This is a genomic window from Mycobacterium sp. 29Ha (genome assembly GCF_032883055.1).
Lineage (GTDB): Bacteria > Actinomycetota > Actinomycetes > Mycobacteriales > Mycobacteriaceae > Mycobacterium > Mycobacterium gallinarum.
The window spans coordinates 56,620-98,319 of sequence record NZ_JAMQTI010000027.1 but is presented as its reverse complement, the minus strand read 5'-3'; the positions used below and the strand labels follow the sequence as shown (position 1 = coordinate 98,319).

43 protein-coding genes, 2 pseudogenes and 1 riboswitch (1 of these 46 only partly in view) are annotated in these 41,700 nt (G+C 63.5%); of the genes and pseudogenes, 22 read left to right on the top strand and 23 right to left on the bottom strand.

Features of this window, described 5'->3' with window-relative positions:
• Positions 1-48: 48 nt before the first annotated feature.
• Positions 49-603: pseudogene (locus M1248_RS27525) on the bottom strand (HNH endonuclease); the annotation flags it as partial.
• A gap of 148 nt (positions 604-751) precedes the next feature.
• Positions 752-889 (bottom strand): hypothetical protein, encoded by a 138-nt coding sequence (locus M1248_RS27520; RefSeq protein WP_317150333.1) that lies wholly within the window; start codon positions 887-889, stop codon positions 752-754.
• A gap of 109 nt (positions 890-998) precedes the next feature.
• Between M1248_RS27520 and M1248_RS27515 the strand changes: the two genes are divergently transcribed.
• Together M1248_RS27515 and M1248_RS27510 are read left to right on the top strand one after the other, a co-directional pair.
• Positions 999-3,455, top strand: a complete 2,457-nt coding sequence (locus M1248_RS27515) for an AAA family ATPase (protein WP_317150332.1) — start codon at positions 999-1,001, stop codon at positions 3,453-3,455.
• Positions 3,452-3,799, top strand: a complete 348-nt coding sequence (locus M1248_RS27510; protein WP_317150331.1) for a hypothetical protein — start codon at positions 3,452-3,454, stop codon at positions 3,797-3,799. The genes M1248_RS27515 and M1248_RS27510 overlap by 4 nt, the downstream gene beginning before the upstream one ends.
• A gap of 641 nt (positions 3,800-4,440) precedes the next feature.
• On the opposite strand, the gene M1248_RS27505 is transcribed toward M1248_RS27510, so the two are convergent.
• The 4 genes from M1248_RS27505 to M1248_RS27490 form a co-directional block, all read right to left on the bottom strand.
• On the bottom strand, positions 4,441-5,409 hold the full coding sequence (locus M1248_RS27505; protein ID WP_317150330.1) for a hypothetical protein: 969 nt from the start codon (positions 5,407-5,409) through the stop codon (positions 4,441-4,443).
• 85 nt (positions 5,410-5,494) lie between these two features.
• Positions 5,495-6,343: a hypothetical protein gene (locus M1248_RS27500; RefSeq protein WP_317150329.1), complete on the bottom strand. Its 849-nt coding sequence runs from the start codon at positions 6,341-6,343 to the stop codon at positions 5,495-5,497.
• Positions 6,343-6,684, bottom strand: a complete 342-nt coding sequence (locus M1248_RS27495) for a DUF732 domain-containing protein (RefSeq protein ID WP_317150328.1) — start codon at positions 6,682-6,684, stop codon at positions 6,343-6,345. Before M1248_RS27495 ends, M1248_RS27500 begins: the two co-directional genes overlap by 1 nt.
• A gap of 151 nt (positions 6,685-6,835) precedes the next feature.
• Positions 6,836-7,807 (bottom strand): aldo/keto reductase, encoded by a 972-nt coding sequence (locus M1248_RS27490; protein WP_317150327.1) that lies wholly within the window; start codon positions 7,805-7,807, stop codon positions 6,836-6,838.
• Between the two features lie 80 nt (positions 7,808-7,887).
• On the opposite strand from M1248_RS27490, the gene M1248_RS27485 reads away from it, so the two are divergent.
• Positions 7,888-9,546, top strand: coding sequence for a nuclease-related domain-containing DEAD/DEAH box helicase (locus M1248_RS27485; protein ID WP_317150326.1), 1,659 nt, complete (start codon positions 7,888-7,890; stop codon positions 9,544-9,546).
• Between the two features lie 103 nt (positions 9,547-9,649).
• Here the strand turns inward: M1248_RS27485 and M1248_RS27480 are convergent, their stop codons facing one another.
• Positions 9,650-9,790, bottom strand: coding sequence for a hypothetical protein (locus tag M1248_RS27480; RefSeq protein ID WP_317150325.1), 141 nt, complete (start codon positions 9,788-9,790; stop codon positions 9,650-9,652).
• Positions 9,791-9,893: 103 nt separating this feature from the next.
• Between M1248_RS27480 and M1248_RS27475 the strand changes: the two genes are divergently transcribed.
• Positions 9,894-10,781 (top strand): hypothetical protein, encoded by an 888-nt coding sequence (locus M1248_RS27475; RefSeq protein ID WP_317150324.1) that lies wholly within the window; start codon positions 9,894-9,896, stop codon positions 10,779-10,781.
• 96 nt (positions 10,782-10,877) lie between these two features.
• Complete coding sequence (locus tag M1248_RS27470) at positions 10,878-11,756, top strand: hypothetical protein (protein WP_317150323.1); 879 nt, start codon at positions 10,878-10,880, stop codon at positions 11,754-11,756.
• Positions 11,757-11,764: 8 nt separating this feature from the next.
• On the opposite strand, the gene M1248_RS27465 is transcribed toward M1248_RS27470, so the two are convergent.
• From M1248_RS27465 to M1248_RS27455, 3 genes are read right to left on the bottom strand one after another with little or no spacing between them, the layout of a single operon-like run.
• A complete protein-coding gene (locus M1248_RS27465; RefSeq protein ID WP_317150322.1) occupies positions 11,765-12,199 on the bottom strand; it encodes a hypothetical protein in 435 nt (144 codons plus the stop codon).
• Positions 12,199-12,939 carry an ankyrin repeat domain-containing protein gene (locus tag M1248_RS27460; protein ID WP_317150321.1) on the bottom strand — a complete coding sequence of 247 codons (741 nt, stop codon included), beginning with the start codon at positions 12,937-12,939 and terminating at the stop codon, positions 12,199-12,201. The genes M1248_RS27465 and M1248_RS27460 overlap by 1 nt, the downstream gene beginning before the upstream one ends.
• Positions 12,926-14,398 (bottom strand): ADP-ribosylglycohydrolase family protein, encoded by a 1,473-nt coding sequence (locus M1248_RS27455; protein WP_317150320.1) that lies wholly within the window; start codon positions 14,396-14,398, stop codon positions 12,926-12,928. Before M1248_RS27455 ends, M1248_RS27460 begins: the two co-directional genes overlap by 14 nt.
• A gap of 75 nt (positions 14,399-14,473) precedes the next feature.
• Between M1248_RS27455 and M1248_RS27450 the strand changes: the two genes are divergently transcribed.
• Entirely contained in the window at positions 14,474-15,133 is a 660-nt protein-coding gene (locus M1248_RS27450; RefSeq protein WP_317150319.1) for an NUDIX hydrolase, read from the top strand.
• A gap of 89 nt (positions 15,134-15,222) precedes the next feature.
• Positions 15,223-15,334: riboswitch (SAM riboswitch) on the top strand.
• Positions 15,291-15,680, top strand: a complete 390-nt coding sequence (locus tag M1248_RS27445) for a hypothetical protein (RefSeq protein WP_317150318.1) — start codon at positions 15,291-15,293, stop codon at positions 15,678-15,680. It overlaps the preceding riboswitch by 44 nt.
• 31 nt (positions 15,681-15,711) lie before the next feature.
• Here the strand turns inward: M1248_RS27445 and M1248_RS33450 are convergent, their stop codons facing one another.
• Positions 15,712-16,080 carry a DUF6308 family protein gene (locus M1248_RS33450; RefSeq protein ID WP_410506740.1) on the bottom strand — a complete coding sequence of 123 codons (369 nt, stop codon included), beginning with the start codon at positions 16,078-16,080 and terminating at the stop codon, positions 15,712-15,714.
• A gap of 749 nt (positions 16,081-16,829) precedes the next feature.
• Positions 16,830-17,279: a hypothetical protein gene (locus M1248_RS27440; RefSeq protein ID WP_317150317.1), complete on the bottom strand. Its 450-nt coding sequence runs from the start codon at positions 17,277-17,279 to the stop codon at positions 16,830-16,832.
• Positions 17,280-17,303: 24 nt separating this feature from the next.
• Between M1248_RS27440 and M1248_RS27435 the strand changes: the two genes are divergently transcribed.
• The 5 genes from M1248_RS27435 (at position 17,304) to M1248_RS27420 (ending at position 21,462) form a co-directional block, all read left to right on the top strand.
• Positions 17,304-18,698: an RNase A-like domain-containing protein gene (locus M1248_RS27435; protein ID WP_317150316.1), complete on the top strand. Its 1,395-nt coding sequence runs from the start codon at positions 17,304-17,306 to the stop codon at positions 18,696-18,698.
• Positions 18,695-19,036, top strand: a complete 342-nt coding sequence (locus M1248_RS27430; RefSeq protein ID WP_317150315.1) for a contact-dependent growth inhibition system immunity protein — start codon at positions 18,695-18,697, stop codon at positions 19,034-19,036. Before M1248_RS27435 ends, M1248_RS27430 begins: the two co-directional genes overlap by 4 nt.
• 633 nt (positions 19,037-19,669) lie before the next feature.
• Positions 19,670-19,807: a hypothetical protein gene (locus M1248_RS33445; protein WP_410506736.1), complete on the top strand. Its 138-nt coding sequence runs from the start codon at positions 19,670-19,672 to the stop codon at positions 19,805-19,807.
• A gap of 264 nt (positions 19,808-20,071) precedes the next feature.
• Positions 20,072-20,944, top strand: a complete 873-nt coding sequence (locus tag M1248_RS27425) for a ParA family protein (RefSeq protein WP_317150314.1) — start codon at positions 20,072-20,074, stop codon at positions 20,942-20,944.
• Between the two features lie 62 nt (positions 20,945-21,006).
• Positions 21,007-21,462 (top strand): hypothetical protein, encoded by a 456-nt coding sequence (locus tag M1248_RS27420; RefSeq protein WP_317150313.1) that lies wholly within the window; start codon positions 21,007-21,009, stop codon positions 21,460-21,462.
• Positions 21,463-21,844: 382 nt separating this feature from the next.
• On the opposite strand, the pseudogene M1248_RS27415 reads toward M1248_RS27420, so the two are convergent.
• A pseudogene (locus tag M1248_RS27415) lies at positions 21,845-22,811 on the bottom strand (hypothetical protein).
• A gap of 612 nt (positions 22,812-23,423) precedes the next feature.
• Between M1248_RS27415 and M1248_RS27410 the strand changes: the two are divergent.
• Positions 23,424-24,482, top strand: coding sequence for a hypothetical protein (locus M1248_RS27410; RefSeq protein WP_317150311.1), 1,059 nt, complete (start codon positions 23,424-23,426; stop codon positions 24,480-24,482).
• A 19-nt stretch (positions 24,483-24,501) separates the two neighbouring features.
• Positions 24,502-24,912, top strand: a complete 411-nt coding sequence (locus M1248_RS27405; RefSeq protein WP_163735059.1) for a hypothetical protein — start codon at positions 24,502-24,504, stop codon at positions 24,910-24,912.
• Positions 24,913-25,156: 244 nt separating this feature from the next.
• Here the strand turns inward: M1248_RS27405 and M1248_RS27400 are convergent, their stop codons facing one another.
• Positions 25,157-25,516 carry a hypothetical protein gene (locus M1248_RS27400; protein WP_317150310.1) on the bottom strand — a complete coding sequence of 120 codons (360 nt, stop codon included), beginning with the start codon at positions 25,514-25,516 and terminating at the stop codon, positions 25,157-25,159.
• Between the two features lie 738 nt (positions 25,517-26,254).
• Between M1248_RS27400 and M1248_RS27390 the strand changes: the two genes are divergently transcribed.
• The gene (locus tag M1248_RS27390; protein ID WP_174262175.1) at positions 26,255-27,715 is read left to right on the top strand and encodes an amino acid ABC transporter substrate-binding protein/permease; all 1,461 of its coding nucleotides are present in this window, start codon (positions 26,255-26,257) and stop codon (positions 27,713-27,715) included.
• Positions 27,712-28,485 (top strand): amino acid ABC transporter ATP-binding protein, encoded by a 774-nt coding sequence (locus M1248_RS27385; RefSeq protein ID WP_163735067.1) that lies wholly within the window; start codon positions 27,712-27,714, stop codon positions 28,483-28,485. Before M1248_RS27390 ends, M1248_RS27385 begins: the two co-directional genes overlap by 4 nt.
• A gap of 46 nt (positions 28,486-28,531) precedes the next feature.
• On the opposite strand, the gene M1248_RS27380 is transcribed toward M1248_RS27385, so the two are convergent.
• Positions 28,532-28,717: a hypothetical protein gene (locus M1248_RS27380; RefSeq protein ID WP_317150309.1), complete on the bottom strand. Its 186-nt coding sequence runs from the start codon at positions 28,715-28,717 to the stop codon at positions 28,532-28,534.
• The gene (locus tag M1248_RS27375; protein WP_317150308.1) at positions 28,710-29,036 is read right to left on the bottom strand and encodes a contact-dependent growth inhibition system immunity protein; all 327 of its coding nucleotides are present in this window, start codon (positions 29,034-29,036) and stop codon (positions 28,710-28,712) included. Before M1248_RS27375 ends, M1248_RS27380 begins: the two co-directional genes overlap by 8 nt.
• Positions 29,037-29,443: 407 nt before the next feature.
• On the opposite strand from M1248_RS27375, the gene M1248_RS27370 reads away from it, so the two are divergent.
• From M1248_RS27370 to M1248_RS27360, 3 genes are read left to right on the top strand one after another with little or no spacing between them, the layout of a single operon-like run.
• Entirely contained in the window at positions 29,444-30,169 is a 726-nt protein-coding gene (locus tag M1248_RS27370) for a hypothetical protein (RefSeq protein ID WP_163735082.1), read from the top strand.
• 43 nt (positions 30,170-30,212) lie between these two features.
• Positions 30,213-30,470, top strand: coding sequence for a type II toxin-antitoxin system Phd/YefM family antitoxin (locus M1248_RS27365; protein WP_163735085.1), 258 nt, complete (start codon positions 30,213-30,215; stop codon positions 30,468-30,470).
• Positions 30,467-30,877: a type II toxin-antitoxin system VapC family toxin gene (locus tag M1248_RS27360; RefSeq protein WP_163735088.1), complete on the top strand. Its 411-nt coding sequence runs from the start codon at positions 30,467-30,469 to the stop codon at positions 30,875-30,877. The genes M1248_RS27365 and M1248_RS27360 overlap by 4 nt, the downstream gene beginning before the upstream one ends.
• Before the next feature lie 79 nt (positions 30,878-30,956).
• On the opposite strand, the gene M1248_RS27355 is transcribed toward M1248_RS27360, so the two are convergent.
• Positions 30,957-31,643, bottom strand: coding sequence for a sensor domain-containing protein (locus M1248_RS27355; protein ID WP_163738342.1), 687 nt, complete (start codon positions 31,641-31,643; stop codon positions 30,957-30,959).
• A gap of 197 nt (positions 31,644-31,840) precedes the next feature.
• The gene (locus M1248_RS27350; RefSeq protein ID WP_317150307.1) at positions 31,841-33,466 is read right to left on the bottom strand and encodes a peptide chain release factor 3; all 1,626 of its coding nucleotides are present in this window, start codon (positions 33,464-33,466) and stop codon (positions 31,841-31,843) included.
• Positions 33,467-33,828: 362 nt separating this feature from the next.
• Between M1248_RS27350 and M1248_RS27345 the strand changes: the two genes are divergently transcribed.
• Complete coding sequence (locus M1248_RS27345; protein ID WP_163735095.1) at positions 33,829-34,602, top strand: SseB family protein; 774 nt, start codon at positions 33,829-33,831, stop codon at positions 34,600-34,602.
• Positions 34,603-34,715: 113 nt separating this feature from the next.
• On the opposite strand, the gene M1248_RS27340 is transcribed toward M1248_RS27345, so the two are convergent.
• The 5 genes from M1248_RS27340 to M1248_RS27320 form a co-directional block, all read right to left on the bottom strand.
• Positions 34,716-35,009, bottom strand: a complete 294-nt coding sequence (locus M1248_RS27340) for a hypothetical protein (protein ID WP_163735097.1) — start codon at positions 35,007-35,009, stop codon at positions 34,716-34,718.
• Positions 35,010-35,178: 169 nt separating this feature from the next.
• On the bottom strand, positions 35,179-35,574 hold the full coding sequence (locus tag M1248_RS27335; RefSeq protein WP_163735099.1) for a hypothetical protein: 396 nt from the start codon (positions 35,572-35,574) through the stop codon (positions 35,179-35,181).
• Between the two features lie 2 nt (positions 35,575-35,576).
• Positions 35,577-37,367: a hypothetical protein gene (locus M1248_RS27330; protein ID WP_317150306.1), complete on the bottom strand. Its 1,791-nt coding sequence runs from the start codon at positions 37,365-37,367 to the stop codon at positions 35,577-35,579.
• A gap of 4 nt (positions 37,368-37,371) precedes the next feature.
• Positions 37,372-37,689, bottom strand: a complete 318-nt coding sequence (locus M1248_RS27325; RefSeq protein ID WP_317150305.1) for an ESX-1 secretion-associated protein — start codon at positions 37,687-37,689, stop codon at positions 37,372-37,374.
• 143 nt (positions 37,690-37,832) lie between these two features.
• The gene (locus tag M1248_RS27320) at positions 37,833-38,609 is read right to left on the bottom strand and encodes an esterase (protein ID WP_163735102.1); all 777 of its coding nucleotides are present in this window, start codon (positions 38,607-38,609) and stop codon (positions 37,833-37,835) included.
• Between the two features lie 188 nt (positions 38,610-38,797).
• Between M1248_RS27320 and M1248_RS27315 the strand changes: the two genes are divergently transcribed.
• A complete protein-coding gene (locus tag M1248_RS27315) occupies positions 38,798-39,949 on the top strand; it encodes a serine hydrolase domain-containing protein (RefSeq protein WP_317150304.1) in 1,152 nt (383 codons plus the stop codon).
• A 165-nt stretch (positions 39,950-40,114) separates the two neighbouring features.
• Positions 40,115-41,700, top strand: the 5' portion of a protein-coding gene (locus M1248_RS27310; RefSeq protein ID WP_317150303.1) for a DUF4407 domain-containing protein. Its footprint extends 124 nt past the window's final position; the window shows 1,586 of its 1,710 coding nt (coding positions 1-1,586); the start codon lies at positions 40,115-40,117; the stop codon falls past the right edge of the window.

The window sequence follows — 41,700 nt, the reverse complement described above, 5'->3', positions numbered from 1 at the left end:
ACGACCGCTACAGCGAGTCGTCACACTTTCTCAACCAACCTGCCTGGGCAGTACAGCTAGGCCGTGAGCGACCCCAGGCTTCAACTCGATCGCGTCGTCGTGCTCACGCAGCGTCGACCGCGTTATGTGGTCATGCAGGAATGAGTCGTCGTACAGGAAGGGATCACTGGTCGAGGAGCCGGGCAGCCTCTGTAGCCGGTGCAACGGCTGCTGCGCCAGGCATAGAACAACCTCGTTAATCGCCTTCTCGTAGTCGCCGGGTGCGCGCAGTCGTGCAACATACACGGAACCTGCCAAACGACCAGAAGCGGCACGCAACGCATTCGCTGCGATCAAGATCCGGGCACGCGGCTGCGTCGACTGTCGAAGCTCATGTCCATCGAACGGCCGCACCTGCTGCCAGTAGACGTCGAGCACTCGGTGAGCCAGTTCGGGCAAAGGTACCTTCAACATCTCGTCAGGCCGGTCCGGAAGGTTCTCGATGCAGTGTTCGAGGAGCGCCATCAACGTCGCCAGCTTGTACGTCGCGGTCCGTAAGCCGGTTTCGAGGATGGCTATGACCCGCTGACCGAGCAGTAGCGGGTCCACAGTGTCATCCAACACGGCAAGTCACCCGTGTCAGTCCATCGCGGTACAACTGCACTCGGACATTATTGCGAGACCAGGGGGACCGGTGGGCAAACTCGTTCGGGACCAGATTCCCGATCTCATCCGCGCCTCTGGCCGTCGCCCGCACGTGAAGACGTTGAGTTCACAGTCCTATCGCGAGGCGCTCATCGAAAAGCTGCGCGAAGAGGTTGCAGAGCTCGCGGCCGAGCAAAGGTCGGATAGGGTGCTCGCAGAAGCGGCCGATGTGCTCGAGGTTCTCGCCGCGATCGCCGCCGATCATGGTGCCACCTCGATACCATCGTTGACGTCGCACGAGGGAAACGCATGGAGCGGGGAGGCTTTGACATGCGGCTATGGCTCGATGGGGTCGATCCAGGCGAGGCGCCTGCATGACGTCGGTGGAGTCTGTCCTCGGGGACGAGCGGCTGAAGAATTACGTCCTCGCACTTGCCGACGAAGACGCGAGTCTCAGCGATGACGCGCGCCTCGTCGTGTTGGCCGCGATGGAATCCGAGGAAGACCTGACCGAGGTCCTCGGTGCCGGCACCACCAAAGCGACGCTCGTCGACACACTGACCGCGCCCATCGAGGCGACGCCGGAGCCCGCGGGCGCTTACCTGACGTCAATCAGCGTGGCGGGCTTCCGCGGAATCGGCCCGAAAGTGACGCTACCGCTCAAGCCCGGTCCTGGGTTGACGGTCATTGCCGGCCGCAACGGATCTGGTAAGTCAACTCTCGCCGAGGGCCTTGAACTCGCTCTCACCGGCACCAACTCGCGGTGGAAAAACAAGCCCGCGATCTGGTCGCAAGACTGGCGCAATCTCCATGCCGGCGACAAGTCAGAGATCCGCATCGGTCTCGCTGAGGAAGGCTCAGGCGCGACGGAGATCGGCGTCGACTGGCCATCCGGTGATATCCCCGTCGACGACGCCAAGCGGTGGGTCCAGCGCGCGGGGGAGAAGCGCGAAGACATCCCGGCGCTCGGCTGGGAACCCTCACTCGAGATGTACCGGCCTTTGATGAGCTATGACGAGCTGAGCGGCATCCTCGAAGGCACTCCCAGCGCCTTCTATGACCAGCTGTACAAGCTGCTCGGTTTGGAGCGGTTGAGCGATGCGCTCGCCCGGCTCGAGGCCGAAGTGAAGCAACTGCGTCAGCCAGGCACCGAGCTACGCAAAGTGCGGGATGCGCTCAAGCCGATACTCGAGTCGCACGAAGACCCCCGCGCCGCAACCGCTTTGGCTCAGGTCCGGAAGAACAAGCCGAACCTCGATATTGTTCGGCCGTTAATCACCGACGGTACCGCCGCAGCCGTCCCGGAGGCCTGGCAGCGTGCGGAGCGGCTGAGCACTGCCGACCCTGAAGACATCGCGCTCAAGTGCGCCGCCCTGCGTTCCGCCGCGGAAAGCGAGCGCCAAGAAGCCGATCGTTCCGATGCGCTTGCCGCCGATCGCGCTCAACTCTTGGAGCTGGGCCTCGATTTTCACGACCACCACGGCGACCAGAAGTGCCCCGTGTGCGGCCACGGAACGCTGAACGAGACGTGGGCCGTCGCCGCTCGTGCCGCGCTCGAACAGGACCAAGAAGCCGCCCAGGCTCTCAAAGCCGCCCGGGCGGCCACCGAACAGGCTCGCTCCGCAGTGATCGCGGCCGTGCGTGACGTTCCGACGCCGCCTGTTACGGACCCGGATTTGACATCGCTGGCCGCCGCACGCGCGGCCTACGACGCCCTCGTCAAGCTTCCCGCCGACGGACATATCGCACTTGCGGATCACGTCACAAAGGCGCTGGGATCCGTCCGCGAGGCCTACTCGAGTCTCCGTGCGGAGGCCGTGAAGCTGATCCAGTCGCGCGCTGACGCGTGGGCGCCGATCGCGTTGGAACTGGCTGACTGGGTCCGCAAAGCTGAGAGGGTCGCCGAAGCTGAACCGAAACTCTCGGTCGCGGATGAGGCGTTGAAGTGGATTCAAAAGAACGCGGGAGTTCTCCGCAATGAACGGATAGCGCCGCTGGCGGATCAGGCCAAACGCATCTGGGCTGCGCTTCGGCAAGAGAGCAACGTGGACCTTGGCGAAATCCGCCTTGAGGGCCAAAAGACCACGCGTCGAGTCATTTTGAAAGCAGATGTTGACGGCTCTGACGCCGATGCGTTCGGAGTGATGAGTCAAGGTGAATTGCAGGCGCTGTCGCTGGCGATCTTCATCCCCCGCGCGACGTCGGCGGCGAGTCCGTTCCGTTTTCTCGTCCTCGACGACCCGATTCAGGCGATGGACCCGTCGAAGATCGACGGCTTTCTCGAAGTGCTCGTTGACCTCGCCGAAACCCGTCAAGTCATCGTGTTCACTCACGACGATCGGCTCCCGTCGGCCATCCGCATGTCAAGAGCGCCGGCGCGCATCGTCGAGCTGAGCCGGGGCGCGAACTCCGTTGTCACCGTGACGGAGTCGACCCGCCCAGCTGATCGACTGCTAGAGGACGCCTATGCGATCGCGGCCGATAAAGCCGTTCCTGAAGACATTAAGAAGAAGGCCATCCCGGTGTTGAGTCGTGAAGCACTGGAGGCGACGGCTTGGGATGTGTACTCATCACGTCTGTTGTCGACCGGTCACAAGCGAGTCGAACTCGAAGACGCCTGGGAAAAGGCAACCACGGTGAGGCTGCGAGTCGGTCTGGCTGTCAACCCCGCGGATGACGCGGCGATCGAGAAGTGGCTTAGCGGTGGCAGTGCGCGTCGTGCCGCGATGGCAGTGGCTGGCAAAGGCCTACACACCGGAGTGCAGGACTACTTGGAGGCTGTCAAGCAAGTCCGCCTTGCCGTCAAAGACCTCGGGTCGCTCGCGCCATGACCGGCGGCGGCAAGCTTCTCGATTACGCCGATCGGCTGCTCGACGGTGAGTTCGGCCTCGGTGCGCGCGGGCCTCGAATCGCCGCGTTGCTGACTCGGACGGTCCTGGAGGAGTGGCTCGACGAACAGAGCGCACCTTGGTTGTCATCGGCGCTCGGCCATCCAACTGCGAGGTCGAAAATTGTTGCACTAGGCGCTGTTCGAGGTGGTTACGTCGGCGAGAGAACCCGGCGAGTGTGGCACGGTCTGAGCCGGGCGGTGCACCACCATGCGTATGAGTTGCAGCCATCCATCCATGAGATCCGGAGCTTGGTAGGCGCGGTCCGAGAGCTGCAGCAGCAATGAGGGCCGGCAGGCGTCTGCACGAACGAAAATGATTGTCGCCCAACACTTCTGTCACATTAAAGGAGAGCAGCAATATGTCGGAGATAGAAGGCCTCCCTGATGAGATCGATTCGGGTGATATCGCTTTCACGTTTGAGAACTACGATTCCGATGGAGGCGGGCCGACTTTGTTCGACTTCCGCGCTACTTGGGACGGAGGTCACACCATGACGTGGTGGCAGGACATCTCAGAACGACAGCCCGGCTTAAGCCCTATGTCCAGTGCGCCGTCGGAGGGATGGGCCTCCTGGAGAAATGGGAACGACTTGCTCGTCGCGTACACGTGGCCAGATCTCGAGACTGACGGATGGGCGTACGTTCGGGGCGGGGCGCCGACTGCCGCAAAGGATGACGATGCAATGTACGAGCCGGAAACATGGCTTGCGCTTGCGCGAACAGTCCTAGGCGTAGTTCATGAACGGTTCTCCGATGCTGACGGAGGAACGTTCCGATAGTTCGTACAACGCGGTACACAGCAAGTTGGCGGCGGCGCGCGTTGACCTGCATGCCCCTTGTCAGAAGTAGGGCGTAACTAGCTTTCTTCGTTGATGCAGCCCGTTAGTATCTCCGCACAGCCAGTGGTATGACGACCTTCGGGTCGCTTACGCCCTTGCGGCCGTCCGCACCTGCTTGCTGATCCGGTTGACGATCCCATCGTCGAGATCTATGTCGAGCGTGACCGCTTCGTGCACGACTCCGCCCCCATCCCCAACTAACTCGGGTAGCGCATCGACGAGTTCAACGTAGTCGTCGATGAAGACGCGGAACCCCTCGAGAGGAATACCCATCAGCCTCGTGGTGTCTCGAACCAGACCGTCGTACCTGGAAGGCGCCTCGACATCGCGACATCGCTCAGCCAGTGCGAGGAAGCGCTCGTGAAGGTCCATCAGCCGGTTGGCCGCGTGCTGGATTCCATCGGCGTCCGCGGCGTCCTCGTTATGGCCTCCGAACACCCCCACGAACGCCGGCGCAGTCATTAACCCCTCAAGTTGCTCGACGAGCCGACTCAACTCGTGCATCGAGTCCGTGACGAAGCTCGCGACGTCTGGCCCGCTGTAGGCCCGCTCGCCGCCGGGCATGACGTAGCGCAGATCGAAATCTCGGAGCCGAGGCAACACCGCTGCGTGCCGCTGAACCAAGACCGACGCAAAGGCCGCCCACCTCCACGCGGCTGGCTTCTGCTCGATCAGTTGCTGCAATTCTCCTGCCGTGTAGGCGATCGCCGCGATCTCGTGTTCGTCTGCTGACGCGTCCGACGGCTGTAACGGCCATTTCGGTGAGATCGAGTGCATCAGCTCCGCCCCCGCGACTCCGTAGACACCACGATCGTCGCCGCGTTGCGCCCACCGATGTTGGCGCTCGGCCCGGTACGCGATTTCCTCGGCCTCGCGTTCGGCAGCAAGGCGTCTTTCCTGCTCGCGCCGGACGAGTGCGCGGACGGCGAAGAAGAGTCCGACGGCCGCGCCAGCTGCGATGAAGAACCAGTAATAGGTGATCACCAGTCCGATAAGCAGCAGCACGCCGAACACGGCTGCCCCGGCTCCTCCCGAGTCTGACCGACGCTGCGCCATCACGCCCGCCCCTCGGTATTGCGACCGGCACCGCGATGGCGCTTCCGCGACCACGTCGACACTTGTTCCTTCCGCGGAACCGAGGTCACCATCGGTAGCCGCACCTAGCGCACGTCCAGTTGTCGGCTGTGACACAGCATCCTCGCGCTTCCCGCCAAGGCTCGATCCGGACATCGAAAGGCAGCATTCCGAAAAGAGCACGTTGCGAACGCTTTTCACCACAGCGCGGACATGCTGGATGGCGCGAGAAGCGATAGTCGAGAAACGTCTCGAAATCACCGTGGCGAATCGCAGCTTGACACGCGATGCAGAGCGCCGCGGGCCAGTCGACCGGCAATGACGGTGGCCACCGGCTGTCGAATTCGTCGTCGACTTCGATACTCTCCGGATCCGCCGTCGGTGCCTCGTATCTCAACTCGTCGACCGTCCAGATCCCGACATTCGCGCGCGCGTCGGGACCGTGCAGGTCCAACGCCTTGTCGCATCTGGCGCATCTGCCACGTGACTCCAGCACGACAGCCGCCCGCGCCATCGACGTCTCGCCGAACAGTAAGTCGTCGTCGCGATCGAACCCCAAACGGTCGAGCGCGGCGAACAAAGCGGCCGCCTCGGGGCCTTCGAACAGCGTGGATCGCTCGTCCAGCGCATCGAGCCCGCAACCCACCTGCGCTACGGGCACCCCGGTGCTGAACCATGCACTGCTCGAGGCAATCGCGCGTGACACGGCGCCAATGGAGTCCAGGAGCATCACGTCCGGGAGGACCAAGCGCGGGTCGCTGTCGATGATCAAGACGATGCCATCGCCAGGACGTGCGTCCGGTACCTCCGGCCACGGCCGAAACGGCGAACTCGGTTCCAGGCGACTGATGACAGCGTCGTTCCACGGCGTGCCGATAACGACGTGAATACGACTGGGCGTGAACGGCTCTGACATCACACCGGGCCCGTATAACCGTTGTCGCGTGCCCAGGCCACCAATACCTGTTTGGTGTCTGGACACATGTGATCCACCGCCGCCACGAGAACGATCGCCGACTCCGTCGGGGCGAATCCCGTCCTCTGCAGCTTGCCCATCACCAGCGACGGATCCACGCCGAAACGCAGCTCGTGACAGAGCTCCTTGCCGATGCCGATCATGTCGATCATCGACTCGTAGAACACGCCCTGGTTGTCCAGCCGCGCGATGAAGTCGTACTGGTCGGCACGCGCCGGCGCCGACAACGCCACTGCTCCGAATACCGCGAGCACGCCCGCAATAACCCCACGTCCGCGCATGATCCCCCCTAGATTCGCGCTTTGACGTGACTGTAAACAGGGGTACTGACAAGAAATGCGATCGGAGATTCGGCAGGCGAAGCCGACGCATTCGTGCGTCGAGCCCGCTCGCGGACCTAGGTGCACCGGCCACCCGGTCGATAAGTTCAGGTCAGCGGTGCGTCAGCTTCTCGCGAATCGTGTCACCGAGGCTCCGCACGGCCGACACGGGTCGGAACGCCCGAGCTTCAGAGGTCAGCGCGTCGATCGCCTCCGGCTTCAGCTCGATATCGGCGGCCTCGACGTTGAACTCGAGCTGCTCGACACTGGACGCTCCGGGAATGGCGACCACGCCGGGCAGGCTGATCAGCCACGCCAGCGCGACCTGAGCCGGTTTCGCGCCGACCTCGGCGGCCACGTCGCGCGCCGTGTTCAGGAGCGGCTCGACCCGCTTGAGGTTCTCGGTGCCGAACAGCGGGTTGAACGCACGTACCCCGCCGGGGCGGTTGTCGACGCCGTATTTGCCGCCCAGCAGCCCCTGCGCGAGCGGACTGTAGGCCATCACCATCCGGTTCTCCCGCTCGGCGAACGGCACGAGGTCGTCGAGCGGTTGCGCGTGCGCCAACGAGAAGTGGACCTGGTTGCTGATCACCGGCCGGCCCAACGCCGCATCGGCCTTGAGCCACCGCTGCAGCGAGTAATTGGACACACCGGCCGCGCCGATGCGTCCGCTGTCGAGCAGCTCGCGCATTCCGGGCATGATCACCGAATCGGGCACTACCGGATTGGCCTGATGGATCTGGTAAAGCGGGATACGTTCCAGCTGCAGCCTTTTCGCGCTCGCCGCCGCGCGCTGCTTCACGATCGCGGGGAACGGCGCGATCGGGAAGATCTTGCTCGCCACCACGACGTCGCCGCGTTCATCGCCGAGCGCCTCGCCCAGGATGCGCTCGCTCTTGCCCGTGCCGTAGATCTCGGCGGTGTCGAACAGATTGACGCCCAGCGCGCGGGCTCGCGCAACGATGTCGCGGGCCGCACCCGATGCGTAGCTGTCGCCGTAGCCCCACTCGCGCGATCCGAACTGCCACGTGCCCAGTCCGATCCTGCTGACCTGCCCCAGCCCCTCGACCTCCAGATGCTTCATGAATCCCACCGTACTGACCGACGGAATCAATGGCCGTCGCTACCATCGACTCCACTCACAGGGGAGGTTGAGGCGCATCGATGACGATCACGCCCGACGAAACGCCGCGTCTTGCCAACCGCGCGGAGCGCAAGGTCTACCGAACGCTGACTGATCAGCTTCAACCCAACGACCTGATCGTTGCCGGCCAACGGGTGACCGATCACTTGAAGGACCACGAGGTCGACTTCGTCGTCGCCATCGAAGGCGCCGGCATCATCTGCCTCGAGGTGAAGGGTGGCGAAGTCTGGCACGACGGGAATACCTGGTGGCAGGGCAACCGCGGCCACGAGCACAAGATCAAACCGGTCCTCCAGTCCCGCGAAGCCTGCTACGCGCTTCGTGAGTACATCGAGAAAGACCCACAGTGGACACAGGGCCGACTGCGCTGGGACCACGTCATCGTCCTACCGAACTCCGAGATTGCCGCCGATTTTGCGCTTCCGGAGTGCCCGCGATGGAAGGTCATCGACCGCAACGACCTCGCGACGCTCGTCGACAAGCTGAAGTACGTCCTCGTTCGACAGGAACTCGACCGTCCCTTGCTGTCACAACAGGGCATCGACCAGCTAGCAACGGCATTGAGCGGCAGGGGATTACCGCAGCGCAGCGTTGTCGCGCGTGCGCTGGCCAACGAAGATGCCGCCGACGCGCTCACCGAACATCAGGCCGTCGTCCTCGACGCCATCAAGCTGCTCAACCGTGTCGAAGTCCGTGGGGGAGCGGGCAGCGGCAAGACCTTCCTGGCTATGGAGCAGGCGCGTCGACTCTCGGCGAAGGGTCAGCGCGTCGCACTGGTGTGCTACTCGCACGGTCTGGCGTCGTATCTGGAGCGCATCACCGCCACCTGGTCGCGCCGTCAGCAGCCCGGTTATGTCGGTGAGTTCCACGACCTCGGCAAGCAGTGGGGAGCACCTGAAGGTCCGGACGAATCCATCGCCACCGCCGAGACGGCGCAGTTCTGGGAACACGATCTTCCGCTCCAAATGGCCGAACTCGCAATGGAACTCGAGCACGGCCACCGATTCGACTCGATTGTGGTCGACGAGGCCCAGGACTTCGCCGACTCCTGGTGGGAGCCGCTGCTGATCGCGCTGAAAGATCCCGATGAAGGCGGCATCTACGTGTTCACCGACGAAGGCCAGCGGGTGTTCGACCGACACGGGTCGCCGCCGGTGCCGTTGGTACCGCTGCTGCTCGATCACAATGTGCGCAACACCCGCCAGATCGCCAATGCGTTCCAGCCGCTCGTCAACCATCCCATGCGCTTTCTCGGCGGTGAGGGTCCGGCGGTGAAGTTCGTGGCTTGTGCCCGTGAAGACGCGTTGGGCGTCGGCGACGACGAAGTCGAACTGCTACTCGAGGAGGGTTGGCGCCCGGAAGATGTTGCGCTGCTGACGACCGGCAGCCGCCATCCTGAGCAGACCGAACGTCAGAAGGACGGTCACAAGGCGTATTGGGACAGCTTTTGGGACGCCGAGCAGGTGTTCTACGGTCACGTCCTCGGGTTCAAAGGACTGGAGCGTCGCGCTGTCGTGGTGGTCGTCAACGAGACGAGCCAGTTCGAGCGTTCCCGAGAGCGGCTCTACGTCGGGTTATCCAGGGCCCGAGACCAACTCGTCGTCTGCGGCGACCCGGACTTTATCCGCGACGTCGGTGGACCTGATCTTGCGCACCGACTGAATCTGCCACCTGGCTAGTCGACATCGACACTCACCGGTCTCTACGATTCTGCCTCATCTCGCGGGCAAGTCCCTGCACGTACCTACAGGTTTCCATGAGCCGCTCGCGAGACTCCGCGGGCTACTCTCTGAACGGTGGATTAGTCAGGATGAGGTCGATAATCGCGTTTCGCGTCTCGATGTCGGTGGTGCGCTCAGCGATGGCGGCCAACAACTCTTGGAGCAACGCGTCAACAGGTTCGACGGCATCTTCAGAGTTCACCGCCGCACCGTAGCCGTCGGTACCGACATCTCAGAACGCCCAAACAAGTCGGCCCCAGTGCTGTCGGGCACCGCCGCTAGATTGGCGACGGAGGGAAATGAGCATGAGCGAGCCTGAGCCGGCGGCGAGCCGCGAGATTTCGGCGAAAGACGTCTTCGCCCGCTCCAACATGCCTTCACGCTGGGAGCGATTGACCAACGTGGCGCCGAAGACCGCGGCTGACCGGATGTACCTGGCGTTCATCGCGGCCCGCTACCGCGGCGACGAGTTGCTGACCCACCCCGACGACCTCGTGCCCCCAGACGACTTCCACGTTCGCGAACGGACCCTCATGGTCGGCTGGCCCACTGCCGCCTTGGGTGTCGGGCTGACGCTGACCGGCGTCGCCACACACCTGCCGGTGCTGACCATCGTCGGCATCGTGGTCCTGGTCTGTGCAGTCGTTGTTGTGATGGGCATGGTCGTGGTGACGCAACCGGCCATCAGCGACTTCCGGGCGCAGAAGGCGCTATGCGAGGCGGCCGAAGCCCGGCTGTACGCCGATCCGATGGATTCGGAAAACACCGCGACTCTCAACGAGATGATCACCCACGACGAAGGCACTCTCGCCTACTGCGCCGCCAAGATCGCATCGGAAATCGAGCAGGATCCGAATTGGGGGTCGCCGCAAATCGACCTCACGATGATCGACCTATGGGACGAACTGACCGAAGTCGGCGACAGTGCACGGCAGATCGCCGAAGACCGCCGCGCCACCGACTCGCTTCAGAAGAGCCGCCTTCGCGACCACGCGGACATGAAGCTGACGATCGCCGAGGACAAGAAGCTCCGCAAAGAGGCGCTCACGCTGTTGTCCGCCCGCGTCTATTCGTTCGCCGACTACCGGGACCAGGTGCAGCGCCTCAGCATCACTGCACGGCGTGACAAGAACGCGCTCACCCGGGCCATTCGACGGGTATCAGACGAGCAGGCACGACACCGTCTGGTCTGAACGGTGGGGGGGCCATGTGCGGCCGGTGCGCCCATTCGGGAGCACAGCAAACTCAGAAGATGATGAATTGTCATACTCTGCTGGCATAATGGATAGATGGAGCAAACAACGACCGAACGCCTGCACATCGTCGAGGGGACCGATTGGAAGGACGCGGCGATCGCTCTCATGGAGTCCCGCTGTCCCTACCGGCCCTGGCGGTATGGCTTCGGCGAGATGCGCGAGGGCGACCCGGTAGCGGTCGTGCTCAACACGGATCCGCCGTCGATCATGACCACACTCGGACGCATCGGCATCGATGGTCGTTCGGATCGTGCCGTGATCGAATGGCCCTATCCCGGTCCCACACTGCTGGATCTCACCACATTGACCGCGGTCGTCAACTTTCCCCACGATCAGGATCCGCGCAACGTATGGATGCTTCGCGGCGACGCCGCGATTCGGCTCGAACTCGCGCTGAGGGAGACAGAGTGGCGGAACGATCAGTCGATGCGGTTCGGGCACTCGAGTGTGGTCGCGGCACGCATCCTGTTGCATTCCGAGGGCCGCTGTACTGGTTGCGACTCGGGCATCGATCTGACGTGGTGGGACGCCCGCGACCATGCGCATATCCGTACCGTCGATGCGCCCCTGCGTGATCCGTCGGAGGTGCTGATCCAGGACAAGAAGGGGTGGGCCAGCTACGTCGAAGGCCCCTTCAATCCGAAAAGTTGGTTGCTACCCGAACTTCCGACCGATTGGCCTGGCGTCCTGTGTCCGCGTTGCGTCACGCGCATGGACGAAGACGGCCACGCCACCCTGCTCGACTTTCGCTTCTCACAGCACCCGAAGTGTCCTAACTGCGGAGCGGGACGCACCCAGCGCGCGCTGTTCGGCATGCCCGCCAGACTCGACAATCCGCCCTGGCTGGACATGCGCGGTTGCTGTGTGACACCCGACAACTGGACCTGCACCGCGTGTGCCTATAAATGGTGACGATGCAACTATGCCTCCGAGATCTCCTGAGCCCAGGAATAATTGATCCCGTTCGTCTCGAGCCAGTCCGACGGAAAGTCGACGATGTCCATGTAATGGTCGCTGCGGCCGGGAACCTTGATTGCCTTGTCCGCGATGCGCTTTGCGAAGACTTCCGCGAGATCGTCGTCAGCTGTCGCTCTGAGAGCGACCCTCAATTTCATGAGCTCAGTCTCCTCGATCCAGAAGAGTTTGCTGAGATCGTCAACCCAGCCGCGCCCATCGTCGGATACATAGATCGTGAAGCCCTCAGGAGACTCGCCGGCCCAGATCTCGAGGAGGTGGTAATTGCCGCTCGCTGGGTCGATCGGTGCGTCGCCTTCGTAGACCTTCTTCCCGCCATGTGGCACCCGCACGCCCAAGTCGTCTCGGTAGGTCGCCTTACCCGGTGTCGGTGACGTCATCATACGAATCCTTCCGCTACGAGAATTGCTCCAGCCGTGGTGATCACATGCTCTTGGCCTGACCCGCTGACCACGCGGCACAAACTCTTTACATCGAGGAAGTTTTCCTGCAGTCGGATATCGAAGCCGCCGTACATACCCGGCACCGGAAACCAGACGTGCTGATCCGGCACTTCGTGCAGTATCCCAACTGGCGGATACCTCAGGACCTCACGCGGATTGCGTCCGTCGAACAACACGCCGCGGATGCGTCCGTCGATCACCTCAGCGAGATGGCCTTCGAGCGAATGGATTTCGTTCGACGAGAGCGGCGATGGTGGTGGTACCAGCTCCTGTGCAAGCAGGGTGTACGACTCCTCGGCAATGCCGACACCCTTGCCCCAGTGGGTCTTGCGCGCGCGGTCCATCAGCACGTCATGAGCGGTTCGTCCCCTCGACTCCGTCAGCGTCAGTAGCGCACCACGTCGGACCAGCGCAGCGACCACATTGGCCGGTGCGCCGTGCCAGGCCGTCTGATGAAGCACCGTGAACCACGCGGTGCCTCCCGGTCTCCACCAATTGATGTCGATCGGCAACGCCGGGTCGTCGAGCATGTTCAACACGGCTGACCAGTCGCCGGCCTTGGCGGCATCGGCGAAACGGTGTGACCCGGCGACGATGTGATCGTGCAGCAGTCCAGGGGCGAGGACGCCGTGCCACACGAATGGTTGGTCGCTCGGCGACGCGTTATCTCGCGACATGACTATCTCCTTGCGATTCGAGGTCGCGAGACTGTAAGCGTCGCAGTGCGTCCCGGAACAACCGGTTTGGATATGAGTCCGGCAGAACCGTCTTGATGTCGCGCAGTGCCTCGTCGACGTCGACACCGCGCAGGCGTGCCCCGTATAGCGCCCCGACCGTCGGCGTGCGGCTGTACGCCCCGACGCAGTGGAGCAAGACCGTGTGGCCCTCTCGTCGAAACTGCTCCACCAGACGAACGGTGTCCATGAGCACGAAATCCAGATGCGGGTTCTCGTCAACCTCGGGCCGATCGATCAGCCGCACTTCGACATGCGGTATGTCACCGCGCATGTCCTCGTCCGCCAACCGGCAGAGCGATACGACCGCGCCCACCTCCTCCGGCAGCTGTCGAAGGACGCCGACGCCGCCGAGCAAGACACCGTCGTCATACGGGTGGCGGGCGAACGTGTCGATCGGCGAACCCGGATACGAAAAGTCGAATCCGTCCGGCTTTCCGTTGCGCTCGATCGCCGTTGCGAGCCCCACCAGATCATGAGCGGTCAGACCCGGCCACCCGTGCAGCAGGCGACGCCACTCGCCAGGCACCGCCGATGCCCCGTAGACGGCACCCAGTAATCCTCCCGCGATCGCCGCGACCGTATCGGTGTCGTAGCCGGCCCGCACGGCGGCGTCCAACGAAAGCCGAAGATGGTCGGCGCGGAACGTCCCGGCTACCGGATCGTCAGCGGGTACCGGCGTGGTGGCGATCGCCGACACCGCCGCCTGTAGGGCCGTCACCACCCAGCCGTTGTTGGGGAAAGACGCCGGGGGAGCGGCCTCGGCCTCATCCAGTCGCTTCGACCACAGATCGCGATGGTCAGAATCGATGTGACGCAGACCGATTCGCACATCGAGCTCTCCAGTGCGCACGGCATGCCGGATAGCGCAGCACCACAGCACGCACGCGTCGGCCGCATCCGGGTCGAAGTGTGTGAGGTTGCTGATCGCACGTGCCGCCTCGACCAACGCGTCCTCGTCGTCGAGGTAGGCGAGGGCCAACGGCGCCGTGCGCATCAGCGATCCGTTGCCGGCGGTGCGGCCGGTGCGCTCATGAAGGTTGGCCGACAGGCCACGGGCGCGCGCCGCGGTGATGGCGCCGTCGCGCGCCGCCGCCGACAACACAGAACGGGTCTGGATACCCACGTCCTTGGCGGTTAGGGACCACTCGTGCCACCGCCGCACGATGAGATCCTGGGCGTCTGCGTCGCGCAGGTCGGCGCCCGTCGCGGCGACTTCCGCGATCGCGATGGCCATCGACGTATCGTCGGTCCACTCGCCGGCCGCCCACGGGCCACCGCCGACCATTGCTACCTCGAGATCTGGCCCACGTGGCGGCCTGAACTCGTACGGCGCACCGAGCGCATCCCCGGCCGCGGTCGCCAGCAGCACACCTTCCACCCGATCGTTGTAAGAAGTCATCTCCGGGCTCCCTCCCTTGAACTAATTTGAGCGATTCTCCGCTAATTAGTTCTCACTGTACGCTAGGGGACCGACATGAGCCAGCGACGCTACCGAGATTCCAGCGGGCGGACCCTCGCCGACTATCCGCGACCGTCCGTCGCAGTGGACACTGCGGTGCTCACGGTGGACGCTCACCGAACGCTGGTTGTGCTGGAAGTGCGCAGGCTGTCGTCCACCGGGTGGGCGCTGCCCAGAACCTTCTTGTACGAAGGGGAAACGCTCGCCGACGCCGTGAACCGCTCCTTGCGCGCGAAAGCCAACGTGCGGGGACTGCATCCACGCCAATTGCACGTCTTCGACGATCCGCATCGCGACGAACGGGGATGGGTGCTGTCCGTCGCGCACGTCGACGTGGTGCGCATGGACCAACTGGAGACGCGGTTTGCCGACAGAACCAGGCTGGTTCCGGTCGACAGTCCCGGGCGCTTGCCGTGGGGCCATGAGGGCATCATCAAGCGGGCGGTCGAGCACGTCCGCGTCGACTACATCGACAAGCCGGACCCCGCCGGCCTCCTCGGTGACGAATTCACGCTCCGCGACCTCCGACTAGTGCACGAGGCCATCGCCGGAAAGGCGCTTCAGCGCGATACGTTTCGGCGAACGATGGAACCGCATCTCGATGCGACGGGTTCTACGACGATCCGCGGCCGAGGGCGCCCGGCAGAGCTGTTCCGACGACGACGGGGCGCGTAGCTGCGTGGGCACATAGCGTCTCGTTGGAGCGATCGTGATGGATACGCACTGCGGCCCCTCTGTCCGACCGTCGACGTAAACTGGCCTTGCTTCATGAGATGTCGTCGCCAAGCTCCGACTGGACGGCACGCCAACCCCACGCTCGTGGGTGGCTCGGATGACGAAGTGGCCAGCACCGACCGGTGTCGGCAAGAGCGCCTCCCACGCGGAAGGCCCGACGTTCGGAAGTACAGCCATGTTCGATCGCACTTGCAGGTCCTATCTGCCCGGCCACGGGATGCACTGGATCCACGGGAAGAAATCATTTGAGGATGGTCAACCGGTCATCCGCGTGAAAGTTGTTGCGGTCAATGATGATGGACAAGTCGACATCGAAGGCGACGACCTCGAACTGACGCTCTGGCACCACAATCCCCATCGCCTGCGTTCGGCCTTTTACGTTGGTGGTATTGCTGAATGGATGCCGAAGTATCACGTGTTGTACGTCATCTCGAGTGCATCCTTCAATCTCGCATCGCTCGAGCACGTGAGGCCATGCAAGTCGTAGAGGTGAACGTGACGGGACGTGAGCGTCCTAGTCAGGCTTTTCGGCCGCGCGTCCACAGCAGTACGTCGAGGAGGCGAAGGACTTCATCATCAACGCGTATATCTCTCGCTTGCGCTCTGTTCGCGAGTGAATTAAGCGCACGAAGGAGTTCCTCGTTTGAGGCTAGATAGGCAAACACTTGGATGTCAGCGCTGAACCATCCAAGGCGGCCTTGCTGCACCTGGCTGACTGAACCGGCGAGTTCCTTTCCCCCCGAGAGGTACCGGCACACGACGCTGTCGCGAACGGGAAAGAGCTTGGGCCTCTTTCGCGCGCAAAGCTTCGCAGCGAACACCCAGTAATTGGATTGGCGTGTGTCGCTTGCCAAGAGGCTTCGGAGGTGATGCTGGAGATCCCACATCGCGGACAGCGCGTTAGATGTCAACAAGGGGAATCCAGTCCGATGGTAGGTCGAACGAGCCGCCATCGGCATATCGGCCGGTGTTACTCACAGGCTGAACTTAACCGACATCACAGGTAATTCCCCCTGGGCAATTCGGGCTTGAACCTGCCGGACTGAACCGTGGCTGGACGAATTGCGTCTGTGTGTTGCGAGAACCGGACGCATCCACCTCGGAATCCACCCGCCGAAGAGGGGTCAATTCTCGGCCGTCGTCGACAACCGCCGCCAAGCTCCCTAACCAAAGCCAACCGTCAACGGTCGTGCCTGAATATTGGCGAAGAGGCGGCACCAACAGCTGCGATAGCCTGGGATCGTTAAGGGGGTGGCATGGCGAAAGACCTAAGTGTGCACGCGGGCGGGTTGTTGTCGGCTGCCGCTCACAGTGCCGCTGTAGCCGCTGGTGTGCTCGCTGATAGTGATGATGTTTCGGTGAGCGCTCGTCCTAGCGGTGCTGGAGTTGCTGCATTCGATGCGGTGAGTGCTGCGGTTCGCACTCGTCTATCTCATCGCATTGCTGGTCAGGGAAGTGATGTAGGTGCAGCAGCTGGACGCTATGACGCCACGGACGGAGGCAATGCGGACACCATCGCGGTGACCGTGTGAACCCTGCCGCTACGCCAACGGCGGTACCGAGCCGCTCCGACATCGAGGAGTGGGATTGCTCGGATCTGGATTCTGCTGCAGTTCGCTGGCAGGCATCAGCGCAACTATTGGAGTCTGCGATCGAGCAGCACAGGCAGAACATCCTGACCCCTGGCGGCACGACCTGGGAAGGTGACGCCAAGGACGCGGCGCTGGACCGAGTGACCGCTGATGCGGCGGTAGCGCGTCTGCAGGGCGATGTGCATCGTGAAGCGGCCGGTGTCGCGCGGCGCGGCGGCGAGGACATCCGAGCCGCGTGCACGCAGGTGCTTGAAGCCATCGCTGAAGCCGAGCAGGACGACTTCAGCGTCGGTGATGACCTCTCGGTGACTGACAACCGTGCATATGACATGGATACTGCGGCAGCCCGCGCGACCGCCGCCACCGAGCATGCCGAGTTCATTCGTTGGCGCGCAGAGCAGCTCGTTACCGCTGATGCTCTGGTCGGGCAGCAGCTTAAAGCGAAAGCCGTTGAACTGGAGGGCGTTCAGTTCGAGGGCGATATCGACGGACAACGGATTGACTCCACGGTGCGCCTCGTGGACAACAAGACAGGGGAGAAGGGTTCGCCGACAGAATCGTCTGAGCGGGTGGAACCTGGCTCGCCGCCGCAGGAGTCTGCGGGCACGTGGCGCGACATGCTGGTGCCTCCTGGAACTGCCGCCAGTGATGCAGCTCGGTCGTCGTTGGACGCGCTGTTGGGGGAGGGCAAGACCACAGACAAACCACCCTCGAACCTGGATGAGGGATTGTCGGAGCTCGCCGGGCAACCCGGTGCTGCGCCGCCCGCGGCGTTGGAACGCATCCTCAGCCAGCATGCTGGTAACGGCAAGGGCGAGGACAGGCGCTACACCCGTCATCCGTTGGAAGCTCCCATCGTCGGTGCTGATCTGTCGGTAGTCGGCCAGCAGCAGGTCAGGGTGGATGCCGCGCACCAGAACGTCGCGTCCGCCCAAGACGCACTCGATGACGCTCTAGCCCAGGCCACGGTCGCGGGGCCCGGAGCTGGTCCTAGCCGCGACCGGCTCGAAGCTCTGGGTCAGGCGTTGATCGATGCGCGCATTGACGTGACCAGTCAGACCGAGATTCTGAAGGATCTCAATGCAGCGGCAGGTGAGGTCGGTCGCGGGGCAGTGCCGATTCCTGACCTGCCCGAGAACGCTGATGTTCAGGCCTTTCCGCAAGAACCGTCGGCATTCGCCGAAGGTAGCCGCGCCTTGAGCGAAGGCAGTCTCGGACTCATCCCCGATGTTGCCCACGACATCGACGTGTTCACCAACTGGAGCGAACACTCCGCCGAGGATCGCCTTGGAGCGGTGCTCGATGTCGCCGGGGCGGCACCCATCCCTGGCGGCAAGTTCGTAACCGAGGGCGTCGAACACGCTGTTGATGGCTTCAACGCCACCCGCCACCTGGACGACGGTCTCGATGCAGCTGGTTCGGGAGCACATCACGTTCCCGATGCGCCGTCGACTCCACACGTTGACCAGACGACAGAGGGACCTAGCCCGCGCGGTGGCGACGGTGTCGACGCAGGTTCTACGGGCTCTTTCGACTTCGAGGATGCTAGTTCGCTCTTACAGACCAGTGAAACCAACGGTGGACATCTCATCGAGCGTCACGTCGGGCGGACCTTTGATGACCTCTCCGCTCGACTGGATGAATACCCTCGACTCGGACAAGTATCGACGTTCGGGTCGGTCGATGAAGCCGCTGCTGCACTTGGAACCGCACTCAACCACAACAAGAACGTGTTCGATGATTGGATTGCCAACGGAGCGAAGGGAAAACTCGAGTTGGTTGCACCGTTTGAAGGCGGATCGGTTTTAGCGCGAGGATCCGACGCCCCGGTACCGGGGTCAAGCGTCAAGATGATCCTCAAATCCGATGGATCCGGCGGATGGTACGTACTAACAGGAATGGTCAATCCGTGAGCGCGCACTCGGTATCAGGTCCCTTAAGCCATTTTTTCGGGGCATACTTCCACGAGGACTGGGTTCTAGAGGCCGCTGACTGGCAAGGGGTTGTCGACAGTTACGTTCAGGACGAACAACCCTCTACGGAGTTGCTTCGCACGTTGTCCCAAGAAATCGATGACCTGGCTGGCGAGTGCACCGAACCCGACGCCGAACGACTTGTGACGCGCACGATGGGTGCTAATTACTACCCCCTACCTGAATTCACCTACAAGGTGTGGCTCGGGCAGGTCGCCGCGCGGCTGCGCCAGCACTCCGCCGCGATTGACGGTGGTGCTACCCCTCCTACTGCTTGAGACGACCCGTCGGCTGTGACGGATTGCAATATCGCCAGCGTCGGACGGCGATGAACGTCGGCTCGATCTCGGCGGACCTGTATCAGTTCGTAAGGCGGGATGTCCTGAAAGCGCTGCTGGCGGAGGGCCCGCTGCTGCTGGCCACGGATGAGAACCGTCCCGGGAAAGGTCAGGGTTCGCTCGACTGTCTTGGCCGACGGCTCATTCGCCTAGTCGCTTTCACCAGCGCCCGGAGGTCATCGCTTTCAACCCATCGGATGCTGTCTTCGCGCGCAGCACGCTCGAGGTGCTGGAGATGGTTCGCACGGACGGGTACGGCGCAATCGTGGTGAACCCCGCCGGGCCCTCAATTGCGTTCTCTGAGGATAAGATTGAGGACGGTCCCGGTCATGGGCGCCCGTTCGCCGATTACCGGGACCAGATGCAGCGTCTCGTGGTGCGTCTGGAACAACTGAAGGCGCGGCTAGCCGATGTGACCAGGCTCGTCCCGGTTGACAGTCCCGGGCGCTTGCCTTGGGGTCATGAAGGCATCATCAAGCGGGCGGTCGATCACGTCCGCGCCGATTACACCTCGACAAGCCGGATTCCGCCGGCCTTCTTGGTGACGAATTCACGCTCCGCAACCTCCGGCTGGTGCACGAGGCCATCGCCGGAAAGGCCCTTCAGCGCGACACGTTTTGGCGAACGATGGAACCGCATCTCGCGGCGACGGGCTCCACGACGGTCCGAGGTAGAGGGCGCCCGGCAGAGCTGTTCCGACGGAGCGGGTAGTCCGTGTCGCCAACATCAATCCTGCAAACTCTTCCGCGGTGCCGGACCCGTCTCCCATAAATGGGACGTCCGTGCCTAAGCTTGAAGTTGGGAACCAGACATCGCAGATAGATGCAGTGAGTGGCGAGGAGCGCAATGTCTTCTGACCAGCAGATTCGGGCTGAAGGGCTTCGTGAGTGCGTCAGAGCTGCGCTGGCGCGAGTTTCACCGCTGCTGCCGCTCGGCGACAGCGCCACAGCGCCGACGATGTCGTAGAGGAGCAAAGTGACCTACGTAATCAGCATCATCAATCTCAAGGGTGGCGTTGGTAAGACCACGACAACCGTCGCGATGGCGGAAGTGCTCGCGGGTGAGTTCAACCAACGCGTCTTGGTGATTGACCTGGATCCGCAGACGAATTCGACCACGATGCTGATCGGGGAACAAGCGTGGAAGTCCGCGAACCTTGCAGGCCACACCTTGGCCCCGCTTTTCAAGGACTCGCTCCGACCGGACGGCGACGCGCCAACGTTCGATCTCGAGAAGACGCTGTACCGGGAGGCGTCGCCGATCACGGCCGTGCGCACACTCGATTTGCTGCCGAGCAGTTTGGATCTGATCGACGTCCAAGACGATCTAGCCGCCGCACGTGGCGGTCGATACCACACAGATCGGCCGGTGGATCTGCTCCACAAGGCAACCGCGAGCCTGGTTCCCGAATACGACTACGTCCTGATCGACTGCCCGCCGAACCTCGGAATCATTACGTTGAACGGGATCCGGATGTCACACGGCTATGTGATCCCGACGAAGCCGGACATTCTCAGCACGTACGGCATCCCGCAGATCATGAACCGAGTCTCAGGCTTCGCTGACAGTCTGGCGCAGCGGGTCGTACCGCTTGGGACGATCGTCAACATGTACCGCTTGGGCACGAAAGTTCACGAGAACACAATCAGTGCGCTGAACCGAGACGTCGAAGCGGGCAAGGTGCCGAAGCTATTTCGCGCGAAGATACCGTACGGAAGCGCGGTCGAGGAAGCGGCTGAATTCGTGGCGACCAATACATTGCGACAGCGGTGGAAGCCGGGCAGCCTTTACGGTCAGCTGCAAGATCTGAGCGTTGAACTGACCGAACGAGCGGAGGCCCAGCTGTGACGCCGAGCAGACTTGGCGAGGCTACTGAACCGCATGCTCACGTCGCAGAAGCGATCAAGCGATTGGCTGCTACGGACGGGGCGCTTTCCAACATCCTCGCCGGCCTGGCGGCAGTCATCGCCGAAGAGGCGCTCGAGAACATCGAATTCAGAACACGATTGAATGACCTGCTGACCAATGAGTTCGGCCGGTCAACGGAGATGGCTTCCGGAGCACACCCGGTTACACCGGCGGCACCCGCGTCTAGACCCGCGCCTGTGAAAGCCAAACCGAAGAGACGTCGTCGCGCCCCAGGGCCATGGGATCCCTACGACGTCTACGCGCAAGTCGGTGAGACGGGCCTAAGGGACCGGCTGAGTCAACTCGAGCTCGAGCAACTTCGCGACATCATCGCCGAACACGGTATGAATACCGACGGTTTGGCGATGCGATGGAAGAGATCCGACAGGGCAATCGACCGAATCGTCGAGCGAGTCGTCGATAGAGCAGCCAAGGGAGATGCCTTCCGCAGTGCCTAGTCGCAGTCGGAAAGCGAACTCTGCTCCAAGGCTTCCATGAGGAAAGATACGCACCCTACTCCCACGGAGTCGGGTCTTCATTGCGAATTGGTATGTCACAGAAGACTTCTTGCGGTCGCCCGGTGGACGGTGGTGTTTTGAGAACGTCGACGTCGCTGATGCACGTGCCGTCCTGCACGAGTTGCCCGACCCGTCATCGGAGGAACTCTCGCGCATCACAAAGCCCGAACGGGTGTTGACCCTTGATCAGATCGATCGCGTCGATGCCGTCAAGGTTTTTGGGCACGCGCGCCGGCCCTAATGGGCCGACGCCGTGCGGGCGCCAAACGGCACCAGTGACCCGATGCCTACAGCGGTGCGTCTGCCCGCGACCCGATGGGAACTACCAATCGCCGTCGGCAACGGTGTCGCCCGACGACCCTTTCACCGTAAGGACTTTCGTGGAATCGACGGGTACGAAAGGCTTTTCCACATGTCCGAAGACCTTGCCGACACTCTTGACTTTCGCCAACGTGTCCGTCGGCGCCAGATCTTGAGCGTCCGCGTCGTAGTAGTCGAACCAGGGCAGGCCGGCCTCGACGTAAGCGTCGCGGTCCACCGGGGTCGGCGGCGCCACCTCGCCCGTGATGGCGGTCCACTGTTCGGCACTGCACAAGTGCACAAACACCCGCCACGACCGGTCCTCGTCGTAATCGGACAGCGAGCGACTGTCGGCGTAGATCTCCTGCCGCATCCTGCCTCCGGCGCCTAACCCCATCGCTGAGTCCGCCGGAGGAGGACCCTCACACAAAATCGTGCGCTCGAACCGGGGACGGGCGTGCCACGCCCGCAGAGCGGCCTCCGTCAGACCCACAGCACGCAGCTGGACGCCGCCGTGGACTTCCTGCCCGGTGATCTGTCCTTCGACGGTCGCGCCGGAACCCAACGGAACGGCGACGAATTGGCGGATGAACCCGTCGCCCGCGTTGATTCCGTCGAGCCACGGCTGCCGGGGGAGTGCGACGTAGTTCTGCGGGTCTTGGGCAAGGCGGTCGCTCCACTGCTCACCACTGACCGCACACACCTTGCCGGCACCGACTTGGAGTGCGCCGGGCTCGTCGCTGTCGAACGACAACCACATCGCCTCACGCTGGTACACGGGCAGCATGACACCGCCATGTGCCAGCCACTTGGACGGCGCGCTGTCGGGATAGTCCGCCACCCGGCGCAAGGGAAACTGGCCGAGACTGGGTGGAAGCGGGTGCAATCCGGTTTCCGGAATACGTAAAGTCCTCTGGAACCTCCACCGAGACTGGGCCCAAGACCAAGCGGTCACCGACAACCTTCACTTCGGGACTGTGCGCCACCATTTCCTCCATTCGAATGCGGACGACGAAGTCTTATCAGCCGGCACTGACAACACCAAGATCTGCGCAGGGCAGGCTCGCTTGATGCCGGTCGTCCGACTCCGATCCGTGGCACGGGGGCCGCTCGATCGGTTGGAGCCGGCTGGCGCCGAAAAATGTGCATCTCAGCACGTGATTGCGTCGATAAGATGGTGAGGACGTTCATCGCACGGGGGTAAGAGTGTCTGACCGGCTCACTGTCGATCCCGACGGGCTGATCGCTGCTTCGGGGACCGTCACGCGGCGCGCCGATGAGTCCGCTGCTGTAGGTAGCGCGCATCCGATCGGCGGAAAGTCATCGAGTCTCGGCGCTGCCCGTGTGTCCGCAGCTATCAACTCATTTGGTGCGGCATGCGCGAGCCGCTATTCAAGTCGTGCCTTGTCACTGCAACTCGCGGCGATGGGCTACCTGAGCGGCGATGACAATTCGGCTTCCCGCGTCAGAGATGCCTCCGTGTGAGCACGTTGGCAACCGATCTTCGCAGAGCCCCGGCGGCCAAGCCTTACGCTGCGTCTGATTCCAGTGGTGGCCTCCCAACGCGGACGGACATCGAAGGTTGGATTGAGGAAATCGATGTGCTGTCTTCGTCGGCAGCGGCTTACTGCGCAGCCGCGAACCGGATCGAGACGGGCGCCGATACCTACGTCCAGGCGATGTCGGCACCCGGTGGAACGGCGTGGGAGGGTGATGCCGCCGACGCTGCTCGTGAAGCCAGCTATGCAGACCGCGGCGTTGTTTACCGGGCGGCCGATCACATGCGGAACATGGCACAGCTTGTCAATCTGGGTGCACAGCACCTGAGCCAAGCCCGAGACCGAGTGTTGGATGCGATTGCCGACGCCGAAGGCGACGCCTTCAAGGTCGGTGACGCACTGACTGTCACCGACATGCGGCGATACACCACCGGCGAGACTGACGTGTATCTGGCTCGCAAGTCGCGCGCGGAGGAGCACCGCGCCTACATCGCGATGCGCGCCGACGTCCTGGCGTCCGAAGACGCCGAGATCGGCGCCAAGCTCCAGGCCGGTGCCGCCGAACTTGAAGGCATGATCCCGCTGTCATGGAGAACATCTGACGACAACCGCAGCGACACAATCCAAATGGTTGACCACGAGTTTGCACCGGGAAACGAGGAGACCGGCAGTGGAGGCGCCAGTCCGTCGGCTGATGACATCCGTAGTGTGCTCGAGCAGCTCCCGGAGGGGAGTCGCCGCTGGATCAGGGAAGTCCGGTCACCCGAAGATCTTCAGGCGCTGTGGACATGGATGGGGCAGGGCGGTGTGGAAAACCCAGCCCGGTACGGCGATCCGACAAAGGGCATCTGGAAGGATCTGCCCGACGGCAGCGGGATTGGTCAACGATTCGCGTCGAAGTCGACGCAAGGGCCGTCGCTCGACATCAGTCTCGACAGCGGGGAGCACTGGAAGATTCACATCAACCCCGAGGCGGGGGGCGCGGTGCCGGATGCTCTCGTCGAGGGTCCGGCCGGGTCGACCGACCAGCCGGACAGTGCATGGGGTACTCCGATATCTCCTGAAGAACTCAGGCGTAGCGGCGGTGAACTGGGAATTCTGCAAGACTTCGTAGATGCCGTTCGTCCGCCGGATCCTTCCGATCCCAGGAACATGGCTTAAGCGATGTGCGGAGGTAATCGTGAATGACGCGGACGGTGCCACACGCGAGGGCGATGGCAAAGCTGAAGCGTGCGAACAGGATCTGCTGCGCCGGGAACTGATGGCAAGCGGACTCGAGGATTGGGTGTCGATGGCAGAGGTGCAGCAGCTGGCCTCCTCACTCGGTCTGGCTGATGCTGACGCCGCGCGCCAGAAACTGGTGCTGGCAACCATCCGGTCGGTTCTAGAGGACGGACTGATGGAAATCGGAGATCTGCCTGGGGAAGACGGCCAGTTCCCCGCCTGGGATGGTTCCGTCGACTCGCTCATGGTGCGCTTATCGGATCGCTTCATCCGGCACTATGACGAGCCAGCAGTTTGGGACTACTCCATATGGCTGGGTCTTACGGACCAAGGTGAGCGGGTCGCCAAGACGATGTCGTCCGATTGACATCAATGAAGGCTGAGGCAGAGTCGCGTACGTCCCAGCCCTGGGCACCGCTTCGCAGACAGGGCTAGCGAAATACCCTTACGCCACACCGGTACACACCGACCGCCGTCAGGGCGTGACCGCTGGCGAGGCAAGCATGGGCTACTGGTGGGACATCGGTTGCGAGAATGAGGCGTCGGGCGCAAAATTTGTGTTTACCCCGCCAGGCCTCGGCTGATGCCAACTGCGCGCGCGGCACGCACTTCTAGAGCGGTGCCTCGACCTGCAACGCGTGCAATGGTCCACGCGGGCCTACACATTTGAGCAGAACTCCGGTCCGTTCGGCCTCGGCGGCGCCGATGATTCCGCAGTCCCACGCGCCGATGGTGGAGTATTTCTCCTCGGCCTCGACGAAGGCGTCGAGTATCGCGACCGCGTCCGTGCACGACGTGACGGCAGAATCATAGTTCCACAACTTCATGTCTGGCCGAGTACTGATCTGGGGAGCGGGTCCACAGTCGACCCCTGCGCCGCCGATTGGTTCCAGCGCGAACTCGTCGAATGGTTTGGCGTCGGCGGGTGCCAAAGCCACGATCATCAGGGCAGCGCTCGCGATTGACGTCACTATTAATGCGCGAGATGTCATGTCTCCCCTCAGAACTAACTCAATCACCTCGAGGTGTTGGTGGGCAGAAGTCTACGCAGGCCGCGGTCGCACCTCCAGCGGCCCTGGGGTAGCCGACGCATGCCTGGCGAGTCCCATCGAAACTGAGTTCGCCGCCTTCAACTGAGGGGCGATTCAGATCCACGTGATGCGGTGGGCTACGGCATCACGCGACGGCGTACTCGGCCGGGCGTCAAGAGCGCCGAGCACCGACATCAAAGTCAGACATACTCGTACCGCCTCATACCGCGAGAGGACTAGGTGTACGTCGACATGGAAATGTCGGTGTACTGGTTCCAGGGCGTTCGCCAGTTGAGCGCAGGAACGCAATGACTTCTTCGGCCTTGGCAGGCAAGGGCCCACAGATCTCGATAATGGTCAGCTCGCCGGTTGGCCAACCTCGTCGGTGCGCCTCAGCCGGCTCAAGATCTCATCAGGCTCGACCTGTCGATCGGTTACGACGCCCACGCCGTCGCCGCCAGTAACGCCGCAGTCCTGCGGCAGTTTCCCGAGCTGGAAGGCCCGACTTCAGTACTCTGTCGCCCGATTCTCGTCCGGCCTGAAGAATTCGCGTCGTCACCGATTCTATGCGCGGGTAACGATCACCTGCGTCGAAATCAACCCGGTCGATACGCAGCGCGAACAGCACAGGACTACTAGCGTGAATTCTCCGTGACAGCCGACGCTGGGAGGCGAACGATGCGAGGCGAGTGTGTAAGAGACAGGAGTCCGTCACCTCGATTGGCGGTCCTGTTTGCAGCAATCCTCACGGCGTTCCTGGGCATCGGGCTGCTGAACCCGACGCCCGCGCACGCACAGGACGAGACCTACGTCATCGCGACCGATACGACGTTCGCCCCGTTCGAATTCCAGGACGAGCAGGGCAATTTCGTCGGCATCGACATGGACCTCATCCGCGACATCGCCAAGGACCAGGGCTTCCAGGTCGACATCAAGCCGCTGGGCTTCGACGCGGCACTGCAGGCGGTGCAAGCCAACCAGGTCGACGGCGTCATCGCGGGCATGTCCATCACCGACGAACGCAAGAAGGTGTTCGACTTCTCCGACCCGTACTTCGAGTCCGGCGTCCAGATGGCCGTGCTGGAGACCAACAACGACATCAAGGACTACGAAGACCTCAGGGGCCAACGAGTGGCCGTGAAGAACGGCACCGAAGGCGCGACATTCGCCGAGTCGATCAAAAACAAGTACGGCTTCGAAACCGTCTACTTCGCCGACTCCTCGTCGATGTACGACGAGGTGAAGACCGGGAACTCCGTCGCCGTGTTCGACGACTACCCGGTCCTCGCCTACGGCATCACCCAGGGCAACGGGCTCAAGACCGTGACGCCGAAGGAGAAAGGCGCCAGCTACGGTTTCGCCGTCAACAAGGGCCAGAACGCCGAACTCCTGGCCAAGTTCAACGCCGGCCTGAAGAACCTCAAAGAGTCCGGCCGCTACCAGGAAGTGCTCGACACCTACCTCGGCGAAGATGCTGTCGCTGCGGACAACTCGTTCTTCGGCCTGCTGAAGACCACCTTCCCGCTGTTGATGGAAGGCCTGAAGATGACCGTCATCCTGACGATCATCTCCATCGCGTGCGCGTTGGTGCTCGGCGTGATCTTCGGCCTGATGCGGGTATCCCGGTCGATCTGGCTGCGCGCGATCGGCACCACCTTCGTCGACATCTTCCGCGGCACACCGCTTCTCGTGCAGGCGTTCTTCATCTACTTCGGCATCCCCGCCGCGCTGGGCTTCGAGATGTCGGCCTTCACGGCGGGCATCATCACGCTATCGCTGAACGCGGGTGCCTACATGACCGAGATCGTGCGCGGCGGCATCCTGTCCGTCGACAAGGGTCAGATGGAGGCATCACGCAGCCTGGGTGTCGGATATCTGCCGACGATGCGCAAAGTGATTCTGCCGCAGGCGGTGCGGACGATGATCCCGTCCTACATCAACCAGTTCGTCATCACCTTGAAGGACACCTCGATCCTGTCGGTCATCGGCATCGCCGAGCTGACCCAGACGGGCCGGATCATCATCGCCCGCAACTTCCAGTCGTTCCAGATGTGGCTGATCATCGGCATCATCTACTTCATCGTCATTATGGCGCTGACCAAACTCTCGGATCGCCTCGAGAAAAGGATAAACAAGTGAGCCAACTCGTCCCAGAGGCTGCGGCCGCCGAACCCGAAGGGACCGTGAAGATCCGCATCGAGGGACTCAAGAAGTCCTTCGGCGATCTCGACGTCCTCACCGGCATCGACACCACGATCAGCAAGGGTGAGGTGGTCTGCGTCATCGGCCCGTCGGGATCGGGTAAATCGACGTTCTTACGGTGCCTGAACAAGCTGGAGGACATCACCGGAGGCAAGGTCGTGGTCGACGAGTACGACCTGACCGACAAGAAGGTCGACCTCGACAAGGTCCGCCAGCACATCGGCATGGTGTTTCAGCACTTCAACCTCTTCCCGCACATGACGGTCATCGACAACGTGACCATGGCGCCGCTGCTGACCAAGAAGATGGACAAGGCGGCGGCGGAGAAGAAGGCGCTCGAACTCCTCGAGCAGGTGGGGCTCAAGGAGAAGGCTCACGTGAAGCCGTCGACGTTGTCGGGCGGTCAGAAGCAGCGCGTTGCGATCGCCAGAGCGCTGGCGATGAACCCGTCGATCATGTTGTTCGACGAGGCCACCAGTGCGCTGGACCCCGAGATGGTCGGTGACGTGCTCGAGGTGTTGCGTGAACTTGCCGCGGGCGGCATGACGATGGTCGTGGTCACCCACGAGATGGGCTTCGCGCGGGAGGTCTCCTCACGGGTGCTGTTCATGGACGGCGGCAAGATCGTCGAGGACGCACCGCCCGCCGAACTCTTCGACAACCCCAAACATCCGCGGCTGCAGGAGTTTCTGTCGAAGGTTCTTTAGGCAGAGGTTGGGAGTGACTCTCTCCGCTGGCACGGCGGCGATTAGCTCAGATGGCAATCAGGTGCTCTCGGGCGGTTGTGGTTCGTAGTCGCCATAAACGCTTTTCGATCAGCACGTCGGCATCGCTGTTCTGCGGACAACGGATGCCGTGCCAGCAGCCAGCAGCAACCAGCTTGGTCGCCTCCGTCCACCGCTTCGCTTGTGAAGCGTAATCGGGCATTTCGTCAGTCACCGCTGCCAGCTTCGATCGCGGTGGCCTGCTCGCGCAACCGGTCCGAGACCTGACCCAGCCACTCCTTATATGTCAGTGGCTGGGGAGCGTAGTAAACACCGACGGTTCGCACCAAAAACTGTTCCAAGTCCGGTTCCCCACGGGCCCCGCGCAGGTCATCGATCTCCTGCGCCAGCGTCCGCAGGGGCCCGGCGGTGGGATCATCGTTGACGTAGTTGTCGACGATTCCTTGCCAATCGTCGGCTTCCAGATCCCAGTCCTGATGGAAGTGTGCGGCGAAGAATTGATACAAGTGGTTTGAGATCGAGCCATCGTTCATGGTGTGGGGAATCCTGTCAGCACCTACCACCCGCCGTTACCGCCGCCTATGAGCACCACCCTAACGCCGGTGCCTAACTGCCCGGCTGGCCCGGCGTCGGCATGGCTGTAGTCGCCGCTCGGTGCCTCTGCGCTGTGCGCATCCCCGCTGTGACCGCCACCACCGCCGTCCGCAACCTCGTTCGAACACCATGCTGCACAACGTCATCGGCGTGGCGGCCCGCGGTGAAGGCGTCGAGTCCATGTTGCAGCGCTTCACCGAGCCGAGCTGGGGCCGGCGGTCTCCCGAGTGGCGGACTAGTTGTCGACGGCCTGAGTTGTCGGTCGTTGCCGATACCGTCGAATCACGTCAATAGATGCCGCAGCCTCAGGCTGGCCCGGCGTCTCACCTGCTGAGGGGAGCTCGTCATGATTCGACCCCATAACGCCACCGCAACCGCGGTCATCGTGCTCGGCGACGACGAAACTGTCTGCCGCTGTGAACAATTGACGGCTCGCGCCGCGCTGCGATCGACGACCGTCGTCGCGATGTTCGCATTCCCGGCGGGCGCGCCTGCCTCGCACGACGACTTGACCGAGGTCGAAGGAGTCGTCGCCGCACTGGCCCGGGCGATCTCGCTCCGGCTGCCGATATGGATGCCAGAGCCGATGGTGGACCTGAGGCGCGAGCAGCACTATCGCCGCCTGAGTCTGGTGCTGCAGCGGCATGGACTCGACCTGCTCGTGGGCCACGATCTCTGGCCGATGCCGGACACGGGCGGTATGAACGAAATTGACTACGCGTTGCGGCGTGAGGTGCAGGCCGTCGACGACCTCGATCGCGCGGCGCTGGCCTCGGCCGGGGTGGACAGTCTTGAGAGGGTCGTCGAACGGGCAGCCAACGCTTCATCGGCGGCCGCTCACGAAAATGATTGGCCACCAATGCTTCCCCAGGCCCACTTACCGTGGGTCGAGCGTTGCCAGGCCGTCACAGGCTATGTGCGCTGGCTGGTAGACGGTTGTGGTGTGACACGCGCTGCGGCGGCGCGGGTGCTGAACTCGTCGGGTCAACGAACCCCTGACGGCCGGGCATGGCAGTCGCGAACCGTGTCGGCGCTGCTGGACGGGCACTACGACGGCGAAGCAGCCGCATAATTCATGGCGGCTTGACGTGCTACAGAAGTGCTACAGTCGTAGCATGTCAACAGTGGCGTCCCGTGAACTTCGAAACGACACGGCGGGCGTGCTGCGACGGGTCCAAGCGGGCGAAGAAGTCACGATCACGGTGAATGGGCGAGCCGTCGCGATGATCACCGCGGTGCAGCCCAGGCGTCGGCGGTGGGTGTCCAAGGCCGAACTGGTCAGGCGGCTCGAGACCAGCCAGGCGGACCCCGGCCTGCGTGACGACCTCGCAGAGCTCGCCGGTGAAACCACCGACGAACTCGACGAGTTGTGACAACCGATCAGCCCGCCGCCGGCATCCTCGACACCTCGGTGTTCATCGCCGACGAGAGCGGGCGACAACTCGAGACATCGCTGCTTCCTGAGGAACTCGCCACGACTGTGGTGACCCTGGCCGAACTGAACGCGGGTGTGCTCGCCGCGCGGACCTCCGAGATCCGGGCGCGTCGCCTTCGCACATTGGACGCAGTCGCCGACATGATCGCGTTACCGGTCGACGAGGAGGCGGCTCAAATGTGGGCGCTGTTACGCGTCCATCTGGCTGAGGCGGGGCGACGGGTCCGAGTCAATGACCTGTGGATCGCCGCAATCGCAGCCGCCAAGCGCGTGCCCGTGGTCACGCAGGATGGGGACTTCGATGTTCTAGAAGGCGTCGCGGGTCTCGCGATAATCCACGTCTGACTCCGTCGGACGTCGACGCCGAGCCCACTGCGCGCACCGGGATCCGCTCCAGGCATGCGCCAAATTGGTCGCACCCCGCCTACCACTGTGCGCTGACATTAGCGGCGATCTGGTCGGCGATCCTCACCGCCGAGTCGCCAGGGTCGGCGCTGCACGTGTTGATGTCGACGATAATGTTGTTCCGCAGCGTCACCGCGCGTCCGCAGGCCCAGCCGGGAGCACCGGCGTCCCGTTGTGTAGCAATAGTTTTCAGCGTATCGCCCGCGACGGAGATCGGTCCGACCGACCACTGCGACCCGCTCTGCGTGTGGGTGTACTCCTTGCAGACCGGCCACTGCTGGGTAGAGGCGTCCAGGAACGCACGGGCCTTTTCCACCGTGGGAAACAACACCACCGCCTGCTTGAGATAGTGCGTGAAGTCATCGCCGTTGTTGAGGCTCTCATCACGCTCGGCCCGAAAGCCGCTGGCGGCATACACCGGCGCCTCCGCCGCGCCGTCGACGGCCAGGCATTCCGCAGGCGCCATGGTGGCGCTGTTGTCGGACATCGAGGTCTGGGTGTTAGTGACCGTCATCCCGACCGTGCCCATCGCGACGTTCACCTGTTCGGGGCGCAGCAGCAACTCAACCAGCTCACGCTCGACGAGCGGACGCGGAATCATCGTTCGGGTGGTGGTGACCGACTCGGCGTTGCCGACATTGCTGACGCAGCCGGTGACCAGAACGGAGATGACTGCAACCGCCAGTGCGGCCGTGGGTCTGCGCATATTCCCTCCCATGGATCGCGCAACCGATTCGCCGCGCGTCATCCCCCTATGGCGCGCAATGAAGAAATGATGCACCAGCACCGACGAGGCCTAAGCGAGGTCGAACGGTGTTTCCTGGTCACGATGAACAGTGCTTTTCATAACGGGTCGAGCACAGCGCGAAAAAGCCTCGAGGGTGGCCGGACCGCTCGCCGCTCTTACCCCTCCGCTGCGACCAGCGACCCCAACTTGATGTCGGGGTTGTCGCGTTGGAACCCTTCCAGTCGCCACGGCGTCGAAAACAGCACGAGCATCACGCCGTCCGTGCGCGTCAGCACCTCCGCTGACACCTGCCGGTTCATGAACTCGGCGTCGGCAGGATCCACTACCCGCGCGACCTGATACGGCAGCGACTCCAACGAAATCGGTGCGCTGTACTCGGCGGCCATCCGGTGCGTGGCCACCTCGAACTGCATCGGGCCCACCGCGGCCAGCACCGGTGCCTGCTCACCGCGACGGTCGGAGCGCAACACCTGAACCACGCCCTCCTGCTCGAGTTGCTCGATCCCGCGCCGAAACTGCTTGTGCTTACTCGGATCCGTGCCGCGCGCCACCGCGAAATGTTCCGGCGAGAAGCTTGGAATCGGCGGATACTGCACCGCCGCATCGACATACAGCGTGTCGCCCGGCCGCAACGCCGCCGCGTTCGCCAACCCGATCACATCACCTGGCCACGCCGTGTCCAGCGTCGCGCGTTGCTGCCCGAACACCGACTGCGCATACTTCGTCACGAACGGCTTACCCATCGCTGCGTGCGTCAGCACATCACCGCGCTCGAACGTCCCCGACACCACCCGCGCATACGCGATGCGGTCGCGGTGGGAGGAGTCCATCCCGGCCTGCACCTTGAAAACGAAAGCGCTGAAGGGTGATTCGATCGCCCGCAAACTTCCGTCGACATCGACGGCACCGCCCGGCGCGGGCGCAAGGTCCACCAGCACATCGAGAAGCTGGTTCACCCCGAAGTTCAACGCCGCCGAGGTGAACAGCGTCGGTGTCGACTCGCCGACCAAAAACGCCGACCGGTCGTAATCGGAGCCGTCCGCCGACAGCAGCTCGGACTCCTCGACCGCCGTATCCCAATCGACACCGGCCGCAGCGTGCGCATCACAAGCCGCGATGTGCTCCTCGGGTGCCGCGGTCGCGCCACCGGCGGTTCGGGTAAACCGAATGAAGTTGCCGGATCTGCGGTCGAGCACCCCTTTGAAGTCTCCGGCGATGCCCACCGGCCAGGTCAGGGGAGTGGGCCGCAACCCGATCCGTGACTGGATCTCGTCGATCAATTCCAGGGCATGACGACCTGGCCGGTCCCACTTGTTGATCACCGTGATGATCGGGATCCCACGGTGCTTGCATACCTGGAAGAGCTTCAGCGTTTGTGGCTCAAGGCCTTTCGCCGCGTCAATCAGCATCACCGCGCAGTCCACGGCCGTCAGCACCCGGTAGGTGTCCTCAGAGAAGTCGGCGTGGCCCGGGGTGTCGAGCAGGTTGATGACGCATTCGCGGTACGGGAACTGCAGCGCCGTCGAGGTGATCGAGATGCCCCTGGCCTTCTCCATGTCCATCCAGTCCGACACCGTGGAGCGTCTGCCCGCCTTGCCGTGGACCGCGCCGGCCTCCGTGATCGCCCGGGCGTGCAGCGCCAGTGCCTCGGTCAACGTGGACTTGCCGGCGTCGGGATGGCTGATGACCGCGAACGTTCGTCGACGGCTCGCCTCCGCGGAGATACGGCCAGGTCGCGAGGCGTCGGCGGTCGGCGCAGCGGCCAGGGCGTTGTCGGTCATAGCACCCGCGATGGTATTGGCCTTCGAGTCCAAACCGGTAATCGGGCGCTTTGCCGTCAGCGGACAACCTGGCGCGAACCTATCGAACTTGCAACCGTTCCCCGCCATCGCTTCGCAGCTGCAGGGGGTGGGTTCGACCGGATAATTGCTGAAGTTCTCGCGCACGCCACGACACTCTCCCCTGCCATAGGCGGACGGGGCGACCCGACAATCATGGGGCGGCGAGGTTGCGACGCTACGGGGCTGGTGTTATTCGATTGTCCGATCGACGGCATCGCGTCACTGCTACCCGAGACGCGGTGCGGGCGCCGCAATGTGATTGGTTGCCGGAGGGATCCTGGGCAAGAAAGGTGGGCTACACCATGGACCTGGTCGACAATGTGACCGTTCGCCGAGTTGTCGGTGAGTTCGCGGCTCAGCCCGACCAACGACGCGCTCTTGAAGTACTTCGGTCGTGCATGTACGGGGAATTGCTCTTCGACATCACTGGATCAGACGCGCCTGTAGACGGGTCTTTTGCTGCCGGGGCACGACTACAGATCCGCGGCGGCACCGGGCCGGGTGGTGGTCGCGCGCTGTTCGCATTCACGTGCCAGGACGAGATCGCGCGCCTGTACCCGCCGGACACTCAAACTCAGTCGATGGTCACGCCGGCGACGGGCGCGCTGGAGCTGGCGCGGCAACAACGCGATGACTGGCTCTATATCGACCCCGCAGGTCCAACGTGCGCGTTGGCGGCCGCACACATCGATTTTGCCCTGCGGAATCCGAACAATCAGCCACTGAAGACAGCGCTTGCGGCGCTGCACGCCGGCCATACGGACAGGCGCGGCGTCCTGCAGGTGCTCCTGGCGGAGGGTCAGATGCTGCTGGCCGCGGACGAAACATCCGTCCCGGGCAGTGTGACGGTTCGTTCGACGCCGTCGGCCGACGGCTCACGCGCCCTGGTGTGTTTCACCAGCGCTCCAGAGGTCGTTGTTTTCAACGTATCGGATGCTTTTTTTGCGCGCCCCACACAAGAAGTGCTCGACATGATTCGCACGGATGGGTATAGCGGACTCGTCATAAACCCCGCTGGGCCATCAATAACGTTCTCGAGGGACGAAATCGAGAGCGGCTCCGGCTTATCCGGTTAAGCAACGTAACTCCGCAGCAGACTCGATGATGCGTCGAAGACGACCGATCGGCTGCGGCCAGACGCTCAGTCGCAGTTGCCTTCTGGGCGTCGACGTCGATGGCCAGCACGGGTTCACCGAAGATTCCAGCCGACGCATCGACCGATTTCCTCCAGCGCTTCGGACGATAATTCGGGATGCAGCTGGCTGAATCTGCCCATGATGTCGTTGACGCCTTCGGCCAAGGTCATGTCGCCCCAGTCGATCGGCATAGCAACGGCTTCCCGGACTATCGCGATGACCCGATCTGCAACAGCGCTTCCCTCGCTCTCGCCGTAGCGGTCGATGAGCTTTTGGCGATCAACGCCCGGTATAGCCGATTCCCTGATACTGGTAACGACGGCTTCACTGATGCGGTCTGCGTCCATCGAATGGGTCCACCCTAACGGTCGAAACACCGAGCGCTGCAACCATAACGGTGCAAGGCAACTAGACGCACCATCGCCACAGTCAACATCAAGGAACCTGACAGGAAGACCCACCAGGCTGTGACCTGCAGGCCACCGACGACCAATTCCGGTCACACATTCGCTTGCACTACTCTCGTGCACGCCTCTGAAGCAATGCCCTGTGCGCAGGCTCAAAGTGTATGTCGAATAGCGACTGCAGCCATGTCAGTATCGTGTCATCCTGTGCGCCCAGTCCCGGCGTCTCCAAGTTGTCTTCCGCATCGCTCAGGAGCAGCATAAAGTGCCACTCCTTCGAATCGTTGGTAAGACCAAACTCATTGGGTGCATCGGGGAGGGCGAGCATGAAGTCGATTCCGCCGTCGCGGGCCGACCAGCAGACCTGGAGTTTGCAATCACTACGGCGGTAATACACCGCCCACGCTGGACGGTTGCCGTGGACGATGGGTTCCTGCACCTCATCGAGTGTGAAGCCGGCATTCGACAGCGTTGGTTTCAGAAAACGTTCTAGCTCAACCGGCTTCATCGCTAGCTGCCTCCCTCATAAACCCATGAGTTTCCGTGCTGGGTGTAACCGTATGCGGCCGCGTTATACTTGAGGAAGTTGATCTCGAGAGCTGAGAATGATCGCCTCTGCACCGCCGCAATCTGCTCGACGCTTTCGAACCCATCAGGCAAGACATATTCGATACGTGGCACTCCATTCTCCAACTGCGTGCGCAGGAATTGCTCATTCACCTCCCATGTAACAGTTCTCGCTTGTTCATCACTGAGTCCGTGGCTAAGGGCGTTCCAGGTTGCGTCACCGGTGTCGAAGTAGATCCCGCCGTTACTCCGCGCTTCACCGATGTATCCATCATCCATTCCGGCCCACTTCCCTAGAACCACTCGGTCTGCGTTCCCCGTGTCGGGTGGACCCGGCATGTGGTGCGTGGACAGGTCTGCGACTTGCCGGGCCAGATCCAGGGTCGATTGCCCGTTCGCGACGGCGTCGTTGAGATTCGATGCGATTTCGGGAGCGTGAGACGAGTATCCGTCGGAGTAATCCCAAACGCCGGGTGCTGGATACTCTCCAGCGAGCGGTGTTGGAAAGGCTTCGGCGGCAGGGTGGTGTCCACTGGGCACATCGACGAGGTGCGATGGAATGCCCACGCCCGCGATATCGTCGAGCGCTCCTGCTCGTGCGACGAGAGCAGCTTCGCCGCCGAAGATGACACCAGGTGCGGCGATGGCACCCTCGGCTGCCTTCCCGCCGAGGTAATACGCCGCACTCGGAGAGTCGAGCGCATTGTTGACTTCGTCGACTGCCGCTCCAACCGGGTTCGTGATTTGGTCGTTGGTGCTCTCGAGTAGGTCACGCCACGACTCCCACACACCCGGTGCCCCCGGCCCGCCCTGTCCGATCAGGTTTTTGATGCCTTGTTCGGTCTCGAACCAACGATCGGCAAAGCCCTCTGCGAAGCCGGGCGGCGGCATCTTGTCCGGTTCCGGCGGGGTGTAGGGCTTGAGCGGTTGTCGTGCCGCGGACACCATCGCATCCAGGCGCGCTTCGATCTGATCCGGCGGAACACCGTCGCGAAGCATCGTCTGCCGGGCCAACGCCTTGAACTTTTCGACCTTCGCCGGATTCAACGGAACCGGTGCCGCAGAACCGTCGACCCCCTGGGCGCCCGACGGGACGGGTCGTCCGGCGAGCTGATCGAGTGCGCTGTCCAAGCTGTCCGGTTGCGACGCGCTGTCCGCGGATGGCGGTGCTTGCCGTTCCCCAGTGCCGGGCAGCAAAAGGTCCTCCACCGAGGACGCCGTCTTCACCTCAGGAGCCGGGATGCCGGTGGCCCTGGCAATCGCCCCCGCCAGGTCGGCATCCACTCCTTCGCCCTGGGCCAGTACTGCGGCGATCTGCGCTTGCAAGTCGGCGACTTTGGCTGCCACCTTAGCCGCGGCCTCGTCATCCAAATACGCTGTGTCCGGCGGGATTACCTGGTTCGTGGACTCGTCGATCTGTACCGCGGGCGCCTCGGCGGCGAAATCTAGGATGTCCGTGATCTTTTGGGCAACCTGCTCAGCTTGCTGCTGTGCGGCCTCCATGTCGGCGGCCGCTTTGCCCAGGTTCTCCGCCGCCCCCTCGTGCTCACCGGCGGTGGCCACCATAGCCGCACGCGCGGCATCTCCGCCGTCGCCCTCCCACGTGGAAGCCGTCGCCAACGACCGATAGAAGTCCGCCGAATTCGTATGGTTCGCCGCAGCCCCATGGGTGGACGCCGCGAGATCCGCGATTTCGGGCGGCCACTCCCGCAGCTCCCTCAAGTTCAGCGCCACGGCGTCAGCTCAGCGCAGCACCCGCGTCGTCTATTCCGTCGGCGCTGGCGGTGTCCGTCTCCGCATAGCGCGCCGCTGCTTCGCGGTGTCCCTGCGCGTTCGTGGCGAAGTGCTTGGCGAAGCGGGCGCTGTCGGCCTCCCAGGCTGCCAACATCTGCGGCACTGCTGCAGCCGACAAGCCCGCCCCCAGATTCGCCTGGCTCGCCCGCGCGAGCGCCTTCCCATGGGTCGCCAAGAACTCGCTTGCGTGTCCGTCGAGTTGGTCCGCCGCCGCGTGCAGCTCTGTCAGATCAACCTTCAACGGCTCGTTCGGATTCGACACCCCGCACCCCCAGCAAACAGCATTTGATAGCAACCCTACCGCCGTCAGTGACCCGTGCTCGACACCAATATCAGACGCGGATCGGGGCGGTTCAGTGACGGCTGACGCCCGACTCGCGCGCGATGCCACGTAATCGAGCCAGGTCAGGCCAGGATCGATGCGAGTTCTGCGCGAGGTATCGAGACCGTCCGCGGACCAGCGGCCGAGATGGTCCACTGCCCCTGGCTGAGGAAGAACAGCACCGCGTCATCGGTGAGGGCGAAGTTCTTGTACATCCCCGCGCCGATGGGGTTGTCGCCGACGGTCACGCTGGGCAACTGCTTTTCCAAATCGGCCGCCACGAGACGGTCGAGCATCGCGACGGGGTCGGCGTCTGGTTTGAACAGCGCGTCGAATGTGATCGGCGCCTTCTTGCCGAGGTCGAAATTGAGGGCGTCGTAGTTCGTCACCGGATGGGCGCCGCCGAAGTTGACGTACTCCTCGAACACCAGGCTTTCGGTGCCCGAGCCCGGCGCGCCCGACCGGAATGTCTGCGACTTGATGTCGAGCGCTTTGGGCACATCGCGGGCCGGCTGATCCTCGACTAAGTCGATGAACTCGTCGCGTTGATCGGTCAGGACCTCAGCCACCGCGTCTTGGTCCGGGTAGTCGACCGGGAAGCTCATGTCGATCGTGTAGTCGGGCGTCTCGGTGTGGACCGTGCAGAGATTGGCGGCGCCGACCGTTCCCTCGAGCTCCGTGCACGCGGAGGACTCAGCAGCCGCGGCGGTCGGCGCGGCGGAAGTGGTGGCCGTCCCGGACGTTGAGGTTGTCGTTGGCGTCGTCACCGCCTCCGACGACGCCGCCGGCTCGGTGGAACTGTCACACGCCGCCACGGTGAGGATCACCGCGACCGCAATCACGAGGTGCCGGTTCTTCATGCATGGAGCATGCCCCACCCGAGGTCAGCGGCGCGGTCGGCGCGCTGATCTGACGACGGAGGCACGCGCTCGGATTACCGAGCGCCGTCGATTATTGCGGCGCTAGCTTCTTGCGCATCGTCGGGCTCGGAAGCGCGTCGGCGGAGCCACGACCCGTGCGATGATCCCGGAAAGCGGAGGAGTGTGACATGGGGTTTGAGCGAATCGACAACCTACTCAACGCCGTGACGGCCGACGGGTCCCTGCACGGCATCGCCGCCACGGTCGTCGGCCGTGACGGCGTCCTCTACGAGGGCGCGGCCGGCGACGCCCGGCCCGACACCATATTCCGTAATGCGTCGATGACGAAGGCCGTGGCGACCACCGCGGCGCTGCAGCTCCTCGAGGAGGGGCGCCTCGACCTCGACGCGACGGTGGCCTCGATCCTCCCCGAGTTCGGCGAGCTCCAGGTCCTCGACGGGTTCGAAGACGGGCAACCGGTCCTACGCCCGCCCAAGACCCAGGCCACCGTCCGTCAGCTGATGAACCACACGTCCGGCTGCGGCTACTTCTTCCTCAACGAGAAGCTCCACAAGTACTGCATGGAGCACGGATTTCCTCACGTGCTCACCGGGCTCAAACAGAGCATCAGCTCGCCGCTCGTCCACGACCCCGGCACCGTCTGGGAGTACGGCGTCAGCACCGACTGGGTCGGCCAGGTCGTCGAGGCCGTCAGCGGCCGGACGCTGGGCGACTACCTCGCCGAGAATGTCTACGGCCCGCTCGGCATGACGGACTCGACATTCACCCCGACCGACGAACAGCGCGCGCGCTTCCTGCCCGTCCTCACCAGGGCGGCGGACGGCAGCCTGGTGCCGACCCAGATCGACCTCGATGTCGAGCAGGAATGGCATTCAGGCGGCCACGGGTCCTACGGGACGATTCGCGACTACGGGCGGTTTGTCCGCGCGTGGGTCAACGGCGGCGAGCTCGACGGCAGGCGCATCCTCAACGAGGCGACGGTGGAGCTCGCGCTGCGGGACCACCTCGACGGGGCGCCGCTGCCCAAGAAGCTGGAGCCGACTGTCCCCGAGCTGGCCAACCCGGTCGAGCTGCTCGATGTGCCGCAGGGGTGGGGCCTGGGGTTCCACGTGTACTCGATCGATCTGCCCGGCATGCGCAGCGCCGGCTCGGGCGACTGGTCGGGACTGTTCAACACCTATTTCTGGGTCGACCGCAAGGCAGGGATCGGCGCCGTCATCGCCACGCAACTGCTGCCCTTCTTCGACAAGAAGATGGTCGAGACCGCGCTGGGCTTCGAGGCCGCCGTCTACGCCGAGCTGCGCGCGGCGGTGTCCTGAGCACTGACGCCGCGCGGCCCCGACCGCTGTGGGAGGATTCAACGCATTCGCATCGGCGTGATGATGCGATGCGCGGGGGGTTCCGCCTGGTTCCACACCCTCGACAGGGTTGTCGTCGGCGCATCTGTCACGCCTGGAAAAGCCCGAAAGATGTTTGGAGTTTCCATGTCCACCCACAGGGTTTCTGAGCAGGATCGTGCCCCGATTACCACGGCGCTCGTCTGGCTCGGTGGCGGCGAGCGGCGCGAGGTCGGCGCTCGCCACGAGCGGTCCACCCTGGCCAGTGCCGGGGCGGTGGTGCTGCTCGCCGCGATGCTCGCCTGGCTGGTCGCGGCCGTCGCCCTGACCGAGTCGACGACTTGGCCGGTCGCGGCCGTCGTCGCTGTGACGGCAGGGTTTGGGCTGCTGGTCGGTGCGGTGAGCCGCACGATCGCCTCGGGCGCGATTCGTCGTGGCTCCGATGTCGTGGGACGTGCTGCCGTCCTGTTCGCCGTCGGGCTCGTGGTCGGCGAACTCGCTGCCGTCGTCGTGTTCTCCGGATCGATCGATCGGCTGCTCGGCGAGCAGGCGGCGCGCACCGCCGAGTCCACCCCGGCCGCATCGCAAGCCGCGGACGACCTGGACCGGACCCACATGGCCCGCGGCGGGCTCGACGAAGCTGTGGAGCAGGCCGTGCAACGACGTCAGGAGGCCCTGGTGGTCGCCCGTTGTGAGTTCAACCCCCGGCCCGACTGCCCGCAAATCACGATTACCGGCGTTCCCGGCGCCGGACCTGAAACCCGCACGGCGAACGACTATCTCGCCGATGCCCAGCGGACGCTCGACTCCGCGTTGGCCGAGCGGGACCGGCAGGCAGCCGTGCTCGATGCCCAGATTGCCGATGGCGAGCGGGCGCTGGCGCAGGCCCGGCAGGACGCGATGGCCGATACGGATCGCGGGCTGGGCGCTCGATGGGTCGCGATGAACGACCACACGCTGGCCGATTCGGGTGCTCTCGTCATGCGCCTGCTCGTCGACGGATTCTTCGTCCTGCTCAGCTTGCTGCCCCTGATCCTCAAACTGTGGCGGGGCGAGACGTCGCAGGATCGCGTTGTTGCCGCCGATGTCGAGCGGGATACAGCGGAACTCCACGCCGACACCGCGATCGCGGTGAAGCGCGCTGAGGTGCGCGCAGCCATCGACAACATGTGGGCCGAACAGCAGCTGGCCAGTGCCCGCATGGCCGTCGAGGCCCAGCTCGAGATCGATCGCGAGCAGCAACGCCGCCGGGTGATCGAGGCGACCAAGCCGGCGGTGACCGCACGATCGGAGCGCATACCCCAGGCCGCGATTGAGGATGTGTTCCTACCGATCGCCGCCGAGGCCGAAGCGGCCAGCCTCTTACCGGCCGAGTTGCCGGCGGTGGTGGACACACACGAGAGCGCCCCAGAGGGCGACGGCGCGGTGGAGCGGTCCGGACGTCCGCTGATCCCGGCCATTCCGGACGTCACCCGGGCCGCCGCGCGCTGGATTCGCCCGCTGGTGCCGCCGATCCTCATCAACGCGATCGACACCACCACCAAGCCGCTGCGGGGCGTGCGGCAGATCTTCGAGGAGACCGAGGAGATTCACATCTCCATGCGACGCACCCACAGGGTGAAAGCTCACATGGAGGAGACCGAAGACGTTGCAGCAGAACGCGGATTCGTTGCGGATGCGGCGGGCACGCGGCATGCGACGACGGTCGAGCGCGATGACCGCGGACCCAGTCT

Bases quoted from the DNA above. Each gene is read 5' to 3' on its own strand.
- M1248_RS27520 (WP_317150333.1), bottom strand. From the start codon at position 889: ATGATCGGCGGCGATCGCGGCGAGAACCTCGAGCACATCGGCCGCTTC.
- M1248_RS27515 (WP_317150332.1), top strand. From the start codon at position 999: ATGACGTCGGTGGAGTCTGTCCTCGGGGACGAGCGGCTGAAGAATTAC.
- M1248_RS27510 (WP_317150331.1), top strand. From the start codon at position 3,452: ATGACCGGCGGCGGCAAGCTTCTCGATTACGCCGATCGGCTGCTCGAC.
- M1248_RS27505 (WP_317150330.1), bottom strand. From the start codon at position 5,409: ATGGCGCAGCGTCGGTCAGACTCGGGAGGAGCCGGGGCAGCCGTGTTC.
- M1248_RS27500 (WP_317150329.1), bottom strand. From the start codon at position 6,343: ATGTCAGAGCCGTTCACGCCCAGTCGTATTCACGTCGTTATCGGCACG.
- M1248_RS27495 (WP_317150328.1), bottom strand. From the start codon at position 6,684: ATGCGCGGACGTGGGGTTATTGCGGGCGTGCTCGCGGTATTCGGAGCA.
- M1248_RS27490 (WP_317150327.1), bottom strand. From the start codon at position 7,807: ATGAAGCATCTGGAGGTCGAGGGGCTGGGGCAGGTCAGCAGGATCGGA.
- M1248_RS27485 (WP_317150326.1), top strand. From the start codon at position 7,888: ATGACGATCACGCCCGACGAAACGCCGCGTCTTGCCAACCGCGCGGAG.
- M1248_RS27475 (WP_317150324.1), top strand. From the start codon at position 9,894: ATGAGCGAGCCTGAGCCGGCGGCGAGCCGCGAGATTTCGGCGAAAGAC.
- M1248_RS27470 (WP_317150323.1), top strand. From the start codon at position 10,878: ATGGAGCAAACAACGACCGAACGCCTGCACATCGTCGAGGGGACCGAT.
- M1248_RS27465 (WP_317150322.1), bottom strand. From the start codon at position 12,199: ATGACGTCACCGACACCGGGTAAGGCGACCTACCGAGACGACTTGGGC.
- M1248_RS27460 (WP_317150321.1), bottom strand. From the start codon at position 12,939: ATGTCGCGAGATAACGCGTCGCCGAGCGACCAACCATTCGTGTGGCAC.
- M1248_RS27455 (WP_317150320.1), bottom strand. From the start codon at position 14,398: ATGACTTCTTACAACGATCGGGTGGAAGGTGTGCTGCTGGCGACCGCG.
- M1248_RS27450 (WP_317150319.1), top strand. From the start codon at position 14,474: ATGAGCCAGCGACGCTACCGAGATTCCAGCGGGCGGACCCTCGCCGAC.
- M1248_RS27445 (WP_317150318.1), top strand. From the start codon at position 15,291: ATGACGAAGTGGCCAGCACCGACCGGTGTCGGCAAGAGCGCCTCCCAC.
- M1248_RS33450 (WP_410506740.1), bottom strand. From the start codon at position 16,080: ATGTGGGATCTCCAGCATCACCTCCGAAGCCTCTTGGCAAGCGACACA.
- M1248_RS27390 (WP_174262175.1), top strand. From the start codon at position 26,255: ATGCGAGGCGAGTGTGTAAGAGACAGGAGTCCGTCACCTCGATTGGCG.
- M1248_RS27375 (WP_317150308.1), bottom strand. From the start codon at position 29,036: ATGAACGATGGCTCGATCTCAAACCACTTGTATCAATTCTTCGCCGCA.
- M1248_RS27370 (WP_163735082.1), top strand. From the start codon at position 29,444: ATGATTCGACCCCATAACGCCACCGCAACCGCGGTCATCGTGCTCGGC.
- M1248_RS27365 (WP_163735085.1), top strand. From the start codon at position 30,213: ATGTCAACAGTGGCGTCCCGTGAACTTCGAAACGACACGGCGGGCGTG.
- M1248_RS27355 (WP_163738342.1), bottom strand. From the start codon at position 31,643: ATGCGCAGACCCACGGCCGCACTGGCGGTTGCAGTCATCTCCGTTCTG.
- M1248_RS27350 (WP_317150307.1), bottom strand. From the start codon at position 33,466: ATGACCGACAACGCCCTGGCCGCTGCGCCGACCGCCGACGCCTCGCGA.
- M1248_RS27345 (WP_163735095.1), top strand. From the start codon at position 33,829: ATGGACCTGGTCGACAATGTGACCGTTCGCCGAGTTGTCGGTGAGTTC.
- M1248_RS27340 (WP_163735097.1), bottom strand. From the start codon at position 35,009: ATGGACGCAGACCGCATCAGTGAAGCCGTCGTTACCAGTATCAGGGAA.
- M1248_RS27335 (WP_163735099.1), bottom strand. From the start codon at position 35,574: ATGAAGCCGGTTGAGCTAGAACGTTTTCTGAAACCAACGCTGTCGAAT.
- M1248_RS27320 (WP_163735102.1), bottom strand. From the start codon at position 38,609: ATGAAGAACCGGCACCTCGTGATTGCGGTCGCGGTGATCCTCACCGTG.
- M1248_RS27315 (WP_317150304.1), top strand. From the start codon at position 38,798: ATGGGGTTTGAGCGAATCGACAACCTACTCAACGCCGTGACGGCCGAC.